This is a genomic window from Lysinibacillus sp. FJAT-14745, assembly GCF_001275675.1.
Classification (GTDB): Bacteria; Bacillota; Bacilli; order Bacillales_A; family Planococcaceae; genus Lysinibacillus.
In genome coordinates this window covers 349653-407323 of record NZ_LITM01000009.1, presented here as the reverse complement: position 1 = coordinate 407323, position 57671 = coordinate 349653, and the positions used below count along the sequence as shown (strand labels likewise).

Annotated in this window: 53 protein-coding genes, 1 tRNA gene, 1 pseudogene, 1 riboswitch and 1 other annotated feature (1 of these 57 only partly in view); of the genes and pseudogenes, 46 read left to right on the top strand and 9 right to left on the bottom strand. The window is 38.1% G+C overall.

Features of this window, described 5'->3' with window-relative positions; genetic code table 11:
• The 4 genes in view from AMS59_RS17140 to AMS59_RS17125 are tightly spaced (at most 33 nt apart) and all read left to right on the top strand, a layout consistent with a single transcriptional unit that may run on beyond the window.
• Positions 1 to 46, top strand: the 3' end of a protein-coding gene (locus AMS59_RS17140) for a transporter substrate-binding domain-containing protein (protein ID WP_053484948.1). The gene continues 779 nt to the left of window position 1, outside the view; the window shows 46 of its 825 coding nt (coding positions 780-825); its start codon lies beyond the left edge, outside the window; its stop codon occupies positions 44 to 46.
• 26 nt (positions 47 to 72) lie between these two features.
• Positions 73 to 777, top strand: coding sequence for an amino acid ABC transporter permease (locus tag AMS59_RS17135; RefSeq protein WP_053484947.1), 705 nt, complete (start codon positions 73 to 75; stop codon positions 775 to 777).
• Between the two features lie 11 nt (positions 778 to 788).
• A complete protein-coding gene (locus tag AMS59_RS17130) occupies positions 789 to 1496 on the top strand; it encodes an amino acid ABC transporter permease (protein ID WP_053484946.1) in 708 nt (235 codons plus the stop codon).
• Positions 1497 to 1529: 33 nt separating this feature from the next.
• Entirely contained in the window at positions 1530 to 2042 is a 513-nt protein-coding gene (locus AMS59_RS17125; protein WP_053484945.1) for a GNAT family N-acetyltransferase, read from the top strand.
• 60 nt (positions 2043 to 2102) lie between these two features.
• Here the strand turns inward: AMS59_RS17125 and AMS59_RS17120 are convergent, their stop codons facing one another.
• Both AMS59_RS17120 and sspI read right to left on the bottom strand, forming a co-directional pair.
• Positions 2103 to 3482 (bottom strand): FAD-binding oxidoreductase, encoded by a 1380-nt coding sequence (locus tag AMS59_RS17120; RefSeq protein ID WP_053484944.1) that lies wholly within the window; start codon positions 3480 to 3482, stop codon positions 2103 to 2105.
• A 77-nt stretch (positions 3483 to 3559) separates the two neighbouring features.
• Positions 3560 to 3769 carry a small acid-soluble spore protein SspI gene (gene sspI / locus AMS59_RS17115; RefSeq protein WP_053484943.1) on the bottom strand — a complete coding sequence of 70 codons (210 nt, stop codon included), beginning with the start codon at positions 3767 to 3769 and terminating at the stop codon, positions 3560 to 3562.
• A gap of 235 nt (positions 3770 to 4004) precedes the next feature.
• Between sspI and AMS59_RS17110 the strand changes: the two genes are divergently transcribed.
• Both AMS59_RS17110 and AMS59_RS17105 read left to right on the top strand, forming a co-directional pair.
• Complete coding sequence (locus AMS59_RS17110; protein ID WP_053484942.1) at positions 4005 to 4526, top strand: sigma-70 family RNA polymerase sigma factor; 522 nt, start codon at positions 4005 to 4007, stop codon at positions 4524 to 4526.
• 194 nt (positions 4527 to 4720) lie between these two features.
• A complete protein-coding gene (locus AMS59_RS17105) occupies positions 4721 to 6880 on the top strand; it encodes an EAL domain-containing protein (RefSeq protein WP_053484941.1) in 2160 nt (719 codons plus the stop codon).
• A gap of 662 nt (positions 6881 to 7542) precedes the next feature.
• Here AMS59_RS17105 and AMS59_RS17100 read toward each other — a convergent pair.
• The 4 genes from AMS59_RS17100 to AMS59_RS17090 form a co-directional block, all read right to left on the bottom strand.
• Positions 7543 to 7734 carry an H-type small acid-soluble spore protein gene (locus AMS59_RS17100; protein ID WP_053484940.1) on the bottom strand — a complete coding sequence of 64 codons (192 nt, stop codon included), beginning with the start codon at positions 7732 to 7734 and terminating at the stop codon, positions 7543 to 7545.
• Positions 7735 to 7746: 12 nt separating this feature from the next.
• On the bottom strand, positions 7747 to 7920 hold the full coding sequence (locus tag AMS59_RS25935; RefSeq protein ID WP_199777777.1) for a hypothetical protein: 174 nt from the start codon (positions 7918 to 7920) through the stop codon (positions 7747 to 7749).
• Positions 7921 to 8166: 246 nt separating this feature from the next.
• Positions 8167 to 9567 carry a LysM peptidoglycan-binding domain-containing protein gene (locus AMS59_RS17095; protein WP_053484939.1) on the bottom strand — a complete coding sequence of 467 codons (1401 nt, stop codon included), beginning with the start codon at positions 9565 to 9567 and terminating at the stop codon, positions 8167 to 8169.
• Positions 9568 to 9887: 320 nt separating this feature from the next.
• Positions 9888 to 10283, bottom strand: coding sequence for a (deoxy)nucleoside triphosphate pyrophosphohydrolase (locus AMS59_RS17090; protein ID WP_053484938.1), 396 nt, complete (start codon positions 10281 to 10283; stop codon positions 9888 to 9890).
• A 487-nt stretch (positions 10284 to 10770) separates the two neighbouring features.
• On the opposite strand from AMS59_RS17090, the gene AMS59_RS17085 reads away from it, so the two are divergent.
• From AMS59_RS17085 to AMS59_RS17070, 4 genes are all read left to right on the top strand, one after another.
• Positions 10771 to 11535, top strand: a complete 765-nt coding sequence (locus AMS59_RS17085; protein ID WP_053484937.1) for an RNA methyltransferase — start codon at positions 10771 to 10773, stop codon at positions 11533 to 11535.
• A 907-nt stretch (positions 11536 to 12442) separates the two neighbouring features.
• Positions 12443 to 13480 (top strand): phenylalanine--tRNA ligase subunit alpha, encoded by a 1038-nt coding sequence (gene pheS / locus AMS59_RS17080; protein WP_053484936.1) that lies wholly within the window; start codon positions 12443 to 12445, stop codon positions 13478 to 13480.
• Between the two features lie 12 nt (positions 13481 to 13492).
• Entirely contained in the window at positions 13493 to 15910 is a 2418-nt protein-coding gene (gene pheT, locus AMS59_RS17075) for a phenylalanine--tRNA ligase subunit beta (RefSeq protein WP_053484935.1), read from the top strand.
• A 233-nt stretch (positions 15911 to 16143) separates the two neighbouring features.
• Positions 16144 to 18111, top strand: coding sequence for a methyl-accepting chemotaxis protein (locus AMS59_RS17070; RefSeq protein ID WP_053484934.1), 1968 nt, complete (start codon positions 16144 to 16146; stop codon positions 18109 to 18111).
• 132 nt (positions 18112 to 18243) lie between these two features.
• Here the strand turns inward: AMS59_RS17070 and rnhC are convergent, their stop codons facing one another.
• Positions 18244 to 19170, bottom strand: a complete 927-nt coding sequence (rnhC, locus tag AMS59_RS17065; protein WP_053484933.1) for a ribonuclease HIII — start codon at positions 19168 to 19170, stop codon at positions 18244 to 18246.
• Between the two features lie 135 nt (positions 19171 to 19305).
• Here rnhC and zapA point away from each other — a divergent pair, with 135 nt between their 5' ends.
• From zapA to AMS59_RS16985, 16 genes are all read left to right on the top strand, one after another.
• Positions 19306 to 19566 carry a cell division protein ZapA gene (gene zapA / locus AMS59_RS17060; protein WP_053484932.1) on the top strand — a complete coding sequence of 87 codons (261 nt, stop codon included), beginning with the start codon at positions 19306 to 19308 and terminating at the stop codon, positions 19564 to 19566.
• Positions 19567 to 19571: 5 nt separating this feature from the next.
• Positions 19572 to 20111, top strand: a complete 540-nt coding sequence (locus AMS59_RS17055; RefSeq protein ID WP_053484931.1) for a CvpA family protein — start codon at positions 19572 to 19574, stop codon at positions 20109 to 20111.
• Positions 20112 to 20170: 59 nt separating this feature from the next.
• The gene (gene polX / locus AMS59_RS17050) at positions 20171 to 21880 is read left to right on the top strand and encodes a DNA polymerase/3'-5' exonuclease PolX (protein ID WP_053484930.1); all 1710 of its coding nucleotides are present in this window, start codon (positions 20171 to 20173) and stop codon (positions 21878 to 21880) included.
• Between the two features lie 18 nt (positions 21881 to 21898).
• The gene (locus AMS59_RS17045) at positions 21899 to 24265 is read left to right on the top strand and encodes an endonuclease MutS2 (protein ID WP_053484929.1); all 2367 of its coding nucleotides are present in this window, start codon (positions 21899 to 21901) and stop codon (positions 24263 to 24265) included.
• A gap of 21 nt (positions 24266 to 24286) precedes the next feature.
• Positions 24287 to 24700, top strand: a complete 414-nt coding sequence (locus AMS59_RS17040; RefSeq protein WP_053484928.1) for a DUF350 domain-containing protein — start codon at positions 24287 to 24289, stop codon at positions 24698 to 24700.
• Positions 24701 to 24890: 190 nt separating this feature from the next.
• The gene (locus AMS59_RS17035) at positions 24891 to 25322 is read left to right on the top strand and encodes a hypothetical protein (RefSeq protein WP_053484927.1); all 432 of its coding nucleotides are present in this window, start codon (positions 24891 to 24893) and stop codon (positions 25320 to 25322) included.
• A 449-nt stretch (positions 25323 to 25771) separates the two neighbouring features.
• A complete protein-coding gene (locus AMS59_RS17030; protein WP_053484926.1) occupies positions 25772 to 27463 on the top strand; it encodes an AMP-binding protein in 1692 nt (563 codons plus the stop codon).
• A 215-nt stretch (positions 27464 to 27678) separates the two neighbouring features.
• Entirely contained in the window at positions 27679 to 28260 is a 582-nt protein-coding gene (locus AMS59_RS17025; protein WP_053485115.1) for a TetR/AcrR family transcriptional regulator, read from the top strand.
• A gap of 14 nt (positions 28261 to 28274) precedes the next feature.
• Positions 28275 to 29048: an enoyl-CoA hydratase gene (locus AMS59_RS17020; RefSeq protein ID WP_053484925.1), complete on the top strand. Its 774-nt coding sequence runs from the start codon at positions 28275 to 28277 to the stop codon at positions 29046 to 29048.
• A gap of 117 nt (positions 29049 to 29165) precedes the next feature.
• A complete protein-coding gene (locus AMS59_RS17015) occupies positions 29166 to 29939 on the top strand; it encodes an electron transfer flavoprotein subunit beta/FixA family protein (protein WP_053484924.1) in 774 nt (257 codons plus the stop codon).
• Between the two features lie 51 nt (positions 29940 to 29990).
• Entirely contained in the window at positions 29991 to 30968 is a 978-nt protein-coding gene (locus tag AMS59_RS17010; protein WP_053484923.1) for an electron transfer flavoprotein subunit alpha/FixB family protein, read from the top strand.
• Positions 30969 to 31347: 379 nt separating this feature from the next.
• Positions 31348 to 31581 (top strand) — a binding site (T-box leader).
• Between the two features lie 191 nt (positions 31582 to 31772).
• Complete coding sequence (locus AMS59_RS17005) at positions 31773 to 33122, top strand: amino acid permease (protein WP_053484922.1); 1350 nt, start codon at positions 31773 to 31775, stop codon at positions 33120 to 33122.
• A 133-nt stretch (positions 33123 to 33255) separates the two neighbouring features.
• Positions 33256 to 33567, top strand: a complete 312-nt coding sequence (trxA, locus tag AMS59_RS17000; RefSeq protein WP_004226420.1) for a thioredoxin — start codon at positions 33256 to 33258, stop codon at positions 33565 to 33567.
• Between the two features lie 422 nt (positions 33568 to 33989).
• The gene (gene uvrC, locus AMS59_RS16995) at positions 33990 to 35780 is read left to right on the top strand and encodes an excinuclease ABC subunit UvrC (RefSeq protein WP_053484921.1); all 1791 of its coding nucleotides are present in this window, start codon (positions 33990 to 33992) and stop codon (positions 35778 to 35780) included.
• Positions 35781 to 36166: 386 nt separating this feature from the next.
• A riboswitch (Lysine riboswitch) is annotated at positions 36167 to 36345 on the top strand.
• Positions 36346 to 36563: 218 nt separating this feature from the next.
• Positions 36564 to 37790, top strand: a complete 1227-nt coding sequence (locus AMS59_RS16990; RefSeq protein ID WP_053484920.1) for an aspartate kinase — start codon at positions 36564 to 36566, stop codon at positions 37788 to 37790.
• 125 nt (positions 37791 to 37915) lie between these two features.
• The gene (locus AMS59_RS16985; protein ID WP_053484919.1) at positions 37916 to 39175 is read left to right on the top strand and encodes a methyl-accepting chemotaxis protein; all 1260 of its coding nucleotides are present in this window, start codon (positions 37916 to 37918) and stop codon (positions 39173 to 39175) included.
• Positions 39176 to 39330: 155 nt separating this feature from the next.
• Here AMS59_RS16985 and AMS59_RS16980 read toward each other — a convergent pair whose 3' ends face one another.
• Positions 39331 to 39765, bottom strand: coding sequence for a YslB family protein (locus AMS59_RS16980; RefSeq protein ID WP_053484918.1), 435 nt, complete (start codon positions 39763 to 39765; stop codon positions 39331 to 39333).
• A 272-nt stretch (positions 39766 to 40037) separates the two neighbouring features.
• Here AMS59_RS16980 and AMS59_RS16975 point away from each other — a divergent pair, with 272 nt between their 5' ends.
• From AMS59_RS16975 to AMS59_RS16920, 13 genes are all read left to right on the top strand, one after another.
• Positions 40038 to 40652, top strand: a complete 615-nt coding sequence (locus AMS59_RS16975) for a succinate dehydrogenase cytochrome b558 subunit (RefSeq protein WP_053484917.1) — start codon at positions 40038 to 40040, stop codon at positions 40650 to 40652.
• A gap of 66 nt (positions 40653 to 40718) precedes the next feature.
• Positions 40719 to 42473, top strand: a complete 1755-nt coding sequence (gene sdhA, locus AMS59_RS16970) for a succinate dehydrogenase flavoprotein subunit (protein ID WP_053484916.1) — start codon at positions 40719 to 40721, stop codon at positions 42471 to 42473.
• 5 nt (positions 42474 to 42478) lie between these two features.
• The gene (gene sdhB, locus AMS59_RS16965; protein ID WP_053484915.1) at positions 42479 to 43258 is read left to right on the top strand and encodes a succinate dehydrogenase iron-sulfur subunit; all 780 of its coding nucleotides are present in this window, start codon (positions 42479 to 42481) and stop codon (positions 43256 to 43258) included.
• Positions 43259 to 43621: 363 nt separating this feature from the next.
• Positions 43622 to 44080 carry a thioesterase family protein gene (locus AMS59_RS16960; RefSeq protein ID WP_082337555.1) on the top strand — a complete coding sequence of 153 codons (459 nt, stop codon included), beginning with the start codon at positions 43622 to 43624 and terminating at the stop codon, positions 44078 to 44080.
• Positions 44081 to 44354: 274 nt separating this feature from the next.
• Entirely contained in the window at positions 44355 to 44576 is a 222-nt protein-coding gene (locus AMS59_RS16955) for a LuxR C-terminal-related transcriptional regulator (protein WP_004226437.1), read from the top strand.
• A 75-nt stretch (positions 44577 to 44651) separates the two neighbouring features.
• Positions 44652 to 45104 (top strand): MarR family winged helix-turn-helix transcriptional regulator, encoded by a 453-nt coding sequence (locus AMS59_RS16950; RefSeq protein ID WP_053484913.1) that lies wholly within the window; start codon positions 44652 to 44654, stop codon positions 45102 to 45104.
• A gap of 10 nt (positions 45105 to 45114) precedes the next feature.
• Complete coding sequence (racE, locus tag AMS59_RS16945) at positions 45115 to 45912, top strand: glutamate racemase (RefSeq protein ID WP_053484912.1); 798 nt, start codon at positions 45115 to 45117, stop codon at positions 45910 to 45912.
• A 133-nt stretch (positions 45913 to 46045) separates the two neighbouring features.
• On the top strand, positions 46046 to 46795 hold the full coding sequence (rph, locus tag AMS59_RS16940; protein ID WP_053484911.1) for a ribonuclease PH: 750 nt from the start codon (positions 46046 to 46048) through the stop codon (positions 46793 to 46795).
• A gap of 1 nt (position 46796) precedes the next feature.
• Positions 46797 to 47390 (top strand): XTP/dITP diphosphatase, encoded by a 594-nt coding sequence (locus AMS59_RS16935; protein ID WP_053484910.1) that lies wholly within the window; start codon positions 46797 to 46799, stop codon positions 47388 to 47390.
• 12 nt (positions 47391 to 47402) lie between these two features.
• Complete coding sequence (locus tag AMS59_RS16930) at positions 47403 to 47906, top strand: metallophosphoesterase (protein WP_053484909.1); 504 nt, start codon at positions 47403 to 47405, stop codon at positions 47904 to 47906.
• A gap of 244 nt (positions 47907 to 48150) precedes the next feature.
• Positions 48151 to 49611 carry a YdiU family protein gene (locus AMS59_RS16925; RefSeq protein WP_053484908.1) on the top strand — a complete coding sequence of 487 codons (1461 nt, stop codon included), beginning with the start codon at positions 48151 to 48153 and terminating at the stop codon, positions 49609 to 49611.
• A 416-nt stretch (positions 49612 to 50027) separates the two neighbouring features.
• On the top strand, positions 50028 to 50201 hold the full coding sequence (locus tag AMS59_RS24455; RefSeq protein WP_199777776.1) for a DUF2639 domain-containing protein: 174 nt from the start codon (positions 50028 to 50030) through the stop codon (positions 50199 to 50201).
• A 59-nt stretch (positions 50202 to 50260) separates the two neighbouring features.
• A complete protein-coding gene (locus AMS59_RS16920; protein WP_053484907.1) occupies positions 50261 to 50962 on the top strand; it encodes a YqjF family protein in 702 nt (233 codons plus the stop codon).
• A 148-nt stretch (positions 50963 to 51110) separates the two neighbouring features.
• Here AMS59_RS16920 and AMS59_RS16915 read toward each other — a convergent pair whose 3' ends face one another.
• Positions 51111 to 51329, bottom strand: a complete 219-nt coding sequence (locus tag AMS59_RS16915; protein WP_234007834.1) for an SDR family NAD(P)-dependent oxidoreductase — start codon at positions 51327 to 51329, stop codon at positions 51111 to 51113.
• A 137-nt stretch (positions 51330 to 51466) separates the two neighbouring features.
• On the opposite strand from AMS59_RS16915, the gene AMS59_RS16910 reads away from it, so the two are divergent.
• The 7 genes and pseudogenes from AMS59_RS16910 to AMS59_RS16880 all read left to right on the top strand — a co-directional run bounded on the left by AMS59_RS16910 (position 51467) and on the right by AMS59_RS16880 (position 56796).
• A tRNA-Arg gene (locus tag AMS59_RS16910) sits at positions 51467 to 51540 on the top strand.
• Positions 51541 to 51730: 190 nt separating this feature from the next.
• Entirely contained in the window at positions 51731 to 51964 is a 234-nt protein-coding gene (locus tag AMS59_RS16905) for a hypothetical protein (protein ID WP_234007833.1), read from the top strand.
• A gap of 105 nt (positions 51965 to 52069) precedes the next feature.
• A pseudogene (locus tag AMS59_RS16900) lies at positions 52070 to 52204 on the top strand (GNAT family N-acetyltransferase); the annotation flags it as partial.
• A gap of 28 nt (positions 52205 to 52232) precedes the next feature.
• Positions 52233 to 52988 carry a hypothetical protein gene (locus tag AMS59_RS16895; protein ID WP_053484903.1) on the top strand — a complete coding sequence of 252 codons (756 nt, stop codon included), beginning with the start codon at positions 52233 to 52235 and terminating at the stop codon, positions 52986 to 52988.
• A 696-nt stretch (positions 52989 to 53684) separates the two neighbouring features.
• Complete coding sequence (locus tag AMS59_RS16890; protein WP_053484902.1) at positions 53685 to 54083, top strand: hypothetical protein; 399 nt, start codon at positions 53685 to 53687, stop codon at positions 54081 to 54083.
• A 50-nt stretch (positions 54084 to 54133) separates the two neighbouring features.
• Positions 54134 to 54898 (top strand): hypothetical protein, encoded by a 765-nt coding sequence (locus AMS59_RS16885; RefSeq protein ID WP_053484901.1) that lies wholly within the window; start codon positions 54134 to 54136, stop codon positions 54896 to 54898.
• An 845-nt stretch (positions 54899 to 55743) separates the two neighbouring features.
• Positions 55744 to 56796 (top strand): zinc-dependent alcohol dehydrogenase family protein, encoded by a 1053-nt coding sequence (locus tag AMS59_RS16880; RefSeq protein WP_053484900.1) that lies wholly within the window; start codon positions 55744 to 55746, stop codon positions 56794 to 56796.
• Positions 56797 to 57671 lie beyond the last annotated feature (875 nt).

The following is a 57671-nucleotide window of genomic DNA, read 5'->3' as shown; positions in this document are numbered from 1 at the left end:
GCTAAGTAAAAAATGGCTAGGTGACGATTATTCGGTGGATTTCTAAACGAAACAGGAGAGGAAGAAGGAAGTATGGCTAAAGACTTTGACTTCATGCTAATCGCAAAAGTACTTCCAATATTGCTTCAGTATTTGCCAGTAACACTCGAGATTTTAGTGTTCGCCATTCTTTTTGGCATGCTGCTCGGTATAGTGATCGCCATACCAAAGCTGCTTCACATACCAGTTTTGAAGCAAATCATAACGATTTATATTTCGTTTATTCGAGGTACGCCAATTTTAGTGCAATTGTTTTTAGTGTTTTATGGTGTACCGGCATTATTAAAGCTTGTGCATATTGATGTAACAAGAATGGATGCTATGTATTTTGTGATTATTACTTATACTTTAAGCAATGCTGCATCGTTTGCTGAGATTTTTAGAGCGGCTATTTTAACAGTTGATCGTGGACAAATGGAGGCAGCTTATTCAGTTGGATTCAGTGGAATACAGGCCTTTCTACGTATTGTTCTCCCTCAGGCGCTTCGTGTTGCCTTTCCAAATATGACAAATACGATGATTAGTTCATTAAAGGATACCTCTTTAGCATTTTCAATTGGTGTCATGGATATGGTGGGACGTGGAGAAACTCTTATCGCTTCAACGACAAGGGCGCTGGAGATCTATTTGGCGCTGTCCATCGTTTATTATGTCATTGTTATGCTGGTAGAAAAGGGTTTAAAGTGCAATGAACGATATCTTAATCGATATATGCTAAAGGAAGCTGCATCTAGCTAGGGGGAAATGCTATGACGATAGATTATGCTTTTATTTTTAAAGCTTTAATAGAAATTAGTAAAGTATTGCCGTTAACTTTGTTCATGGCAGTTACGCCTGTCTTATTGGGCATATTAATCGGCATCATAGTTGCTTTTGTGCGGATACAACAAACGAAAATTCTCGCACCATTGCTGAATTTTTACGTATCTTTTTTTAGAGGAACACCAATCATTATGCATATTATGCTTGTTTATTTTGGAATACCAATTGTGGTTGATGTCGTTGCAAAAGTTTTCAAGATAGAGTATCAATCAAGCTCTATCCCTCTTTTATTTTTTGTTATTTTGGCTTTGACGCTAAGTGCAGGAGCATATGCCTCCGAAATAATTCGGTCCGGTATTTTAAGTGTACCTAAGGGACAGCTAGAGGCAGCTTATGCAGTCGGTTTAACATTTTCACAGGCGATGCGACGCTATATTTTACCGCAAGCATTTAGTAAATCCATTCCTAACTTCACAAATGTCTTTATCGGTTTCTTACATGCTACATCACTAGCTTTTTTCCTTTCGGTTAAAGAGTTGACAGGAGTTGCGAATATTATTGCCTCTATTAATTTAAAGTTTTTGGAGGCATTTATCGCTGTCGGGCTAATATATTGGGGTGTTTCAGCTATCGTTGAATGGTTGGCACATCGTATTGAAAAAAGAGTAACTGCCTATAGTAGGGGCGGCATTTAAATAGAATTGTTTATATAGAAAGGGGTTAGAACGATGACAGTAGCTGAAATAGTGATTGAACATTTGAAAGAGGAAGATTATGCACTGTATTTAGAGGTTCTAGTAGAAAGTTATGCACAATATGAAAAAGAATATGAAAACCCAGAGGACTGGGCTTCATACTTAAGTGATATTCGGGCATCTGTTGGTAATCCTAATGCAGAAACAATTTTAGTGGCAAAGCGTGGCGATGAGATTTTAGGGGGACTGCAATTATTTACAGATTCTGAAAAAGCATATGGTTTGCCAGAACTTAACATAAAGTCTACCATTGTGCGCTTACTTGGCGTACATCCTAAAGGAAGAGGGCTAGGTGTTGCTAAAAAATTATTGCATGAAAGCTTCGCCTTTGCCCGCAATCGTCAGGATCAAGCATTATATTTGCACTCAGGTGATATTATGCAGGCTGCTATTAATCTTTACTTATCACTTGGCTTCGAACGAGACGAATCAAAGGAATTTTATAAAGGACAGAAGCTAGTAAAAAGCTTCCGTTATGACCTGTAAAAAATGAACCCGTTGATTTTGACATCAACGGGTTCCCTATGTTTGAACGTAATAATGAATTTACATGCTGAAAATTTTCCCTGGATTCATAATATTATGTGGATCAAGTGCTGCCTTTATGCTCTTCATCACTAATAGAGATGTACCGTGCTCTGTAGACTGATATTTCATCTTTCCAATACCAACACCATGTTCACCCGTACAAGTGCCACCACGCAGTAAAGCAAAGTGCACAATATGTTCATTGAAGCGGTTAGCTTTTGCTAGCTCCATGGCATCGTTTGGATCTAACATTAACAAGGCATGAAAGTTACCGTCTCCAACATGACCTACTATTCCACCTGCAAGACCAATATCCTCAAGTTGTTCACGAGCATATAAAACGGATTCAGCAAGCATAGATATCGGCACACAAACATCAGTCGACATAAGCTTTTTCCCTGGATAAGCATGGATATATGCATAGGCCAATGAATGGCGTGCTTCCCAGAGTTTATTCCGTGCTGCATTATCTTGTTCAAATTCAACAGAAAGACAGCCAAAGTCCTCAAAAATTTCTTTAGCAAATTCTAAATCGGCATGCATACCTGCTTCATTTCCGTGAAATTCTAAAAATAGTGTTGGTTTTTCATCATAGAATGTTTCATTATAAATATTTGCTTGTTTGATAGAGGCTTCATCGACCAGTTCAACACGGCCAATTGAAATGCCCGCTTGCAGCAATGCGGTTACTGCACCGACAGCATCGCCAACTGTCGCAAAAACTGCACGTCCCGCCGTTACAAATTCGGGTATACCATAGACTTGTAAAGTTAATTCTGTAAAGCAACCTAGCGTACCCTCAGAGCCAATGAAAAGGCCATTCAAGTGATAACCAGAAGAAGATTTTGCTGCTAAGCTACCGGTATGAATGACTGAACCGTCTGCGAGTACAACCTCTATATCTCGTACTTGATCGCGCATAACACCATAGCGCACTGCTGTTGTCCCACTGGCATTAGTTGCGGCCATTCCACCAAGTGTAGCATCAGCACCAGGGTCAACTGTGAATTGAAGTCCATGTTTTTTTAGTTCTTTATTCAATTGGGCACGTGTTACACCCGGTTGTACTTTCACAAGCAGGTCATCTGGTCGAATTTCTAAAATAGCATTCATTTCAGAGAAATCGATAGAAATGCCATTTGCAATGGGAATTGCATTTCCTTCCAAGCTTGAGCCAACACCAAAAGGTACGACTGGTACACGTTCCGCATGCGCAATTTTCAAGATGGCACTGACATCGGCTGTGGAACGAGGAAAGACAACGATATCTGGTAAGCTGACTGTATGATGAGATTCGTCCCTTCCATGTAGCTGTCGCACCGTTTCGTTTGTTGACACCTGTTCTTCAGATAAAACCTTTTTTAGTTGATTTACTATTAATTCTACAGCAACAGTCATTCCAATCCCCCTAATTTTCTGATAAGTTAAACTTTATCATGCATTTATTGGAAATGGAATGAACTGTCTATAAAAAATTAGTGAGCAAAGGCTTTTTCAAGTTTTTGAACAAATTCATCCTGCTCAGTAGGACTAGATTGCTGCCACCATTTTTCGAAAAACACACCAAGCCCTGGAAGTAAATGCTCTTCACCACGGCTAATTGCATCTTCGACAATATCTTTAAATTCGGCCGCAGATTGACCATGTACGTTTGTCGTAATCGCATCTCTTATTTGAAAATTCATCTATTTCGCCTCCTTAGTAGTAATTTGTCCAACCTTTTAAGAAATATGTATAGTATGACAGTTAAAAGATATGATTTTTTAAATATCATACTGTTGTTATGTATAAATATTAAAAAGGACTTATAAAGATTCTTTGGTTATATTGACAAAAGAGCTGTTCGACACCTCCTTGTATAGTAATTAAGATGAAGGCACCTAGGAATAATGGACTGTGCACAGTCGACAGGACAATAAGATGACAACACAGCATAAAAAACAGTTATCTCCTGAGCAACCATTTGATGAAGTATTAGAATTAGTCCAACCGATGATCACGTCGATTTTGTTAAGGTGCCGCATTTATAAGGATTTTGAGTATTATCGTCATATAGCATCCATAGCCGTGTGGGAGGCTTGGCGTAAAGCAGATCAATCCAAAGGGCTGTTTTCTGCTTATATTTATACAACTGTTAAAGGAAAGATTTTAAAAGAGCTTTCAAAGGAAAAGAGTTTTGAAAATATGAATACACCTATGGATCATGAAACGATAAATTATATTCGAGATCATGAAATGAGTGAAAGAAAGCCAGTTCTTATAGAATGTATTATGTCTCATTTAAAATTTGAAGAAAGAAAAATATTACTACTTTTTTATGTAGAAGGTTATAGTTATTTGGAAATAGCTAAAGAACTAGGTTTATCTGTGGACGCTGTTAAAAAAAGACGCACAAGAATAATGATTAAACTTCGCGAGTTGTTAGATTCTACAGACGAATAGAGCGTTAAAGCATTAAAGGTATGCTAATATCCAAAAATGAATATTGGCATACTTTTTATATTTGCATACAAATTCCAATAAAAATGCTATGATTCGTGATAAGTCAAAAAAAAATACAATTTTTAATTTAATTTTTCCTTTGGATAGATCATATTGCCTATCTAATTTGATATATATGGTATGGAGGGTTTCTGTTGGAGAAAAGGTTGCAATTAGAGATAGATAAGAAAGAGATTTGGTATAGAGTATTGCCACTATTGCTAGTATTGCCACTATTAGGTTTAAGTAATCAGGTATTTGGTTCTTTTCAGGAAGAAAGTTATTTTTGTTTGAATTTGATTATACAAGTATTAATTATTGTTTTTACAATGGCAATCGCTATTCAATCTTGGCTCGTTTTTTCACACTTATTATCAAATCAAACATTATACATAGGTAATTTATTTTTTATCATCGGCTTGTTGGAAATAGGGAGCTTGGTTATCGCTCAAAATCCTACGGCTGAACTAAAATATATAGAAGAATGGCTACATTTAATAATCCGTTTATGCTTATCAATTGGTTTTCTCTTAATTATTTTAATGCCGAAAAAACGCTTAACGATGAATGATCGTATTTATACATATAGCAGTTCCTTATTATTTGTTCTACTGAGCTTTTTTCTAGTGTATTTCTCTTCGGAATATTATTTTTTTGAGGAACAATTGTTGTTAAAAGCTAACGCTATTGTTCATTTACTGTCTGCTGTCTTGCAAGGTGCAACGATAGTGATTTTAAGTAAGGATAAAAAAAAGTTGCCCAAACGAGTTATGTGGCTGATTAGCGCTGCAACTTATTTATTTATTAGTGATATTTTCTTTGTGGCCATCGAAGATTTGACATCAATTTGGGGCTTTTCAGCATTAATTTATCAATTTTTAGCCTTCTACTTTTTCCTAAAAGCAATTTACTATACAACTGTTGAAAGACCCTATCAGCAACTTTTAAAAACAAAGCGAGATCTTGAGCATTCACAGCAGGAGCTTCATTATCAAGCTTATCACGATGATATTACTAAGCTTCCAAATGAACATTTATTATTGAAAACCTTAAAAGAGGATTTACATGATAATAGTCGTCAAAAAGCAATCATCGCAATAGAGATTGATCGCCTTGTTGGTATCCGCTCATCTATAGGTTTTAGCTATTCTAATACTATGATGAAGCTCGTGGCTGAGAGAATTCAAGCCATATTACCTCCTCATTATTTTGCTACAAAGCTTCGTGAGGGTCAGTTTATTATTTATATTAATCATGTGAAGACAAGAGAAGAGTTGCTACAATTTTGCTTGAACTTGAAGAGCGCTATGGAAAAACCATTACAAGTACAACTATTTTCACTTAACGGGAATCTTAATATTGGAATTGCCCTGTATGAAGAAGAGTGCTCAGGTGAAGAGCTTTTAATGCATGCTCAGTTAGCGATGAGGGAAGCAAGCCAAATACCTCAAAGAGTTCTTTTTTATAAGCCATATATGTCAAATGGCATTGCTGATCGTATATTGATTGAGCAAGATCTCCATAAAGCATTAGCTAATGAAGAATTTCACTTGGATTTTCAGCCTCAAGTAAATTTAAAAACGGGTAAAATTGAATCAGTAGAAGCGCTAGTGCGTTGGCGTCATCCAACCCGTGGACTTGTTTCACCTGAGTTGTTTATCCCAATTGCAGAAGAATCAGGCCTTATTATTCCTTTAGGGAAATGGATTTTAGAGACGGCGTGCTCTCAAGCAAAAACATGGAAAGAGCAAGGTTTGCCACCAATGAAGGTTGCCGTTAATTTATCTATTGGACAATTATTCCAACAGGATTTAGTGCATATGGTACAAGAAATTTTACAACGTACAAATTTAGAACCGCAATATTTACAACTAGAAATGACGGAAAGTATGACGATGAACATGGATCAAATAACACAGCTACTTCATGAATTAAAGGCAATTGGTATCCAAATTGCTGTTGATGACTTTGGGACAGGGTATTCGTCGCTTTCATATTTAAAAGATTTTCCGATTGATTGCTTAAAAATTGACCGGGCGTTCGTTCGAAATATTCAACATAATCCAAATGATGAAGCGCTCGTTTCTATGATTTTATCAATGGCGAAGCATTTGAGATTAAAGGTTGTTGCCGAAGGAATTGAAGAAGTGGAGCAGCTTGCTTTCCTTATTGCCGGTCATTGTGATTATATTCAAGGCTATTTATTTAGTAAGCCAATTTCGGCTGAACAGATTTCCAATAACTTCACAGAGTTACACAATCGAGCAAGCGATATTTTAACAGAGTTTAAATTCGAAGAGGATTATGTAATTTAAAGTTGAATCTTAATGTTGGCGATATTTAGGTTATTAATTTCATGGAGTAAGCAGTTATTAGCGTTTGGATAATCCCTTCGTATGGGTGATTTCCGTTCCAGGATACTCGCTTTCCTGTGAGCAAGCGCCGAGCTGTTTCCTTCGCTTTGCTGTCGCTGTCGCTATGCTTACGCACAGATAAAACATTTGTCGCTGACGCTACGCTTTCGCACAGATAAAACATTTGCTGCCGCTACGTTACTCTTCAGAATAGACTTATAACAGTTAAGGCAATTGTATATCTGTTGCCGTATAAATATTATTGTAGTTTTGTCACTAAAAGTGACATGCAAGAAGATACACACTATGCGGAGTGTTTGATTGGAGTGGAGGCTGGGCGACTCCTTGGGGATCAGTGATAGAGGAACGAAGGCTAAAACCATCACATCCTGTGATAACGCCTTCGTGACCAACATCGTGTTGGCCCGAGACCCTGGAGCGAGCAACGCGAGTGAAGCGGCTCATCGGACACCCCCAGGAAAGCGCCCGGTCGGAACGGAAATCAAACACTCGATTTGCCGAAATGCCATACTTTATCTAATAGGAAATTTATTGACATAATAAACATGAAAACTGCTTACTTCACCACAGGAAGTAAGCAGTTTTTTATGTGATGATAAAGTCTAATGTACGAGGTACTCTTCCTTTAATTCTCCGATGTCCACTTCGGATCGTTCCTCTAAAGAACGACGTAAATGGACAGTTGCTGTTTTACCATCACCATGAAGCTTGTCAATCCAAATAGATACGCCATTATAACTTACTTCATATTCTTTTGGTGAGGCGACAATTTCTTGTGCACGTGTATAATCCACTTGAAGGCCCCCTTATTTTTTCGTCTTGCCTTCTTTAGTGACTGAATTAATCAGGTTCATAAACTCTTGCGAAAATTCTTCACTAGCTTTTTCACTAGCTTTGTCTGGCGCTATTTTTTGGTTTTTTGGCGTTTGAGGCAAAGATCCTTTGTTGGCGCTTTTACCTTGCTTATTGTCTCTTCCCATGTTTAGTTTCTCCTTTCGCTTTGATATTTCTTAATATGGCTTTGAATTGATTTTTTTATCATGGGAAAAACTAGGGAAAAGTAAGAATTTATTGTAGAAATGTTTAGAATTTTTTGGATTAATAGATCAGCCTTAAATGCGCATACTATGCCATGATATCGCCTTCTTAATCAACAACTTTTTGACCAAAGTGGTTCATCGGACACTCACTGGAAAGTGCCTGGTCTACCAGAAATCACCCCGCGTTTATAATGACACCTTTTTGATGGAAAAATCATTATTTAATAGTGCCCAGTTTTGTGGGAAAGGAAAACCTAACGCCCAATAGCTAATACCTCGAAGATTATATTCCTTCGTCATGTCAAACTTAGCTTGTGCACTTCTAGCATCTTCAAACCATACCTCATGATTTCTACCTTTTTCATCAACATAACGAAAATAAGGTGATTGTGCGATCCTATCATATTGTATGATTGCGCCATATTTTACGGCTCTGTTTATGGCTTCTTGAGAGCTGAATGTTTCTGCTTCTTGCCCTTTAACATGTGGTAAAAGCCAATCGCGAGCGTAAATTTGAAAGCCTAAAAATATTTTGTTAGCAGGCATTACTGATAAAGCATATTCCACAACTTTTCTCATTTCATTAATGGGTGAAATAGCTTGTGGCGGACCAAGTCGATAACCCCACTCATATGTCATTAAAATTACAAAATCTGCAATTCTACCGTGTGCCTCATATAATGTTCCTGCCTGGGTTGCGCTCGTTTTTGGGGCAAGTGCCGTTGATACTAGGTAACCTTTTGGATGAAGACGGTCAACAGCTAACTGAAGAAAGGTATTGTAATTCTCTCGATCTGCTGGAAGAACGTTTTCGAAATCAATATTTAATACTTTATAGCCTTTCTCATCCATCACTTTCAGCGCATTGTTGATGACCTTCTCCCGTAATGCTGCACTGGATAAAATAACATGTGATAAGTTGGAGCCGGCTTCAGTGGAAGAGAAATTCGTAAGTGTCAGCATAGGTGTAATATTTTTGGCAATAGCTGCATCGATCATTTCTTTATCGTTTAGAGGCTGTAGTGTTCCATCTTCCTTCACCATATAAGCAAAGGGGCTAAAATAAGTTAGTAGATGACCGATTGCGTTAATCGACTGTACAGCTTCTTTAGGCTCTTGATACGTATAAGCATTTACTTCAATGGAAGGCTTTGCTCTCGGAATAATCAAATGCGCACCAGCATAAATCATGTTTGAATCTGAAATTCCATTTTCTGAAACAATTGCTTGCACAGTCGTTCCATATTGTGTAGCAATTTGCGATAGAGTCTCTCCTGGCAGCACAATATGTGTAATGGGTGGAATAATTAGTCTAGTTCCAGGTGTTAAAACATCTGGATTCGTTAAATGATTTTCTGTGATAATTGATCGCATCGGCACACCATATTGTTGGGCGATCGACCATAAGGTGTCACCCCTTTTTACAATATGGGTTGTGTAAGGCGAGGGGATAACGAGTGATTGTCCGATTACTAATTGATTTGGATTAGATAATGCGTTTAATTGGATAATGGAATTAATAGGTACTGAATAGCTGTTGGCAATTTGCCAAAGTGTTTCACCAGCGCTCACCACGTGAATAATCATTAGGATACCTCCTTAGTGGTTTCAATATAGCATCATATGTATGAATAAAGAGAATGAGCATTTATCTTTTATTTTTAAGCGATAAAAATTTCGATTTTCATATTCTTTGCAAGTGATAGGCAGAGGATAAAACATATGCAGGCATCATTTGAGAGAGGAGTTGTATTTTGAAGAAATAAAGCTCACAGGAAGAATTGTTACCCCTGAAGATCCGGACCATGTGCAAGCAAGAACAAAGAAAGAGCAGAATGCAGAGAGGTAACAAACATTGCTGCTCTTTTCTCCCGCATAAACTGCTCGTAATGGCTCATATATCTTTACTATTTTTCTGCAAGTATTTTATTAATCGCTGGAATATCGGCAGGGGCGAAATTAAGATCTAGAAGTTGACTGCGAGGAACCCATCTAATTTCAGCATGTTCTAGCATGACAGGCTCTCCCTTTGTAATCGACGCTTTAAATGTTTCTAGGCGAACTATAAATTTTTCGTATTCATAAATGGTTTCCTCAACCTTGTCCCCAACTTGTATAGAGCAATTAAATTCCTCTAATATTTCACGAGACAAAGCTTGTTCAGGTGATTCACCTTCTTCGATTTTACCACCAGGGAATTCCCAATAATTTGCTAGTACCATATTAGGATTTCTTAACGCACAAAAAATTTCTTGCTTATCATTTTCAATAATTGCACCTACTACATGTACATTTTTTTTCATTTATTTTCATCCCCGTTGTGCATTCTTAAAATATTAAAAATTATAACATATATCACTGAATTCTCCCATTATCTAGTAGGAAATAATTTTGCTCATTTCCATAGCGTGGGGTTGATTTCCGTTCCGGCTGGGCGCTTTCCTGGGGGCGTCCGATGAGCCGCTTCACTCGCGTTGCTCGCTCCAGGGTCTCATCTGTGACGCTGATCCCCGAGGAGTCGCCCAGCCTCCACTACAATCAACTTATTCATATGGTATACGTTTTAACAAAATGTCATCCCAAAATTCAGATGATGGCAAAATATCTTAGCATGTATGGCTCATCGTCATAGCGTGGGGTTGATTTCCGTTCCGTCCTTGGGATGCTATTTCCGATTATTGGTAAACTGGAGAAATAACAATAAAACTGTTTTTTGCATGACTATGTAATTTGTCGTTTTCTACTGTATAATAATGAACAGTAAATAGGAAAAAGGCGGTACGAGGTACGATGAAAAGAATTGAATCTACGCAAAATGCGTTAGTGAAATATTGGAAGAAACTTGCGACAACACGTAAAGAGCGTGAAAGATCTGGAGAATTCCTAGTAGAGGGATTTCACTTGGTAGAGGAAGCATTAAAAAATAACGAGCAGGTGCTACAGCTAATTGTACGTGAAGGTGTAGATTTACCAATGCTTTGGCCGATTGATAATGTAGCCGTAGTTGAAGTAACAGCGGCTGTTGCCAAAGAGTTTGCTGAAACGGAAACATCTCAAGGTGTATTTGCAGTTTGTAAGCAACCTTTGTTAGAAGAAGATGTAATGGCTTCGTGGCGCAAGGTGCTACTAATTGATGCTGTCCAAGATCCAGGAAATATTGGGACGATGATTCGTACTGCTGATGCAGCTGGTTTAGATGCAGTCATACTCGGCAAGGGATGTGCGGATTTATATAATCCTAAAACGCTTCGCTCTGCACAAGGCTCGCATTTCCATATTCCTGTCCTTCGTGGTGATTTAGAGGAATGGATTGAGCAGCTACAGGATAATAACGTACCAGTATTTGGAACTGCTTTAGATGAGGATGCAGTTGTCTATAGTGACATTGAGCATACTGGTGCATTCGCAATAATGATGGGGAATGAAGGTAGTGGGATTCATCCACAACTGCTTTCGATGACAGATCAAAATATTATTATTCCAATTTTGGGGCAAGCTGAGTCTCTAAATGTAGCAGTGGCAACAGGAATAGTATTATATGGATTTGTTAAGTAATTAATCAATGCAATCACAACTGTGTTATAAGTATATGATGAAATTCTAAAATTGGAATCGTCACCAAAAGTTGGGGATGACATTTATATATGCCCTGTATATTAGTTGATTGGAGTGGAGGCTGGGCGACTCCTTGGGGATCAGCGATAGAGGAACGAAGGCTAAAACCATCACATCCTGTGATAACGCCTTCGTGACCAACATCGTGTTGCTGTCGCTACGTTAGCACTGCGCTTTCGCACAAAAAAATCTGTTGGCCCGAGACCCTGCAGCGAAGCGAAGCGGCTCATCGGACGCCCCCAGGAAGCTCTGCTCTGCGCGAAAGCGAAGCGTCAGCGGCAAATGTTTTCTGTAGCGAAAGCAAAGCGGCAGCTACAAATGTTTTATCTGTGCGAAAGCAAAGCGGCAGCTACAAATGTTTTATCTGTGCGAAAGCGAAGCGGCAGCTACAAAGCGCCCAGCCGGAACGGAAATCAACCACACGTTTTGGTGATGAGCCTAAAATTGCCAATAGAACCATCAATATCGAAGGTAATGGGCACATGACTCTTGATTTGAATTGGTATAGTATTGTATAATCACTGTTAAAATGTAAACTAAAATGCTTTGACCGGGAAGTAGTAAAGATTGTGAATGGACGACAGGGAGCGCAGGCCGAAGATTGAGAGCCAGTGCCGTACCAATGCAGTTTTGAATTCATCCCGCGAGCAGCTACCGGGACCAGCGAAATGCTGTAAAGGTATGCCGGCTTTAATCTAGTCGTTATGTCAATGAAGTGATTGCTTGGAGTTTTCCTTGCAATAACTAGGGTGGTACCGCGAATATGTCCTCGTCCCTTTTTTAGGGGCGAGTTTTTTTATGCCATCAAAAAAAGTCGGCATTGATTTGAACAAGGAGGGTTTATTACATGGAAGAGCAATTAAAGCAATTAGAGCAAGAAGCACTTGCTAAAATTGAAGCGGCAGCAAATTTAAAAGAGTTAAATGATGTGCGAGTAGCATATCTAGGAAAAAAAGGACCTATCACTGATTTATTAAAAGGGATGGGGAAATTATCAGCTGAGGAACGCCCGAAAATGGGTGCTTTAGTCAATACGGTTCGTGAAAATGTAACTGCTGTACTAGAGGAAAAGGTAGCTGTGCTAGAAGATGCAGCAATTGCTGAAAAATTAGCAAGTGAGTCGATTGATGTCACTTTACCTGGCCGAGAAATTAAAGTTGGCAATCGTCATCCGTTAACACGTGTTATTGAAGAAATTGAAGATTTATTTATCGGTATGGGCTATGAAATTGCAGAAGGTCCGGAAGTGGAAAAGGATTACTATAACTTTGAAGCATTGAACTTACCGAAGGGGCACCCTGCTCGTGATATGCAGGATTCGTTCTATATTTCCGAGGAAATATTATTACGTACGCATACTTCTCCTGTGCAAGCTCGCACGATGGAAGAGAAGAAGGGTGAATCCATTCGCATTATTTGTCCAGGGAAAGTATTCCGACGTGACAACGATGATGCTACACACTCACACCAATTCATGCAAATTGAAGGGTTAGTGATTGGTGAAAATATTCGCATGAGTGACCTAAAAGGTACGCTTGATTCATTAGCGAAAAAAATGTTTGGTGCGGACCGCGAAATTCGACTTCGACCAAGCTTCTTCCCATTCACAGAGCCATCTGTTGAAATGGATATTTCTTGCTTCAAATGTGGTGGTTCTGGCTGTAACGTATGTAAAGGTACAGGCTGGATTGAAATTTTAGGAGCTGGTATGGTGCATCCAAATGTACTTGAAATGGCTGGCTATGATCCGAAGAAAGTGTCAGGCTTTGCATTCGGTATTGGTGCTGAACGTATCGCAATGTTGAAATATGGTGTCGACGATATTCGTCATTTCTATACGAGTGACACACGTTTCTTATCACAATTCGAGCGAACAGAGGCGTAAGGGGGATAAAAAATGTTAGTATCATTAGAATGGTTAAAAGATTATGTAAGTACACAGGATTTAACGCCTGAGGAGTTAGCTGAAAAAATTACGCGCTCTGGAATTGAAGTAGATGCAGTAATTGACCGTGCTAACGCAATGGATAAAGTTGTTGTCGGTTATGTCGTATCAAAAGAGAAACATCCTGAAGCGGATAAATTAAATATTTGCCAAGTGGATGTCGGTGAAGCTGAGCCACAACAAATCATTTGTGGTGCTCCAAACGTTGATGCTGGTCAAAAAGTTATTGTCGCTCGTCCAGGTGCACATTTACCAGGCGGCATTAAAATAAAAAAAGCAAAACTTCGTGGACATGAATCAAACGGTATGATTTGTTCATTACAAGAGTTAGGAATCGAAGGGAAGCTTGTTGCTAAAGCATATTCTGAAGGTATTTATGTACTTCCTGAGAATGCTGAGGTTGGCTCGGATGCCCTTGCTATTTTAGGTCTACGTGACACAGTATTAGAGCTTGGTTTAACACCAAACCGCTCAGACGCGTTGTCGATGCTAGGTGTGGCGTACGAAGTTGGTGCAATTCTATCTGAAGAAGTGAAGTATCCGGAAATCGCCTACAGCACATCTTCTGAAAAAGCAGAAGACATGTTAAAGCTTCGCGTAGAAGATTTACAAGCAAACCCAATGTATGTAGCAAAAGTTGTGAAAAACGTAAAAATCGCGGAATCACCGATGTGGCTACAAAATCGCTTAATGGCAGCAGGCGTACGCCCGCATAATAATGTTGTCGATGTTACGAACTACATTTTAATGGAATACGGTCAACCGCTTCATGCCTTTGACTACGATAGCCTAGCAACAGGTGAAATCGTAGTGCGTAAAGCAACAGAAGGCGAAAAAATGACAACTTTAGATGACCAAGAGCGTACATTAAAAGCGACAGATTTAGTCATTACAAATGGCAAGGAGCCAGTAGCTATCGCAGGTGTAATGGGTGGTGCAAACTCTGAAGTAAATGATTCTACAACAACGGTTGTGATTGAATCTGCTTACTTCGACGGTTTAACTGTACGTCAAACATCACGTCATCTTGGACTTCGTTCAGATGCTTCTGCTCGTTTTGAAAAGGGTGTTGACCCTAACCGTGTGTTACCTGCTGCAGAACGCGCGGCAGCACTACTAGCTGAACTAGCTGGTGGTGAAGTGTTAGAGGGAACATGCATCGTGGATGAACTAGATAAATCACCAGCACGTGTTGTCGTTTCTCCAGATTTTATTAATGAACGTTTAGGTATGAAAATTTCACTAGAAGAGATGCTGTCTATTTTAGAGCGCCTTAAATTTGGCGTAGAAGCAGCAAATGGTTTACTAATCGTTGATGCACCAACACGTCGTCAAGATATTAAAATTGAAGAAGATATTGTAGAGGAAATTGCTCGCCTATACGGCTATGATGAAATTCCGATGACTTTACCAGAGGGAGCAAACCAAGTAGGCCGTCTAACACCATATCAAGCAAATCGTCGTGTAGTTCGTAGTTACATGGAAGGGGCAGGCCTTTACCAAGCGGTCACTTACTCATTAACTTCAGAGGCATTGTCACAACGCTTTGCATTGAAAGCTGAGCCAGTAACACGTTTACTAATGCCGATGAGTGAGGACCGTTCTACACTACGTCAAAGTCTTATCCCGCATTTAATTGAAGCTGCTGCTTATAATGTTGCGCGTAAGGCTGACAATGTGGCATTGTATGAAATCGGTTCAGTATTCCTCGGTCAATCAGAAGAGGGGCTACCATATGAGGAAGAGCATGTGGCAGCAGTCGTAACAGGAAAATGGCTTGAACATGCTTGGCAAGGCGAGAAAAAAGCAGTAGATTTCTTTGTCTTAAAAGGCATTGTAGAAGGTGTTATTAGTAAGCTTGGTTTAGCGGATCGTATTTCATTTGTGAAAGCTGAAGTAGATGGATTACACCCAGGACGTACTGCTAGCATCCTTTTAGACGGTGAACAAGTCGGCATAATCGGTGGATTACATCCAGCAGAACAAAAAGCATGGGGTGTAAAAGACACATATGTAATGGAAATGAATCTAGTATCATTATTAAATGCTACTGCAAAAGAAGCACCTCTTGCTTATACACCAGTGCCTCGCTTCCCAGCAATGTCTCGTGATATCGCACTTATCATGGACCGTACAACAACAGCTGGAGAGGTTATTACAGTGATTCGCTCAGCAGGCGTTAAATTATTGAAAGACGTTCGTGTATTCGACGTATATGAAGGTGAAAAAATGGATGCTGGTAAAAAATCAGTAGCATTCTCCCTAACATACTTCGATCCAGAACGTACATTAACAGATGAAGAGGTTGTTGCAGCACATAATAAAGTGCTAAAAGCTATTGCAACAATTGAAGGTACAGAAGTACGCTAATTAATAATTTTTTTGTGAGCTGTCTCTTAATGAGGCAGCTTTTTTTGTTAACATTTACAAGTAGTTTTTGTAGGAAGTGTGAGAGAAATAAAGCGTTGGAGAGAGGACTCCAAGTTAATTCTCACATTTCAGTCTTTCATTAATATTTAGAAATAACAAAAAATAAATTTTTGATTTATTTATGTGTATAGTAGAATTTGGATAGAAAATTTTACTATTGGGTGGTAGTTATTATGAAAAATCATCGAAAACGAAGAGGCTTTTCCGTTCGAGCCCGATTAATATGGGCGTTTACTTTAACACTTTTAATACCCAGCATTGCTATTGGAACGTTTTCATATATGAAGGCTTCTGATCAATATTATAAGGAATTAAGTAATAGCTCGCGTAAGAATGTCGATTTATTAAATACACTAATTTCAAATGAGATATCACCTATTCAAAGTGATGTGGAGTATTTAGCTGCTTCTTTTAATAAGAATGTGCAAGATGCAGATGCTTTAAAGGAATTAGAAAAATATAATGCTTTACATAGCAATGTTTCTGTTGTCAATTTAGCAATTGAAGGGCACAAATTTATGCGTGAACCATATGCTAAATCCTCAGCTGATTATGATCCATTTACGCGACCATGGTACTTAAAGGCTATAGAATCACCAGGCAAAGGCGTTATGGTTGATCCATATAAATCAACGATTACAGGAGAATTAATACTAGCAGTATCAGCAGGTTTACAGGACCGTTCAGGAGTTATTTCTATTGGTCTAAATTTAGACGAAATTTCCGAGCTAGTGAAAACAGTGGAAATTGGTGTTAATGGCTATGCTACATTAGTAAATGCCAATAATCTTATTATTGCTGATCCAAAGGTAGAGGTAGGATCGGAGCTCAAAAAGTCATATATAGAAAAGATGCAAGGAAAAGAAGAAGGTAGTTTCACCATTAAAGAAGATGGAAGAGATCATCAAGTGTTTTTTACTACCAATAAACTAACAGGTTGGAAAATTATCGGTACTATGGATTTGGCAGATGTTGCAACTGTCACGAAACCAATATTAACAAACACTATGATAGTTATTGTCATTGCTCTTATCGTATTTGGAATCATTGGTGCATTCATTATAAGAACAATCACTCAGCCATTAGATAAGTTGTCAACAGTAGCTGAGCAGGTAGGAGACGGTGATTTACGTAATTTAATTGAAATTAAAAGACATGATGAGATAGGCAAATTGGCAGATATATTCAATAAAATGATTCAATCATTACGTGGTGTAGTTGGTAATATTGGTGAGGAATCAAATCAGTTAGCTGAATCATCGGAAGAGCTTACAGCTAGTACGTCGGAAAATAAACGTGCTACTTCACAAATAGTAGTTTCCATACAAACTTTTGCAGAAACAGTAGATGTGCAAGCACAAACAATTAATGATAGCACTAACGCTGTACTTGAAATGTCTTCATCTATCCAGCAAATTTCAGTTAAGGCCGATACCGTTAATGTGATGTCGAATAAAGCAATGGAGGCTGTTATGATAGGGGACGAAACTATTCAAACAGCAATTGGCCAAATGAAAATGATTCAAAGTACTGTTCAGGAACTGGAAAGTACGGTACAAACATTAAGTGATCGTTCAAATGAAATCGGACGTATTGTAGAGGTAATTACGCAAATTGCTGATCAAACAAATCTTTTAGCATTAAATGCTGCAATTGAAGCTGCTCGTGCTGGTGAGCATGGAAAAGGTTTTGCAGTTGTTGCAGATGAGGTACGAAAGCTTGCTGAACAATCAGCACAGTCAACAATGCAAATAAAAGATATCATTGATTTTATTCAAGCCGATACAAAACATGCGGTTGAATCAATGGCTACTGGTTCAGCTGAGGTCGTAAAGGGAATTGATGTTACAAATATGGCAGGAAAGTCATTTGAAGCGATTCGTACGAATGTACAAAGTGTAACCTATGAAATAGGACAAATTTCGGAGGCATCTAAAGTTATTTCTGAACACGCCGATCAAGTGGCAACAGGAATTGAATGTGTACTTGAGCAAACAAATGAAAATACAGCAAATGCACAAAATATTTCCGCTGCAACAGAGGAACAGCTTGCTTCCATTGAAGAAATCGCTGCATCGGTCGAAGCCCTGGCTAAAATGTCTGAAAATCTTCAACAAACGATTCAACAATTTAAATATTAAGTTAGAACGAAAATTCTTTAATAATGATAAGTTTTTGACTTAAAGGATTTCGCTAACTCCAGTAGAGAGCAAGTTGCGTAACTTGTAATCTGCTGGAGTATAGCGAAATTTTTTTTGTTTATAAGACCAATTTTATTTCATCTTTTTAGCTTTCTCAGTATTCGCAAAATGCCATTTCGTAATGGAACGTAAAAATTCCTCACCTTGTTTTCGCCAAATGCGTGCTGCTAACGCATCTACTTTCGCAGAAGCTCCCTTCAACAACTCTATCCCAGCAATCTCACTCAGTCGGTCCATTTCTTTTAAAAATGCAGCACGAGCTAATATCGATGCAGTTGCTACTGAAACATGTAATTGCTCGGCCTTCGTAGAAAATAGTACATCCTCTCGAACAATATCTCGTTCATTTTTTAAGTAATTGTAATAGACGCCGCGTTCCGCAAACTGATCAATCAATATATGTTCAGGTTTTTCGGGTGCCATTTTTGACAGAGCATTTTTAAGTGCCCGATTGTGCATCATAGCTTTCATCTTACCTTGAGAGTAGCCTCGTGCTTGTAATTCGTTATATTTTTCGTTGCGTAGTACAAGCACACTATGGACGCAAGCTGCACGTAAATCTGGCGCTATTTTCCGCATGTAATCATCCGTTAGCATTTTTGAGTCCTTGACACCAAGTTCGTTTATAAGCGCGATTTTTGAGGAAGGGACGTATACGGCTGCAACTGTTATTGGACCGAAATAATCGCCAGTCCCCGTTTCATCTGAGCCTAGCACCGACATCGTTGCAAAACCTTCTGGTAGAACGTCACCCTTTGCTCCTATCGACGATGATTTTTGTGTATTTGTAACTTCTATGTTTCCCCAGCGTGAAGCTTCTCGCTCAGCACCTCCCCCTTGGAACATTAATTTACCTGATTTGTACATCGTGATTGCTGTATCTGGAAGCTTTGCGGCAAAGATTACACCTGGAGCTTTACGTTCTACAAAATGATTCGCATAGAAAGACATTACCTCTTTTTGTTTATTTGTTGATATGGAAAGTACAATATTTGACATTTACTCGTTCCTTTCTGTCCTCGTTGTTCACAATTTTATACCTTTCGTGGTATGATAATAAATAGCTTTTTTGTGTATGCTGCTCACAATCAAAAAAAAATCGTGAGCACAAAAATTATAAAGGAGGGTGCGACTATGGAAAATCAAGAAAAGAATAAAATTTCTGTGGAAATATACGGTCATACATATAAAATGGTCGGCTCTGAATCCATTGGACATATGCGACTTGTCGCTTCGATTGTTGATGACCGTATGCGCGAAATGAATGTACATAATCCCTCACTTGATAGCACAAAGCTTGCCGTTCTTACAGCAGTAAATACCGTTCACGATTATTTACTATTAAAAGGACAAATAGAGCAACTAGAAGAAGAATTGAAAAAATTAAAGGGTTGAAGTGAATGTTAGATTTAATCATATTAGCGGTACTATTAGCTGGTCTCATCGTTGGAGCAAAACGTGGTTTCATTGTACAGATGATGCATATCGTTAGTTTTATAGTGGCCCTAATTGTTGCGTATATCTATTATAAACCATTGGCACAAAAATTTGTGTTTTGGGTACCGTATCCAGGGGTAACGGATTCAGGTAGTCTGGGGGTAGTCATTGATAGCCTGGATTTAGACCGAACTTTTTACCGTGTCATTGCCTTTGCTGTTATTTTCTTTGCGGTAAAAATTACATTGCAAATTGTGGCATCGATTTTTGATTTTATAGCGTATTTACCTGTGTTAGGTACAGTGAATCGTTGGCTTGGAGCATTGTTAGGCATGATTGAAAACTATTTAATTATGTTTATTTTGCTGTACATCCTTGCTTTATTGCCAGTTGATTTTATCCAAAGTTTAATGTCGAAATCGTTGTTAAGTGGTCTCATTTTGGAGCATACCCCAATAATTACAAGTATGTTCCAAAACTGGTGGTATATTTATATGCAATAGCAAACTGTGCACTTCTCTCGGTTTTGAGGGAAGTGTTTTTACGATAGGAGGAATTCCAAATGAACAAAAAAACAATTATTCGCACATTTGAAAAAATTGCATTGTATATGGAATTACAAGGGGAAAATCCATTCAAAGTGTCTGCCTTTCGAAAAGCTGCCGCTGCACTTGAAGGGGACGAGCGCTCATTAAGTGAGATGGAGGATGTCACAAAGCTTAAAGGTATAGGTAAAGGTACGGCTGCTGTTATTGAGGATTTAATGACAAATGGTGAATCAAGCTTATTAAAAGAGTTAGAAGAAATTGTACCAAAAGGATTGCTCCCGTTATTAAAACTTCCAGGCTTAGGTGGTAAAAAAATAGCTAAGCTGCATCAAGAGTTAGGGATTGATTCTGCGGAAAGTTTAAAGGATGCTTGTGAGGCAGGTAAAGTTCGTGAGCTGGCAGGCTTTGCGGCAAAAACCGAAGAAAAAATTTTAAAGGAACTTGCAAATTTAGCAAATCGTTCAGAACGTTTACCGATTTGGCAGCTAGAGCCAGTTGTTTTACAAATTGAAGCTCTTCTAGATAGTATGGAAGAAGTGGAACGTTTTTCTGTTGCGGGAAGCTTCCGCCGTGCAGCAGAAACAAGTAAAGATATTGATTTTATTGTTGTTACGGAAGCAGTTGAAGCTGTACGCGAAAAGCTACTAAATGAGCTTTCTGTACAAGAAGTAGTAGCCGCTGGTGATACAAAGATTTCAGTTATTTTAGATCTAGCGGAGCCTGTAAGTGTTGATTTTCGATTAGTGAGGGATGCTGAATATGCAACGGCCTTACATCATTTCACAGGTTCGAAAGATCACAATGTCCGCATGCGCCAAATTGCAAAATCTCGTGGTGAAAAGATTAGTGAATATGGCGTAGAGCAGGGGGATGGAACCGTCTTAACGTTTAAGGATGAAGAGGAATTTTTTGCGCATTTTGATCTACCATTTATCCCGCCTAGCTTGCGTACAGGAACAACGGAATTTGATAAAACGGATGACATTAAAAGTTTAGTAAAATTAGAAGATATTACAGCAGATTTGCATATGCATACGACTTGGTCTGATGGTGCGTACTCTGTAGCTGAAATGGGCGAGGCATTGATAGCGCGTGGCTATCAATATAGTGTTATTACTGACCATTCACAATTTTTAAAAGTAGCGAATGGTCTAACGCCAGAGCGCTTAACAAAGCAACGGGCTGAAATTGAGGCATTTAATGAAGCACATCCAGATTTCCGTTTATTTGCGGGGACAGAAATGGATATTTTGCCAGATGGTTCGCTCGATTTTGAAGATGATGTGCTAAGAGAGTTAGATTTTGTCATTGCCTCTATTCACTCTAGCTTTACACAGTCGCAGGACAAAATTATGGCGCGTTTACTTACGGCAATGCAAAATCCGTACGTTCATATGATTGCACATCCAACTGGTCGCATTATTGAGGATCGTAATGGCTATAATCCAGATATGGGGCAATTAATTGCGTGGGCAAAGGAATATGGTAAAATTTTAGAGTTAAATGCGAATCCATATCGTCTTGATTTATGTGTTGAGCATTTAGAAATGGCTTTGGCAGTTGATGTGCCGGTAGCAATTAATACGGATGCTCATGATATTGCTCATTTACGCTTTATGGATATAGGGGTACGCTATGCAAACAGAGCATGGTTGAAAAAGGATATGATTGTGAATACATGGACGCGAGAACAATTTGAAGCGTTTATTCGACGAAATAAATAGATTGAGGAGGTGTTCTCAGTGATCGCAGAACGCGCATTGAAAACACTAGAATATGATAAAGTACGTCAGCAAGTGGCTACATACTGTACTTCTTCAATTGGCAAATCAGCGGTTGATGAACTTGTACCACAGACAGACTATGAAAAAGTTGTACAATTATTAGAAGAAATGGATGAAGGACTATCCATTTTACGTGTAAAAGGCAATGTACCAATGGGTGGGATTTTTGATGTACGACCAGCTGCAAGGCGTGCACAAATAGGTGGCATGCTTTCAGCGATGGAATTAATGGAAGTTTCAAGTACGATTCGAGCGAGTAGAATTCTTCGCAATTTTATTGAAGATATAGAATCAGAAGAAGTGATTGAGATTCCTCATTTCATCGCCAAAAAGGAGGCAATGCCTGTTTTGACAGGCTTGCAGCATGAAATTAATAACTGTATTGATGACAATGGCTCTGTGCTAGACTCTGCAAGCCAAACTTTGCGTTCAATTCGCCAATCTTTGCGCGCAGAGGAGGCTAAAGTACGTTCTAAGCTGGAAAGCCTTATACGTGGGAGCAATGCTTCAAAAATGCTCTCAGATACACTTGTAACGATTCGTAATGATCGCTTTGTTATTCCCGTTAAGCAAGAGTATCGTCATCACTATGGTGGAATTGTGCATGACCAATCATCTTCTGGCCAAACATTATTTATCGAGCCAGATTCGATTGTACAAGCGAATAATGAAATTCATCGATTAAAAATGAAAGAGCAAGCTGAAATTGAGCGTATCTTACTTGCCTTAAGTGCAATGGTAGAGGAAGTAGCTCCGGATTTATTTAACTTAGTAAAGGTACTAGGTGAGATTGACGTCATTTTAGCTAAAGGCAAATACGGTCAAGCGAACAAATGTACAATGCCTAAAATGAATAACGATGGCTATATTCGACTTGTGCGTGCACGTCATCCACTTTTACCAATTGAAACAGCTGTTGCTAACGATATTGAATTTGGGAAAGACATTACGGCAATTGTTATTACAGGACCAAACACTGGTGGTAAAACTGTCACTTTAAAAACAGTTGGACTGTGTACTTTAATGGCACAGGCGGGGTTACCGGTGCCTGCACTTGATGGTTCAGAGCTTGCTGTTTTCAAGCAACTTTTTGCAGATATTGGAGATGAACAGTCAATTGAGCAATCACTGTCAACATTCTCCTCTCATATGGTCAACATAGTAGATATCTTACAAAAGTTTGATGACGAGTCACTCGTTCTATTTGATGAATTAGGTGCTGGGACAGATCCTCAGGAAGGGGCAGCTCTGGCCATCTCCATTTTAGATGAAGTACATGGTCGTGGCGCCCGCGTTATGGCAACGACGCACTATCCTGAGCTAAAAGCATACGGCTATAATCGTCCAGGAGTTGCTAATGCTAGTGTTGAGTTTGATATTGAGACATTGAGTCCAACATATCGTCTGCTTATCGGTGTACCAGGCCGCTCCAATGCATTCGAAATTTCAAGCCGCCTTGGCTTACCAGAATCGATTATTGACCGTGCGAAAAGCTTTACAGGTACAGATCGCCATGAGGTAGAGTCAATGATTGCATCACTAGAAGAGACTCGTCGTCAATCCGAAGATGATGCAGAACGTTCTCATGAATTAATGATAGAGTCTGAAGCCCTACGCAAAGAGCTACAAGAAAAACTACAAGCTTACGATGACCGCAAAGAAGCACTCGATAAAAAAGCGAAAGAAAAGGCTCGTAAAATTGTTGATGAAGCAAAAAGAGAAGCAGAAACAATTATTGCAGAGCTTCGAGAAATGCGCAAAAATGCAGACCAAGTTGTCAAGGAGCATGAGCTTATCGAAGCACGTAAACGACTGGAAGAAGCTACACCACTTGACAACAATAAAGTGCTGAAAAAAGCGGCACAAGTAAAGGCCCGTGCGCAAAACTTAGTTGTCGGAGACGAGGTAAAGGTGTTAAGCTATGGACAGCGGGGTACATTGCTCGAAAAAGTATCCAATTCCGAATGGGTTGTCCAAATGGGTATTTTGAAAATGAAAATCTCGGATAGTGATCTGGAGTACATTAAACCAGAAAAAGAACCTGTGCAACGTATGGCTGGCGTGAAAAATCGCGATAGCCATGTAAAATTAGAGTTAGATTTACGCGGTGAGCGATATGAAGATGCCATTATACGTACGGAAAAATATATTGATGATGCCTTGCTTGCTAACTATGGGCGTGTATCAATTATTCATGGTGTCGGTACAGGTGCATTACGTCAAGGAATTCAAACCTATTTGAAAAAACATAAGCGTGTAAAATCCTTCCGTTTTGGTGAAGTCGGCGAGGGGGGCTTCGGCGTAACGGTTGTGGAATTGAAATAAGCTGTAAAGGGGACGGAGAAAATGCTGAATTCTAGCTTTTGGAAATATCCAATTATCGAAACGGCAGGATATTTTAGTGTTGTTGTGTTATGTTTAGTCGTCTCGATGGCATTATTCGAAGTCGTTACGAAGTATAAAAATTGGGAAGAAATTAAAAAAGGTAATATCGCTGTGGCACTCGCGACAGGTGGGAAAATACTGGGTATCTGTAATATTTTTCGCTTTTCCATCGCGCGCCATAGCACTTTAAGTGAAATGATTAGCTGGGGCCTTTTTGGTTTTACATTACTAATTGTGGGGTATTTCTTATTTGAATTTATGACCCCACGTTTTAATGTCGATCAAGAAATCGCAAATGATAATCGCTCAGTCGGCTTCATTTCATTTACTATTTCAGTTGGTCTATCGTTTGTTATTGGGGCAAGTATTGCATAGGAGTGTAATGACATGGAAAAATTAGCGAAAATACTAATCGTTGTCTGCATCGCATTTTTGGCAGTCGGTGTCTATTATATGATGACCGTTTAAGCAAAACGCATCCTTTTATGAGGATGCGTTTTTTTATATTGATAGGGGAAGAGAAGAACTGCTGCTCAGGTGTCTAGCTACGGAAGTAGTCAGGGCGATGGAAAGGAAAGCCAGAAGCGACGGAAAGGAAAGCCAGGGCGACGGAAAGAAGCCGGGGCGACGGAAAGAAGAGCAGGAGCGACGGAAAGAAGCCGTGGCGACGGAAAGAATAGCCAGAGCGACGGAAAGAAGAGCCAGGGCGATGGAAAGAAGAGCCAGGGCGATGGAAAGAAGAGCCAGGGCGACGGAAAGAAGAGCTGAGGCGACGGAAAGAAGCCGGGGTGACGGAAAGGAAAGCCAGAGCGACGGAAAGAATAGCAGGGGCGACGGAAAGAGAAGCCGTGGCGACGGAAAGAAGAGCCAGAGCGACGGAAAAAAGAGCCAGGGCGACGGAAAGAAGAGCCGGAGCGACGGAAAGAATAGCCAAAACGTGGATAGAACCGTCAAAAACGCGGAAAGAAAAGCCACAGCGATAAGTACTTATTTCTAAATATCGAGAGTAGCTTCGAAACTGCTCAGATGAGTGAAGAACTGCTCAGGTCCGGAGAGGAAGCGGTCAGCTGAGTGTGTCATCGCATTAATAAATAATACTCCCGAAAAAAACCATAAGTTATATCATCCTCACAGCAACCACATCATAAAAAACTACTAAAACCTATTAATATTCCTTCATCTATCTAAAAAGTTATCATTAAAAAATTATTTTTGGAATATAGAAATATGAACCCAGTCTTGTGTAGAAAAAAAGAAAGAATGAATGAGTATTCATACGCTCTGTCGATCCAAAATCCTGAGAAATGCAGTTATATAAATGTTGTGAAGTGCATAATAATTAATCGAAAATACAATTATTTTCTATTTTGTGTTTGAAAGAGTATTTCTTTTTCATTATAATTAAAATAAGAGTTTACAAAGTTTGGGACAAAGGGGAGAGGACGTATGACAACAAAACCATGGCTAAAAAATTATCCTGAAGAAATACCATCGTCTTTAACGTTTGAGGAAATTCCTGTGCAAGAGTTTTTGACACGTGCCTATAAAAAGAATCCATCTAAAGTTGCGATTCATTTTATGGGAAAGGATTTGACGTACGCTGAGCTATATGAGTCAGCGCTAAAGTTCGCAAACTATTTACAAGCCCTTGGAGTAGAGAAGGGAGATCGAGTAGCGATTATGCTGCCAAACTCACCGCAAAGTGTAATCGCTTACTATGGGGCAATGTATGCTGGAGCGATTGTCGTGCAAACAAATCCACTTTATACTGAGCGTGAACTTCAATATCAAATGGCTGATTCAGGTGCGAAAGTTATTTTATTGATGGATATTTTGTATCCACGTGTTATGAAAATCTTAAAAGAAACTGCACTTGAAAATGTAATTGTCACGGCTATTAAAGATTATTTACCATTTCCTAAAAATTTGGTTTATCCCTATATTCAAAAAAAGCAATACGGTTTTAGTGTAAAGGTTGAACATAGTGGTCAAAATCATTTATTTACAGAAATTATGCGCTCTGCGCCCATCAAAGCGATTGATATTCCATTTGATTTTGAAGAGGACATAGCACTGCTTCAATATACAGGTGGAACGACTGGCTTCCCTAAGGGTGTGATGCTGACCCATAAAAACTTAATTGCTAATACAACAATGTGTGATGCATGGATGTATAAATGTGTACATGGTAAGGAAACCATTATGGGCATACTGCCATTCTTCCATGTTTATGGTATGACGGCTGTTATCTTATTATCCGTATTCACGCAAAATAAGATGGTATTATTACCAAAGTTCGATGCAGAGACAACGTTGAAAACGATTGAAAAACAAAAACCGACACTATTTCCAGGTGCACCAACTTTATATATTGGTTTATTAAATCACCCGGATATTGCAAAGTACGACTTATCGTCCATAACAGCATGCTTAAGTGGATCCTCTTCATTGCCAGTAGAGGTGCAGGATAAATTTGAAGTGGTAACAGGGGGAAAACTTGTCGAAGGATATGGATTAACAGAAACTTCTCCTATCACACATTCATCACCTATTTGGGGTAAGCGTGTCAGGGGCTCGATTGGTTTACCTTGGCCAAATACGGATTCAATAATTTTACGTACAGGGGATGCAGAGGCGCTTCCAGCCGGTGAGGTTGGTGAAATAGCTGTAAAGGGCCCGCAGGTTATGAAAGGCTATTGGAATCGCCCTGAGGATACAGCAGCAGCGTTCGTAGATGGCTGGTTTTTAACAGGCGATCTTGGCTATATGGATGAGGAAGGCTATTTCTATGTAGTTGACCGTAAAAAAGATATTATTATCGCTGGTGGTTTTAATATTTACCCTCGTGAGGTAGAGGAAGTACTATATGAGCGCGAGGAAATCCAAGAATGTGTAGTTGCGGGTATACCTGACCCGTATCGAGGAGAAACAGTAAAAGCTTATATTGTGTTAAAAGAAGGATATTCGATTACAGAAGACGAATTAAATAAATATTGCCGTCAAAACTTAGCTGCTTTCAAAGTTCCTCGCTATTATGAGTTTAGAGATGAGCTACCGAAAACAGCTGTTGGAAAAATTTTGCGTCGCGCATTAGTTGATGAAGAAAAAACAAAATTGGTGAATAAAGAAGCAAAATAAATACGTGATAAAGTATTGACAAGCAAAGATGTAAATTATAATATGAAAATATGAATGAATGACCATTCATATTTTCATATTTTTTTTAGGTTACCACGTCACATCCTTAACAATATATCAGTATTGAAGGGATGACTTCATGTAGAAAAAGATTAGAATCTTTAATCAGGCATGAGTGTAGACGTATGCAAGTTTTTTTAGGTGGTGATATAAAAGTGAAACGTGATAAGCCAAAATATAAGCAAATTATTGATGCAGCTGTCATCGTTATTGCAGAAAATGGGTATCACCAAGCACAGGTATCGAAGATTGCTAAACAGGCAGGGGTGGCCGATGGAACAATCTATTTATATTTTAAAAATAAAGAAGATATATTAATTTCTGTCTTTAATGAAAAAATGGCTGTTTTTGTAGAGTCATTACAAGATATAATAGAAAATGGAAGTACGTCTAAGGACAAACTTTCACGAATGATAGATAATCATTTTAATGTTCTAGCGACAGATCGAAACCTAGCAACCGTCACACAATTAGAACTACGACAATCGAATAAAGATTTACGACTGAAAATCAATTCGGTGTTAAGAGAGTATTTACAATTACTTGATCAAATTTTAATTGAAGGTATGCTATCAGGTGAGTTCAATCAAACGATGGATGTACGCTTGGCACGTCAAATGGTATTTGGAACAATTGACGAAACCATTACGTCGTGGGTCATGAATGACTATCGATATGATTTGATAGAACAGGTTCCAAAAGTTCAGGCGTTAATCCTGAACGGCATTAAAGCTTAAAAGGATGTGGAGAAATGGAATTTCTAAGTTGGAAAGCAGAGGATGGAGTAGCGATTATTACAATTGCACGCCCGCCAGCAAACGCATTATCTCGTGGAATCATTGCCGAAGTAGATGCTGTGCTAGATGCCGTAGAAAATGATGACACAGTACGTGTCCTCGTACTTCATGGTGAAGGTCGTTTCTTCTCAGCAGGTGCAGACATTAAAGAATTTACAGAGGTTGATTCTGGTGATGAATTTTCAAAGCTAGCGAACAATGGTCAACAAGTTTTTGAGCGAGTTGAATCGTTCTCTAAACCTATTATTGCTGCAATTCATGGTGCTGCATTAGGTGGGGGCCTTGAACTAGCGATGAGTTGTCATCTGCGCTTTGTAACAGAATCTGCGAAATTAGGACTACCTGAATTACAATTAGGTCTTATTCCAGGTTTCGGGGGTACACAACGTCTACCACGATATGTAGGGGTTGCAAAAGCTGCAGAAATGATGTTTACAAGTGAGCCGATTTCTGGTACAGAAGCTGTACAATGGGGTTTAGCGAATCGTGCATTTACTGATGAAGCATTATTAGAAGAAACGCTGAAGGTTGCGAAGAAAATTGCGAAGAAGAGCCCAGTTGCTTTAAAAGCAGCTATTCAATCATTGCAATATGCTAAGCATGCTTCATTCTATGAAGGTATTGAGGCAGAAGCAAAATCCTTTGGCACAGTATTCGTTTCGGAAGATGCAAAAGAGGGAATTCAAGCATTTATTGAAAAACGTGAGCCTGTGTTTACTGGTAAATAATATTCCATCAGTGTCGATAGCGACTTGAAAGAGTGTTATCGACGTTATCGACGCTGAAAATATATAATATTTATAAGTTTACTTAGAAATAAAAAACGTTGCAGGAGGTATGGATATATGAATATTTTTGCATTAATTAAACGTACGTTTGATACAGAAGAAAAAATCGTTGTGTCGGGTGGTAAAATCCAAGAGGATGGCGCAGAATTCATCATCAATCCTTATGATGAATATGCCATTGAAGAGGCAATCCAAGTACGTGACGCTGCTGGTGGTAAAGTAACAGTTGTTTCAATTGGTGGCGAAGATACAGAGAAGCAATTACGCACAGCTCTTGCGATGGGCGCAGATGAAGCGGTCCTTATTAATACAGAAGACGATCTAGATGAACTGGATCAAAATGCAGCAGCATATATTTTAGCTGAATATTTAAAAGATAAAGACGCTGATTTAATTTTAACAGGAAACGTTGCAATTGACGGAGGCTCTGGTCAAGTAGGACCTCGTGTTGCAGATTTACTAGGTATTAACTATGTAACGACAATTACAAAACTTGAAATTGACGGAACATCTGCGAAAATTGTACGCGATATTGAAGGTGACTCAGAAGTTATCGAGACAGCTTTACCACTTTTAGTAACAGCTCAGCAAGGTTTAAACGAGCCACGTTATCCATCTTTACCAGGTATCATGAAAGCGAAGAAGAAACCGCTTGCAGAACTTGAGTTAGATGATCTAGATATCGATGAAGATGATGTAGAGGTTAAGGTAGAAACAGTTGATATTTTCTTACCAGCTCAAAAGGCAGCAGGGCGTGTTCTTGAAGGCGAACTTTCTGCTCAAGTAAAAGAGCTAGTAAACCTACTTCATACAGAGGCGAAAGTAGTCTAAGTCATCTGATGACACAAATCGAATCTTAAAGGGTAACGGAGGGAATATACTATGACAAAAAAAGTATTAGTATTAGGTGAAGTTCGTGAAGGAAGCTTACGTAATGTTTCTTTCGAAGCAATTGCAGCTGCAAAGCAAATCGCAGATGGTGGTGAGGTTGTTGGTGTTCTTTTAGGGGATGCCGTAGAAAACTTAACTGGCCCATTATTTGAATATGGTGCTGATCGTGTTGTAACGGTGGAACATCCACATTTAAAACAATATACATCTGATGGCTATGGTCAAGCTTTATTAGCAGTAATTGAGCAAGAAAAACCAACTGGTATCGTATTTGGTCATACTGCAAACGGTAAAGATTTATCGCCAAAAATTGCAAGTAAATTACAAGCAGGTCTTGTATCTGATGTAACGTCAATTGAAGGTGCTGGCGATGATGTTGTATTCGTCCGTCCAATTTACTCTGGTAAAGCTTTTGAAAAAGTGAAAGTAAAAGACGGCTTAGTTTTAGCTTCAGTTCGTCCAAATAATATTGCACCATTAGAAAAAGTAGCCGGAAAATCAGGTGACATCACTTCTCTTACTGTAGATATTACAAACCTTCGTACAATCATTAAAGAGGTTGTCCGTAAATCTTCAGAGGGTGTCGATCTTTCTGAGGCAAAAGTAGTTGTAGCAGGTGGTCGTGGCGTGAAATCAGAGGAAGGCTTTGAACCATTAAAAGAGCTAGCGGATTTACTTGGTGGTGCAGTTGGTGCTTCACGTGGTGCATGTGATGCTGAGTATTGTGATTACTCACTTCAAATTGGTCAAACAGGTAAGGTAGTAACACCAGACCTTTACATTGCAGCTGGTATTTCTGGAGCAATTCAGCACTTAGCGGGTATGTCAAACTCAAAAATAATCGTTGCGATTAATAAAGATCCAGAAGCAAATATTTTCAAAGTTGCGGACTATGGTATCGTAGGTGATTTATTTGAGGTAGTGCCTCTTCTAATCGAAGAATTTAAAGCGTTAAAAGTGAATGCCTAATTAATGATATTTGTCGCAGGGAGGATGTATCTTCCCTGCTTTTTTTGTTGAATTTTTTGATTTTTTAAAGTTATCGCAAAATAAAATGTTGACATAATTAATTTTAGAACGTATAGTGATGAATATTAATTTAACTTCTTTCAGCGAATCATACATCTGTACCTGTTGCTACGCTTTCGGTACAAAAAACATCCGCTGAAATAGAGGAACTTAGTCTAAAAACGCCACGTCCTGTGGCAACGACTGAGTGACCAACATCCTGTTGGCCTAAAGTCTCCGGCGGATGTCACAGAATCGGTAAGGAGTTCTTTGTGTGAACACAAAGCCGATTCCGGATGTAATTATGCCGAGGCATAATTGATTTATATTTAAATCTTTAAAAAACGCAAAGATTAGGAGTAGTAAAAGCTCATTATTTGGTGAAGAGAGCTGCGGGTTGGTGCGACGCAGTCCAATAAGACTTTGAACTTGCCTAGGAGCGGTAAGATAAATGGAATTTGCAGAATATTCTATTTGTTGGACGGTTAACCTTCGTTACTAGGTTTTTAAGCAGGGTTCTTAAAGAACCAATTAGAGTGGTACCGCGGTTTGCTTATGGCATATCGTCTCTTCTTTCATTTGATAATGAAGGAACAGACGATATGCCATTTTTGTTTTCGTCTAGGCTAAAGCGCTACGTCCTCGAGGTCCTTCGATCCCTCGGGCTAAAGTGGAGGAGCACTTACTTTTTGCTTCGGGCAGTCCAGCGCTTGTCGGATGTAAACGAGCGCTTTAGCGCATTTGTTGATTTTAGGAGGTAAGGAAATGGAAAATGACAATCAGAAATTAAAGAGAACGATGACCTCAAGGCATATTACGATGATGGCTTTAGGTGGTGCCATTGGTGCAGGGTTATTTAAAGGAAGCAGTACAGCCATTGATATGGCAGGACCTTCAGTACTTATTGCGTACTTAATTGGTGGGATTATTCTATTATTTGTTATGCAAGGTTTAGCAGAAATGGCAGTCCGCAATAGCGAAGCGAGAACATTTAGAGATTTAGTGCAAGCTGTTTTAGGGAAGTATCCAGCTTATTTTCTAGATTGGATCTATTGGAAAATGTGGGTGTTAAATATTGCGGCGGAATCTATAGTTGCGGCAATTTTTATTCAATATTGGTTGCCGGATTATCCAATTTGGATACTTGCATTATCTGTTTCGGTGTTAGTTACAGCCATTAACTTGTTATCAGTGAAAGTTTTTGCTGAAACTGAATATTGGCTAGCATTAATTAAAATTACCGTTATTGTGGTGTTCATCATAGCCGGATTAATTTTATTGCTTGTTACTTTTGGTAATCATACAGCTGTTGGTTTTTCTAATTTAACGGAGCATGGTGGTTTCTTCCCGAACGGATCAATGGGATTGATTGCTGCAATGCTTGTAGTTATTTACTCTTATGGTGGTACTGAAATTATTGGTATTACATTAGCTGAAACGAAAAACCCAGAGAAAGTAGTGCCAAAAGCTGTTCGTAGTACATTAGTACGTATAGTAACTTTTTATTTAATTCCTTTCTTTATTATCGTTAGTTTGATTCCTTGGAATGAAGTGAACGGGGTGTCAGAAAGTCCGTTTGTGATGGTCTTTAAAATGATTGGTATTCCTGGTGCTGACCATATTATGAACGCTGTTGTTTTACTTGCTATTATTTCATCAATGAACTCAGGACTTTATGGTTCATCACGTGTTCTGTATACACAAGCTGTGGACGGACGTGTTCCTAAAATCTTTGCCCATTTATCAAAAAGAAAAGTTCCGGTATATGCCATATTAATGTGTACGTTAGCTTTATATATGGCTGTAATATTTTCTTTATTTGCGGGAAGCAAAACCTTTGATTTTCTAATGGGTTCACTTGGATATACCGTGTTATTTATTTGGCTAATTATTGCGGTTGCACATTTGAAATCGCGTAAAATACACCCGGAAAAAACAAGTGCTTATGCAGTTAAATGGTTCCCTTATACAACTTGGATCGCTATAATTGCGTTAAGTGCAATCCTTATTGGTATTATTTTTACAACATCTATTATCGTAACAGGTATTACATTAGCTATTTATCTCTTTATTACGTTAACTTATGTCTATAAAGGTCGGTTTCATGAAAATTAAGTGAAATGACAAATCAACTTAATGCCTTTTTCGACCTTATTTTTCATAAATTTTGCATACTAGGCAGATTGTTCGCTCAAGAGAATTTATCCATGCTATACTACAAACATAGTAAGTTTAAGGAGGATTTCAAATGGCAATTGTACATGCAACAGATGCAACTTTCCAAGATGATATTAAAGAAGGATTAGTACTAGTAGACTTCTGGGCTGCTTGGTGCGGACCTTGTAAAATGATTGGACCAGTTCTTGAAGAAATGGACGCTGCAGGTAGTGCAGCTAAAATTGTAAAAGTAGATGTAGATAACAACCAAGGTACTGCAGCGCAATACCAAATTATGTCTATCCCGTCATTACTATTATTCAAAGATGGTGAATTAGTAGACAAAACTGTTGGTTTCCAACCAAAAGAAGCGTTAGAAGCATTTATCGCAAAACATGCTTAACTTCTTTCAGCGAAGTCTCTCACCTCTATAGTTGGTGAGATGAATGCGAATTTAAGCTTCTTTTTAGGGGTGTCCAAACACCCGCTGAAATAGAGGAACTCAGTCTAAGAACGCCACGTCCTGTGGCAATGACTGAGTGACCAACTTCGTGTTGGCCTAAAGCCTCCGGCGGATGTCACAGAATCGGAAAGGAGTTCTTTGTGCAAGCACAAAGCCGATTCCGGACGCAATTATGCCGAGGCATAATTGATTCTGTAAGAAAAAAAGAGTCAAGCCATCAATATGATGTGCTTGGCTTTTTTTCGTTATATAATATAGAAAGAAGCAAAACGTTATCCTTAGAAATAGGAGACAATTTACGGTATGTATAGTTGTATTTAGGGGATGAACGCTGTATTAAGTAAAAGGGGGGCAGGTAGGCGATGAATGATTTAATTAAACGAAAGCTTGAAATTTTACCAGATCAGCCTGGCTGCTATTTGATGAAAGATCGACAAGGAACCATTATTTATGTCGGGAAAGCAAAAGTGCTGAAAAATCGAGTACGCTCGTATTTTACTGGTACGCATGAAGGGAAAACACAGAGACTTGTAAGCGAAATAGAAGACTTTGAGTACATTGTGACATCCTCCAATATTGAAGCTTTAATTTTAGAGCTTAATCTTATAAAACTACATGACCCGAAGTACAATATTATGCTGACGGATGATAAAACGTATCCATATCTAAAAATTACAAATGAAAAACACCCACGTCTTATTACAACACGAAAAGTGAAAAAAGATAAGGCAAAATATTTTGGTCCATACCCGAATGCGTATGCAGCAAGTGAGACGAAAAAGCTGCTAGATCGTTTATATCCTTTGCGAAAATGTGTACAACTCCCTACCAAGGTTTGTTTGTATTATCATATGGGACAATGTCTAGCCCCTTGTGTGAAGGATATTGAAGCTGAAATTTACCACGATATGATTGAGGATATGACAAAATTTTTAAATGGTGGGGTTGAGGAAGTGAAAAAGGAGCTAGAGGTAAAAATGCTAGCGGCCGCAGAAAATTTAGAGTTTGAGCGTGCAAAGGAATTTCGTGATCAAATTGCACATATCGATACAGTCATGCAAAAGCAAAAAATCGTCTCAAGTGATACAACGAACCGCGATGTATTTGGCTATGCAGTCGAGAAGGGCTGGATGTGTGTTCAAGTTTTCTTTGTTCGTCAAGGAAAGCTCATTGAGCGAGATGTCTCGATTTTCCCAATTTATCAAGAGGCAGAAGAGGAATTTTTAACGTTCGTTGGACGATTTTACGACAAGCTAGAGCACATCAAGCCTAAGGAGATTTTTATCCCACAATCTATTGATGCAGAAATTTTAACGGAATTACTAGAAGTTAAGGTACTGACACCAAAACGTGGGCAAAAAAAAGAGCTAGTTGAATTAGCGACAAAAAATGCAGAAATCGCTGTAGCAGCGAAGTTCCAACTTATTGAACGTCAGGAAGAACGCACTATAGGAGCATGTGAGGCGCTTGGTGAAGCTATGAGCATTTCTGCGCCTTTACGGATTGAAGCTTTCGACAATAGTCATATGCATGGGGCAGATGCGGTATCTGCAATGGTTGTATTTATCGATGGAAAACCCGCAAAGAAGGAGTATCGAAAGTACAAAACACGTACAGCCGCCAAGCACGATGATTACGGGGCGATGCAGGAAGTAATTCGTCGTCGATACACACGCGTATTAAAAGATGGTCTACCTTTACCGGATTTAGTACTAATAGATGGTGGGAAGGGACAAATGGAAGTCGCACGAGAAGTGTTAGAAGATGAGCTCGGCCTTGTCATTCCAATTGCCGGATTAGCAAAAGATGAAAAGCATAATACGTCACAGCTTCTATTTGGTGATCCACCTGAAGTCATTGCTTTAAAGCGCACAAGCGATGGATTCTACTTACTGCAACGAATTCAGGACGAAGTACACCGCTTTGCTATTACCTTCTTACGACAGCAGCACGAAAAGCATGCTATACAATCTGTTCTCGATCATATAGAAGGCATTGGTCCAAAGCGAAAACAGCAATTACTTAAGCATTTTGGCTCTGTTAAAAAAATTCGTGAGGCAAGTATGCAGGCATTACAAGAAGCTGGAATGCCTGCTAATCTAGCTAGCAATATTCATGCTTATTTTCATTCAGCGGAAGACTCCCACCTCTGAAGGTGGTGAGATAAATGAAGATGGAGTTTCTTTTCCAAATAGCTGTTGAAATAGAGGAACTCAGGCTAAGAACCCCAAGTTCTGTGGCAAATTATCTGTAGCGAAAGCAAAGCGACAGCAACAAATGTTTTCTGTGCGAAAGCAAAGCGACAGCAACAAATGTTTTCTGTGCGAAAGCGAAGCGACAGCTACAATTACGCCAAGGCGAAATTGATTTTCAACAAGATACATTGTCAAAGGATTAGACGTATGCTAAGGTTGTATATAACATTGCCTTTCAATATAGCAATGTTATATACCGTACCTTAGTTTTTCGGTAGTTTCTACTTATTAAATTTAAATTGGAAATTTCTTCACTAAGGTTTAATTAAATACTTTCACTATTTAGTGATGATAGAGGTGCAAGGTTCAAGAGTAGTATGTTCGAGGACGAACAAGTCCAGGGAAAATGTATGAAAGGGAAGCTTGCCGAAGTGGAGCATCGTTGTTTCCGATGCTGTGCTGGTTTTACATTTAAGAGATGTAAGACTGTCGATTCTAATCGTTTCGGAGAGCTATCACACATGCGCAAGTTACTTTTATTGTACATGTTATAGGCAGCTTTCACGTTATGTGAGAGCTGCCTTTTTTGCTTTCTAGAGACAATTTTTTAAGGTAGTTACTCTTACCTAAGAGGTGATGCCAACCGTATTATTTCAAGAGCGCTATTTGCTTTTAGCGTTACTTTGGTGAAGAGCCACAAAAGATCTGCGAAATGATTGAATACGAAGGAGAATGATAAAGATGGCGAGAATTGTGATGAAATTTGGTGGTGCTACATTAGCATCAACAGAGCACATTCAAAATGTTGCGAAAAAGGCGATTGCAGAAAAGGAAAGGGGTTTTGATGTTGTCGTTGTCACTACAGCTATGAGGGGTATGGCTAAAGAATTAGCAAAGATGGCCCGTGATCTATCAGACAACGCTTCTAAGCGTGAACTAGACGCACTATTTTCAACAAGCTCACAACTGACAAGTACATTAGTGGCAATTGCTTTACAGGAGGAAGGGTACGATGCAGTGTCATTAACAGGTTGGCAGGCAGGTATTGAAACCGATGCTATGTATAGCAATGCCCGTATTGATGAGATAAATGCTAGTCGAATAGAAGAGCATTTTGTACAGGGAAAAATCGTAGTCGTTGCTGGGGAACAGGGTATTGATAATTTACGGAATATTACGACGTTAGGTAAAGGTGGGGCGGAAACGTCTGCTATAGCTATTGCAGCAAAATTGAAGGCGGAGCGGGTAGATATTTACACGAATGTGGATGGAGTCTATACAGCTGATCCAAGTCATGTTGCTGGGGCACAAAAGTTAAAAGAAATTTCCTACGATGAAATGCTAGGGCTATCAAACTTAGGATCACAAATTTTACACCCACGAGCTTTAGAGTTAGCAAAGAAGTTTCAAATCCCAGTTATCATTCGGTCGAGCGAAATAGATACAGTAGGTACTTTATTGAAGGAGGAAGTTGAAATGGAGAAAAATTTAATTGTACGTGGTGTTGCCTATGAGTCAGACGTTATTCGCTTAACAGTTGGTTATGATGCTTATTCCAATGCTTCATTAGCAGATATGTTCACAATACTTGCAGAAAATCGCATAAACGTCGATATAATCGTACAAGCAATCATTGATGGCTTAAAGCCAACTGTATCATTTACCATTTTAAAAGAGGAGTTCGCTGAAGCATTACGTGTCCTAGAAGATAGTAAATTATCATTAGGGTTTAGTTTTGCTGATTTTGAAATCGGCTTAGCAAAAGTCTCTATTATTGGCTCAGGAATGGCATCTAATCCAGGGGTGGCTGCCCGAATGTTTGATCGTCTACGTCGTGAAGGTATCCCTGTGAAAATGGTCAGTACTTCTGAAATAAAAGTGTCTGTCGTTGTTCCTCAAGACGAAATGATTCGTGCAGCAAATGCATTACATGATGAATTTAACTTAGAACAGGCGCTTTACATATAATTTTGAAGAGGATGTGTCAGTAAAAGGCACATCTTTTTTTGTTTACATCAATTTAATACTTTATCCAATTTTATTGTTATATAATAAAAAGTGATATTTTTACCAATGGGAAGGCGGGAGTTTGTATGGTATTATTCGGTTTATTTCAAAAACCAATGGATAATAGCGTTGAGAGAGACAACGATTTAGAGATACAAATATTAAAAAAGCGAATTCTGGAATTGGAGCTTGAGCAGGAAAGCATTGATGTGAAAAATGCGATTTTAGACTTTGTACTAGCGCATATGGAGCTCATTAATTTTCAAACGGCTTTAAAGGTTCAAAATGTTTCAATGAGTGTAGGGGATATTTCAGCAATGAGTGAAGAAATGTCGTCAAATACAGAAGAGATGCTTGTGGTTGAGCAAAATGTTAATGCAAACATTCAAGAAATAAAACAGCATTCATTATTACTTGTAGAGGAAATGGAATCGTCCATTTCAAAAGGTGAAAAGGTTCAGGAGTTGTTGGCTAAAGGAGCTCATTCAACAGAGCAATTGAATGATGAAATGGCTAAGATGGATGATATCGGTAAAGGGGTAACCGGGATTGCCGATCAAACACAATTACTATCCTTAAATGCCTCTATTGAAGCCGCACGTGCTGGTGAACATGGAAAGGGCTTTAATGTTGTCGCGATGGAAGTAGGGAAGTTAGCCAACAGCTCGAAAGGTTCATTGCAAGAAATGACGAAGATTCAATCAGTCATTGATAAGAAATTATATAATACAATAACAAATATCAAACAAGTCGAACATTATTTAACTGATTTTTTAACTATCATGAAGGGCAATATTGCTAACCTGACTGTAACAAGTAAAAATATTGAAGAAGCAGCACAGGGCATTCATCAAATAACAGCTGCTTCAGAAGAAAATGTAATAGCAGTAGGTCGTTTAGCTGAAACAACGACAGAATTATCACATACTAGTGACTTCTCGAATATCATACAAAATCAAGTATCTGAAATGTTAAAAGCTATTGCACCGACAATTGGAAAGCCAACAGAGCAAACGGTAGTTAGCCAATTGGCAGCGAGGTTAATGGATCATGCTAGCTTTTTACGAAATGCTATTCAAAAAGCTGGCCATAAAGAAACTATAAAAACGCATCATCAATGTATGTTTGGAAAATGGTATTATGGACATTTTGAGGAATATCAGAATTTACCAGAATATCGTCATATAGAACAACCCCATGAATTAGTGCATTTGGCCGCACAAAAATTAGTGAATGAACTGTCAATTAGTAACTTAGAGGAAATGATTCAACACTCACTTAATATTTTGGAGGCATTTATTTCGTTAATAGATGTGCTCTTAAAAGAAAGACATGCACAACTATAAATATAAAAATGATTCGTGATCATAACGAGGGGTTGATTTTTGTTCCGTCAGGTTGCTTTCCTTGGGCATCTAGTCTTCACGCAATTAATCATATATATTTAGCATACATAAAAAGGATTGCCATCGATAAATTTCGGATGACAATCCTTTTCGGTTTATTCTGTAGGAACGGTGTTCATGATTCTTTCTTTGACGTCCCATCTTACTGTAAATGTAACATTCTGTTGCTTTTCATGTTTTTCATCATAGCATTCTGTTAAATAACCTTTAGTTTGCTGGATTTGTTCAGCTATAAATCCTGCTTCAAGTCTAAAGCTACGAAGACCGATTTGTAACAGTTCTGGATCATTTGTCAACTGAAATAGGCGCCCATCCTTCGATTCTTTCATAAGCTCTAAATTACCCCAACAGGCATCTGCGAAAAATGCGATAAGTTCGTCTTGGCTTTTACATGGGAACTTCCGAGCTAGATCTTTTCCTGCCCAGTAAAGGACATCATCTTCATGTTTACCAAGAATGGAAGATAAAATATAATCGCGAATTATCTCATAGCCAAATGCTGAGATTGTGGGAGATGAAGTGTTTAACATTGAAATCCTTCTTTCTTAGAATTTTCTTAAAATTTGACACTAATAAAGTAAAGATAGATTTTTCGAGAAAAAACGGCGCATCACGTACTAGATTGTTTCTTTAATAAGGGGTATGAAAAACTCCAAGTTACCTTGACGCTCGTAGCTCTTGAGAGTACAATAAACATGTCATAATATTGTACCATGATGAAATACACAGTCAATGAAGTATCAGTTACAAAATGATGACTTCTTTTGTTGTGCTATTTTAAGTACTAAGGGAGGTAACAGTCTTGTCGAAAGATCGAGAGTTTTTATGGCGTCGCTTACATTCTCTACTTGGTGTGATTCCAGTAGGTCTGTTTCTGATGTTCCACTTGTCAATGAACTTCACTGCTGTTGGTGGTGAACAAGCTTACAATAACGCAGTAGGTAAGATGGATTTAATTCCACACAATCTTCTGTTAGTAATTGAATGGGTAGTTATTTATATCCCATTACTGTTCCACGCATTCTATGGTGTCTTCATTGCATTCACTGCTTCACCAAACACAGGGCGTTTCAGTACATACCGTAACTGGATGTTCTCATTACAACGTTTCACTGGTGTATTCTTAGTGATTTTCATTGCATGGCATATTTTCGAAACGCGTATCCAAAAAGCGTTAGGTGCAGATGTTGAATTCAATATGATCGCAGATATCGTTTCTAATCCATTCATGCTTGGATTCTACATTGTTGGTATTATATCAGCAACTTTCCACTTATCTAACGGTTTATGGGCATTCCTAGTAAGCTGGGGTATTACACAATCTCCTCAGTCTCAAAAGATTGCTACTTATGTAACAAACATTATTTTCGTAATTCTAAGTGTAGTTGGTGTGGCTGCTATATTATCTTTCGTTTAATTTAATAGAAGCTACTATAGAGTACATGCAATCATTGCAATTTTTTAAGAGGAGTGAGAAATAATCATGGCGAAAAGCAAAATAATTGTTGTCGGCGGCGGTCTAGCTGGTCTGATGGCAACGATTAAAGCAGCTGAAGTTGGTACAGAAGTTGATTTATTCTCATTAGTTCCTGTAAAACGCTCACACTCTGTATGTGCGCAGGGCGGAATTAATGGTGCGGTAAATACAAAAGGTGAAGGGGATTCTCCTTGGATTCACTTTGATGATACAGTTTATGGTGGGGACTTCTTAGCGAACCAACCACCTGTTAAGGGTATGTGTGATGCAGCCCCTGGTATTATTCACTTAATGGACCGTATGGGTGTAATGTTCAACCGTACACCAGAAGGTCTTCTTGACTTCCGTCGTTTCGGTGGTACTTTAATGCACCGTACAGCTTTCTCTGGTGCAACAACTGGTCAGCAATTACTATACGCACTAGACGAGCAAGTTCGCTCTCACGAAGTAGCTGGTTTAGTGAACAAATATGAGCACTGGGAATTCCTTGGTGCAGTAGTCGATCCTGACGGCGTTTGTCGTGGTATCGTAGCGCAAGATATGCGTACAGAAGAAATCAAATCATTCCGTGCAGATGCTGTTATTATGGCGACTGGTGGCCCTGGTATTATCTTCGGTAAAACAACAAACTCTGTTATTAATACAGGTTCTGCTGCTTCTATCGTTTACCAACAAGGTGCCTCATACGCGAATGGTGAGTTCATCCAAATTCACCCAACAGCGATTCCTGGAGATGACAAAAACCGTCTAATGTCAGAGTCAGCTCGTGGTGAAGGTGGCCGTATTTGGACTTATAAAGACGGTAAACCTTGGTACTTCCTAGAAGAAAAGTATCCTGCATATGGTAACTTAGTACCACGTGATATTGCAACACGTGAAATTTTCGACGTTTGTGTAAACCAAAAACTTGGTATCAACGGCGAAAACATGGTATACCTAGATCTTTCTCATAAAGATCCACATGAATTAGATGTAAAACTAGGTGGTATTATTGAAATCTACGAAAAATTCGTAGGTGATGATCCACGTAAATTACCAATGAAAATTTTCCCAGCAGTTCACTACTCAATGGGTGGATTATGGGTTGACTACAACCAAATGACTGAAATTCCTGGTCTATTTGCAGCAGGTGAATGTGATTATTCTCAACATGGTGCAAACCGTCTTGGTGCGAACTCATTATTATCTGCTATCTATGGCGGTATGGTTGCTGGACCAAACGCAGTAAATTATGTTAAACATCTTAAAAAGCATGCTGAAGATCTTCCTCAAGAAATATTCGATGCTCGCGTTAAAGAAGAACAAGCTAAGTGGGATGCTGTCATGAAAATGGACGGCACAGAAAACGCTTACTTGCTTCATAAAGAGCTTGGTGAAATGATGACAGCTACTATGACAGTAGTACGTTACAACGACCAACTTCAAGATACATTGAATAAACTTGATGAATTCCAAAAACGTTGGGAAAACATTAACATCAACGATACTCAAAAATGGAGTAACCAAGGTGCTCACTTTACGCGTCAGTTGAAAAATATGATTTACCTAGCGAAAGTAATGACAAAAGGTGCATTACTACGTAACGAATCTCGCGGTGCTCACTATAAGCCAGATTTCCCGAACCGTGACGATGAGAACTTCTTAAAAACAACAATGGCGAAGTTTGACCCAACTACTGGTAACCCAATCATCACGTACCAAGAAGTCGACGTTTCATTAATTCCACCACGTAAACGTGATTACTCTGCGAAAGGAGACTAAGAATTATGAATATCGCAGCTAATACTGGAAGAATGGTCAAAGTTGAAATTTTACGTCAAGATACAAAAGGTGGCAATGGCTACTGGCAAAAATTCCAAGTGCCTTACCGTCATGGTATGAACGTAATTTCTATTTTAATGGAAATTCAAAAAAATCCTGTTACTGAAAATGGTGAAAACACTACTCCAGTAGCATGGGATATGAACTGTCTTGAAGAAGTTTGTGGTGCATGTTCAATGGTTATCAATGGCCGCCCACGTCAATCATGTTCAACTCTTGTTGACCAATTGACTGAGCCAATTAAACTTGAGCCTATGAAAACTTTCCCAGTTATTCGTGACTTACAAGTTGACCGTGAACGTATGTTCAATGCACTTAAAAAAGTTAAAGCATGGGTTCCAATCGATGGTACTTATGATTTAGGTGAAGGTCCACGTATGCCAGAAGGTAAACGTCAATGGGCTTATGAATTATCTAAATGTATGACTTGTGGTGTATGTATGGAAGCATGTCCAAACGTGTCTGAAAAAGCTTCATTCATCGGACCAGCACCATTATCACAAGTACGTCTATTCAACACTCACCCAACTGGTGCAATGATTAAAGACCAACGTTTAAATGCAATCATGGGTGATGGAGGCCTTGCAAACTGCGGTAACTCACAAAACTGTGTAGCTGCTTGTCCAAAAGGTATTCCTTTAACAACATCTATCGCATCATTAAACCGTGCAACTTCAGTGCAAATGTTCCGTAACTTCTTCGGTTCTGACCACTACGTTGACTAATAAATAGTACAAGCTTTACTCTCAAACTCCCTTACATTCAATGTGTGAGGGGGTTTTTTTATGTAGATATTAAATAATTTTGTAGATTAACTGCTTGTAAATGCCTGGATGTTTCCTATTATTTCGAGTTCTGAATAGGGTCATTTTCAAGAAAGAGTAAGATGATTCCAATACAGCATAAAAAATAGAACGGGGAATGTTTAGTTTTTCGAAAAAAGAGATATTGAATAAATCGAGAAAAAATCCGTATTTTCTATGATAATATAGTGTTTTCCTTTATAATGAATATAAATTCATTTATGACTTGCTAATTCCATCTGTTGTTTTGGGAAGAAGCGAATGATAATTAGGGGGATGGTTAAGGTGAAAGCAAATTATATCGGAGATTTTCAGGAATGGGCAAAAGATTTTGCATTTTTTATTGAGGTCCGTGTACGTTTTTCAGAAACGGATATGTATGGTCATATGAACAATACCGTTAGCTTTACATTTTTTGAACAGGCACGAATCGATTATTTCCGTCATTTAGGTGTTCTAATGCCATCAGCAATCGATGAAAATGTAGCCGAGATTCCGATTGTAGCCGACTTACAGTGTGATTACGTGAAGCAGGTTTTCTTTGATGATGTGCTAAGAATTTATGCGAAGATAGCGAAAGTAGGAAACTCATCAATGGATATTCATTACTTAGCGAAAAACCAACATGATGAGGTTTGCTTTACGGGGCGTGGTACGGTAGTGCAAATGGACCCTCGAACTGGGAAGAGCGTACCTCTATCTGAAGAGGCAAAAACTCAGTTAGCAAGCTTGGTGTTCCTATAATACTGGAAACGGATCCTAAAAGTTAATTGTCCGTAGAATAAAATAGTGAGGGTGTTATTTTTCAACATTATTGCGAAAAGCTTTCTCGGGGAAATAAGTATAAACAATGATTTCGACGGTTGAAATTGCACTTTTACATAAAATTCATTATTGTATGGAAGTAATTCCCGATTTTTTTTAAAGAAACACGAGATATTCATGAAAATAGCCGTCACCGCTCCTCATTCCTTAACATAAGTTACAATACGTGCGGGGGAGGAGGGTGTAACTGAAAATGAATGGCTCTCATCATCGTTCTCTTTTAACGAACCGAGAACGTGAAATATTTGCGCTTTTATTAGCTGAAAAAACAACGAGGGATATTGCAGAGCAACTTGGTATTAGTGAAAAAACAGTGCGAAATCACATTTCCAATACAATTCAAAAGTTAGGTGTAACGAATCGATCTCAGGCGTTAATTGAGCTGTTACGCTTAGAAGAATTCAAATTAGACTAAATGGATACTTGCTATTTCAGAAAAAAAACGACAAAATAGAACTATTCAACGTATTTTTAGGAGTGAAATAGTTATATGTCGGATGAAGTAACAAAGCACTCACCTGAAACCGTTGCAACGGTTGAAAAGGAATTACGCTATATAGCGGCGATTGTGAAGCAAAAAGGAAGAGAGATTGTTTCACAATATGCGATTACGCCGCCACAATTTGTTGCATTACAGTGGTTAGAAGAGCTTGGAGATATAACAATTGGCGACCTGTCAAATCGATTATACTTAGCTTTTAGTACAACAACAGATCTAGTGGACCGAATGGAGAAAAATGAATTAGTCAAGCGAGTACGTGACGAAAATGATCGTCGTGTCGTTGTTGTTCATCTTCTCGAGAAGGGCGAACGTATTATTCAAGAGGTTATTGAAAAAAGACAGCAATATTTGCAAGAGAAGCTTGTTGGTTTTAACGAACAAGAAGTCGCGCAATTATCAAGCTATTTAGAAAAACTACATGTACACATGAAACAGGATTGAGGCGGAAAGTATGAATGCCCCGATAGGCGTTATTGACTCAGGAGTAGGCGGTTTAACCGTAGCAAAAGAAATAATGAAGCTATTACCAAACGAAACAATCTATTATATTGGTGATACAGCAAGATGTCCATATGGTCCAAGAAGTCGTCAGGAAGTACGAAATTTCACTTGGCAAATGGCTAAAGCACTAGAGAAAATGAATATCAAAATGCTCGTCATTGCTTGTAATACAGCGACTGCAGTAGCACTCGAAAGTTTACAAAGAAATATGCCTTTTCCGGTACTAGGCGTTATTAATGCTGGCGCACGTGCAGCTGTAAAGAAAACGAAGCGACATGAAGTCGTTGTGCTTGCAACAGAAGGAACAATTAAAAGTGGGGCGTATGAGGAAGCCTTATTATCACTAAATACGTCAACTCATATTATTCCACTTGCTTGTCCTACATTCGTACCACTTGTAGAAAGTGGCGAATATAAAGGTGAATTTGCAAATAAATTAATTGCGGAAGGCTTAAAACCGTTAAAAAATGAACAATTTGATACGGTCATACTAGGATGTACGCACTATCCAATTTTGCAAAAACAAATTGAAGCTGTTGTAGGAGAAGAAGTTTTTGTGCTATCTTCCGCTGAGGAAACAGCAAAGGATGTTCAAGAAATGCTTGCGTATAATGGCACTTTGGCTGACCCAGACGCTGTTCCTGCTCATAAATTTTATGCAACTGGTTCTGTTCCAATTTTCCGTTCGATTGCTGAAAGTTGGCTTGAGCAAGGTACTCTTCATATAAAACGTATTACATTAAAATAAAAAATCAGCTTAGCTAGTGGGCTAGGCTGATTTTTGCCGTTTTTAGCATTGTACATAAGGGACCGAGCACTTTTTTGAAGGTGAAAATTATGTTAAGATGAGTGCGCGAAAGATTTTAGGAGGAACGAAAAATATGACAAGATTTGATGGAAGAAATGTAGATGAGCTACGTCCTGTGAAAATAGATAGTGAGTATCTATTGCACCCAGAAGGCTCAGTGTTAATTCAAGTAGGTAATACGAAAGTAATTTGTACAGCAACGATAGAAGATAAGGTTCCTGGGTTTTTACGTGGACAAGGCAAAGGGTGGATCACTGCAGAATACTCGATGCTACCTCGTGCAACAGCACAGCGTACAGCACGTGAATCATCTCGTGGCAAAGTCAATGGCCGCACAATGGAAATTCAACGATTAATCGGTCGTGCATTACGTGCTGTCGTTGATTTAGAAGCACTTGGTGAGCGTACTGTGTGGATCGACTGTGATGTGATTCAGGCAGACGGAGGAACACGTACAGCTTCAATAACAGGAGCATTTGTAGCGATGACACAGGCAATTGCTAAGCTTGCAGAAGAAAAACAATTAGCAAAATTCCCGGTGACAGACTATTTAGCTGCAACGAGTGTTGGTATTGTAGAGGATCATGGGGCAATTTTAGATTTAAACTACGTTGAAGATGTCGCTGCTGCTGTAGATATGAATATCGTCATGACAGGAGCAGGACGATTTGTTGAGCTACAAGGGACAGGTGAAGAAGCAACCTTTTCTCGTGAAGAGTTAAATGAACTACTGGCGTTAGGTGAAGATGGCATTCAACAATTGATTGCACTTCAAAAAGAGACACTAGGTGAAATGGCGAACAAAGTGGGAGGAAATGAATAACATGAAACAAGTAGTAATTGCAACGAAAAACAAAGGAAAAGCAAAAGATTTCGAAGCATTATTTGGTCCACTTGGCTATGAAGTAGTAACGATGTTTGATGTTGCCCCAGAGATGGAAATAGAAGAAACAGGCACTACTTTTGAGGAAAATGCAATCTTAAAGGCAGAAGCATTGGCAAAAGAGCTAAACACAATTGTTATTGCTGATGATAGTGGCTTAGCTGTGGATGCATTAAATGGTGAACCTGGTGTTTATTCTGCACGTTATGCTGGTGATCATGATGATGAAGCAAACATGGTTAAGTTGTTAGAAAACCTAAAAAATGTCGAAGATGAAAAGCGTACAGCACGCTTCTGCTGTTGCATCGCTATTGCAGGACCTGGTTTTGAAACGACAACAGTTTTTGGTACTTGTGAAGGTGTCATTGCACACGAAAAACGTGGCACAAACGGATTTGGTTATGATCCAGTCTTCTTTGTCCCAAGCTTAAACCGGATGATGGCAGAGCTAACAGCCGATGAAAAGGGAGCAATTTCCCACCGCGGGAATGCAATTCGTAAGTTGAAGGAACAATTGCCAAGTCTTATAAAATAAGAGGTGATATCCATGCAAATACTGGTCATGAGTGATACACATGGCGATAGTAATGTGATTGAAAAAGTTCGTAGCTTTTACCCAAATGTCGATGCTTTGATTCATTGTGGAGATAGTGAGCTTCCTTTCTCACATAAAGCACTGGATGGCATGAAGAAAGTACGAGGAAATTGTGACATCGATCAAGCCTTTCCTGATGAAGCAGTATTCGATTTAGAGGACGTAACAGTCTTTGCAGCACATGGCCATTTATTCAATGTTAAAACTTCAATCTTATCATTATCATATCGTGCCAAAGAGGTAGACGCACAAATTGTGTGCTTTGGTCACTCTCATATTCTTGGGGCGGAAATGATTGATGATGTGTTATTTTTAAATCCGGGGAGTTTATTAAAACCACGTGGCCGTAAAGAAAAAAGCTTTGCCCTTGTAGAAGTTGAAAATACGTATTTTGAAGTAAAGTTTTTTACAGATGATAATAACTGTATTTCCACTCACAAGTTTATGCGAAAATGATGTAACAAAAACGCTTAGGTTTTAGAAACTCTAAGCGTTTTTTGTTTTATGTAAATTAGAAAATTTAATGGTTCATCACACATATGTCGTGTAGCTAATAGGAGTGGACGACGTCAGGAAAGAGGCTAGTCGGAAAGGAAATTAACCTTACGTTATGATGATGAGCCGACTAAATGGTAAAAATGGCTATGAATTGTTTATGATGAAGAAGAAAAAATAACTGTAAACGAATAAAGGAGAAAACATGGACACTACAATAGGATGGAATTTTGATAATAGCTATACCCACTTACCAAGCATTTTTTATACATCAATCAATTTAAATCCAGTTCGTTCACCAAAGTTAATCATGTTAAATGAATCAGTTGCCAATGCACTAGGATTAAACGTCGATGCTTTGCAAAGCGAGGAAGCGGTAGCAATTTTTGCAGGTAACAACAATCCGACTGGTGGCATGCCCATTGCCCAAGCTTACGCAGGGCATCAATTTGGCCACTTTAATATGCTTGGAGACGGCAGAGCACTGTTATTAGGTGAACAACTAACACCAACTCATGAACGCTTGGATATCGCACTAAAAGGCTCAGGAAGAACGCCTTATTCCCGTGGCGGAGATGGCAGAGCAACACTTGGTCCAATGCTACGAGAATATATTATTAGTGAAGCCATGTTTGCACTAGGCATTCCAACCTCTCGAAGTTTAGCTGTCGTCACTACAGGCGAAATTGTCCTCCGCGAAACCGAGCTTCCTGGTGCAGTTTTAACGCGTATTGCAAGCAGTCATTTACGAGTTGGGACTTTCCAATATGCAGCGAACTTTGGATCTGAGGAGGAGCTAAAAGCTTTGGCGGATTATGCTTTGGAACGTCACTTTCCTAATGCTGATGTAGCTCAAAATCGTTATCTGACACTTCTACAGGAAGTTATCAAGAAACAAGCATCTCTTATTGCAAAATGGCAGCTAGTTGGTTTTATTCATGGCGTCATGAACACAGATAATATGACCATTAGTGGTGAAACGATTGATTATGGTCCTTGCGCCTTTATGGATACGTATGATCCAGCGACAGTATTTAGCTCTATTGATCGACAAGGCCGTTATGCATACGGTAACCAGCCTAATATCGGAGGATGGAATTTAACACGACTGGCTGAATCATTAATACCGTTAATCCATGAAAATCAGGAAGATGCGATACATTTAGCTCAAGAGACTTTAAAGCAATATCCTGAGCTGTATTATGTAAACTGGCTAGCAGGTATGCGAGCAAAGCTTGGAATATTCAACGAAGAAGATCAGGACATGGCACTTATTGAAGAGCTTCTAAAATTAATGCAGCAACATCAAGCAGACTATACGAATACATTTATCGCATTAACCTTCGATAAATTTGATGAATCAACGTTATTTAGTACAAAAGAATTTAAAGAATGGCATAAAAATTGGCTTGCAAGACTAGAAAGACAGCAGGAAACAAAAGACATGTCTCAACAATTAATGCGCGATCATAATCCAGCAGTAATTCCACGAAATCACCGTGTAGAAGAAGCATTAGAGGCTGCTGTTGAACAGGAAGACTATAGCGTAATGGAGCGATTACTGGATGCTCTTGCTCATCCTTTTGCACATTGTAAGGAGCAGCAGGAATATGCTACATTGCCAACACCATCTAATCAACCATATCGTACTTTTTGTGGCACATGAGTTAAAAACGAGGGATATATTCCTTCGTTTTTTGTTGTTCAAAAACTATTTTGTTTAATGAAATTAAGGTGTCATATTAAAGCGAGACAGGCGAGACCCTGCACGGAGCGAATGTTTTCCGCGCGAAAGCGTAGTGCTAACGTAGCGGCAGCAGCGTAAGCGAAGGAAGCGGCTCGACGCTCGCCCACAGGAAGCTCTGCTCTGTGCGAAAGCGAAGCGTCAGCAACAAAGCGAGTAGCCTGGAACGGAAATCACCCTTTAAAGAGCCACAACATTCACCAAAAATTCTTTGACCATTTTGTTTGTTTTTCAAAATTAAGAAAACGAAGGATAATTTCTTCGTTTTTTATTTTTGAAAAAAATGTCACTACATAAATTCCTGAGCATACGCTATGTATGAATAGTAGAGAAGGAGAATGTGTAAAGTGCATAAGTATTCAAAAGGTTGGTTTGTGAAGCAACTTCGAGATCATGGTATTTTGGTGCATCCACAATATAAAAGTCATTTAGGCAATTATAAAGAATCCGAACTGCGCAATTTATATTACCGATATGTTGAAAAAGAAACGTTCGATTCAGAACAAAAATAGTCATTTGTTTGAATAACTCCTTTGTAGGAAAGAATTTTACTACAGAAGGGAGTTATTTTATGTGGAGCAAACCGTGGATTATGACACAAATATGGCAAGATGTATTGTTTCTACATTGGCCAATATCACCAAAGGATTTAGAGCAGTACATTCCGCAAGAGTTGCAACTGGATCTCTATGAAAATAACGCTTGGCTTAGTGTTGTCCTTTTTAAAGTCAAAGGACAACGCCTGAGATTTCTACCACCATTCCCTGGGATGGATTCCTATGTACAGCTTAATGTCCGCACATATGTTACATATAACGGCATGAAAGGTATCTATTTTTTTAACTTAGATGTTACGAATCGTTTTATTGTACAAATAGCTACAAAGGGCAGTCTATCATATCGCCATTCAAAAATATCTTTAAAACAAAGAGGTAACAATTTTTCTTTTACAAGTTTATATCATGGAGCACTAGATGAGAGGTTGGAAATTTCATATCAACCGACTGCCAGTGAAATAAGTAGTTCTACCTTTGATAAATGGTTAGTGGAACGTTATCATTCTTGGTCAAAATGGAAGAGTTCACTATTTCGCATTGATATAGAACATATGCCATGGCGGCTACAACGAGTTCATATTAACATTGAAAGTAACACTCTAGCTCCATTTGTGAAGGAATCTATACAAGGCATTCAACCTATTGCTCATTATTCGAAGAGTAAACAAGCTAGAATTTATTCACCAAAAGTAGAAACCGGATTCAAAAAAGCTTAGTGAATCTGGTTTACTTTTGTTCGTTGATTGCATAGTAGTTTTACTTATTCTTCATACATCATTTTCTTTGTCATCCCACCATCAACTGTTAGATTAATGCCTGTGACGAAATTATTTGTTTGAACCATATCATTCCATTCATCCAATGTTACGTCATAAAAGATTTATGTTGAAATTTCCCTGCATTATTTATTAAAATATGAATAGTACCAAAATGATCACCCTCTTTTTGCATTACAGAAACGATGTCCTGTTCTTTCGTAACATCTGTTTGAACAAAAAGAACAGAATAACCTTGCGCAAGTAAATCTTTTTCTAATTGCTGCCCTAATATACGATGACTACAAAGTAAAGATGAGGAGGGCATAATGGGGTACATGAAATCATATAATATTAATATGAGGCAAACCTTGCCTTCATAGTAAAATTAATGTTGACATTATGATATAAAGCGCATATAATAAATATTGTCCTTGATATGGACTGCATAAAAATTAACATCATGTCTCAGTAGCTCAGCAGGATAGAGCAACGGCCTTCTAAGCCGTCGGTCGGGGGTTCGAATCCCTCCTGGGACGTCTAAAAACAGGGTTTAAGGCCTTGGGTATAAGGGTTTGAGAGAAATTAGGGATTCGGTCAGGGCTTCGGTCCGGGGCATTGAATCTCTTTTTTCGTTCCTCAAATATTTATGAGATTCCGAAATCATCTTCCAATCAAAATTTTGAATGGAGGTTTTTTTTATGACTTTTTATGACAAAAGAGTCTGGATTGTTTGAAGTAGATATTGATTTAGCTTTATTAAAGCTTGAGTCAGAAATATCGGTTGAATCTAAAAAAGAAGCATCAAAAAAGATTGATGATGCGGTTGAAATTGTGATTAAACAAATGAAATCTAGTGACTATCGACCTCGCACCATAATAGATTATGAAACGATTGTGGGAAACTTTAAGAAAGACCAAGCTATAACTTATGTTCAACAATCGGACCATTTAATGGAGTAACTTCTCGTTAAAATGATGGAAAATTTAAATAATTATGATAAGTTAAAGGGTGGGATTGTAGAGTAAGAAATTTTTGAGAGAGAGATAATAGGTAGGGGATGTTTTATGATATCAGAATTAGATAAAGCCGAATTTAGTAAATGTAGAAAATTGTTAAATGAACAAGGGCAATTAGAAGCAATAGCGGTTGTTGAAAATATAAATCCGGGTCGTATCTTTGTAGATGATATTAATAACCCTGCGTGAAGCGAAAGGAATGCTAAGAATTATGAAATTATTTGAAGCTATTTATCCGTTACTTAACGAAGGACATAAGAAAGAAGTGGAACAACTTTTATCTGACTATCAAAAACTTGAAACTCATGATTTTATTAAGAAGCAAAGGAGATTTATCAACCGTACCGAAACAGAAGAGTTTTATATTGACAACCAAAATAATAATATGGAAATACATACACTCATCTACTATTTGTTTATGATTAGGTATATTGAAACAACGGATTGGAGCGGTGAAAAATATCCTGGTCAAATAAAAAGATTTTTGCATTCTCGACTAAAACAATATGGATATTCTAATATAAAATTAAACGATAAAGCTGTAAAAAGGAAATTGCAACATAATCAAGTTAAAAGAGGGGAATATATTCCGTTATTATTGAATTGTTATGACAATCAAGTTAGGCAGCTTGGTTTGAAAATAGCAATTTTTGACAATGGTTTTGATGAATATAATATTGCTCTAGTACCGATGGATTTGTTTATGAAATTGGAGAATGAAGTGACCGATTGCGAGGTTACAGATACTATCATTTGGAGTTTGCATATTTTGCAAATTAGCGAAAAAAGATCCGATGCTATGCATTTGTTGCGAAAAAAATTAGGCATACCTTTATTAGAGGTTAAAAACTTTATATCAACACTTCCGATATGTGTAGGGACAGGTTTAAAACGTGAATTAATAGAACTAAAATTAGAGTATGAACAAGCTAACTGTATTATGTTACTGGAAGAATTCAGTGAATAATATGATTAAAAGCTGCTATGTTTCCAAATTGGAATAACCATGAAAAAGTTATATTTTTTAGTATAGTGAAGTACCTTATACGAAAATTAAACAACTATATTTTACCCCGTCCTAAATTAGAACGGGGTTATGCTTGTTTTAGGTTTAAAATTAAATACTTTTTCCGGAACAAGCATAAATGTATATCCATAATCGCTGGTTGAATGATCTACTCTATTAAAAGCAAAGAACAAAAAATATAAAATTAAAATTGTATATAAAATGGTGCCTGTATTGGTGGGAGTGAAGAATCAACATTCAAAGGGCTTGCTTTGCAATGTTTTACATATGGCACGATTGTAGAGCAGACAGATAGAAAATAATTAAACTTTTTTATAATACCGAAACTTAAATCTGCTGGATAAGAATCCATTTTGATCAATCTTTTTTCAAAATGGATTCTTTTTCTATGCCGAATCTATTCTAGAATAACAATAAAGACCAAGATTGCTTAATTGCCGTCTGGGTTTTTAATAATTACTTATAAATCTATATAAAAACAGTAAAATTTTTACTATTATCTGTGGTTATATGATTTAATAAAGAGGTACATAAATTTAATGATGAATTGAATTTTTTATACATATTGTTGATTATGTCTTATTTCCATGGCATTTTTTTAAAAGAATAAAAAATGAATCAAGGATGTGAAGTGTGATGTTGAAAAACAAAATTATTTCAGCTGTTATTACATTAATTCTAGGAATATTTATTATTCCATTATTTATTGAATATACATATAGCATTTCATATGGAATTTATGGTACTGCATTTACTGCACCTGCCATGCTTGTAGCTGTAGTGGTATCAGTGGTGATTGAAAAATACAGTAAAAATAAAAATGTTGTATTTATGTATATTAAACACTTAATTTGTGCATTAATTTTTTCAATACTATTTAGTTTAGCTAATATTGATATTTTTAAAGATACTTTTTACCTAACTTCCTCAATAGGTAGTATTTATATAACAATATTTGTGATTATTGGTTATTTATTAAAATACTTAAGTGAAAATCGGAACAATTTATTGAAAAAACGAAGCTTTTTGGCCTAGGAACCATTTATTAGATTGTTTTTCTGAAAAGCTGAGCGAGGGGGATAATAATGAAGAAATTTTTTATTGTGTTACTAGCAGCATTCGTATTTGCAGTAGTAAATCCAACAAAATCAGAAGCAAAAGTGATGTATGATGGAGCAGAAGTTGTAAAAGAGCAAACAGGAAAAATGACCTTTAAAAAAGACATCAAGGTGTACAAGAAAAATCCAGATGGTACGTTTGATTCTTTAGTGGTTAAGCGAAATAACTTCTTTAGAACGTATGATATTGAAAAATATGATAAAAAAATATTCTATCAAATGGGGCAATACCGCGTACAAGCAACGGATTTGGTAGTTTTCAAAGAAGTACCAATAAAAATTCGTTCATCTTTTTATAACAAACCAACTTATATTGTTATTACTCGCGATGGTATTAATGATGGCTTATATTACGGATCTCACTTCAAACTAGAAGGACCATGGGGTTTTAATTTCAAGGATACAAATAATGGACAACTACTACAGTATTGCGAAAGTGGTGATGGTAGTGAGGAATTTTGTTACGAGTATCCTGGTACAGACCTTAAAATCGCTGAGACAATATCGAGAGAAAGAGGTGTACGTTATGAACTAACAAAAGATGAAGAGGGGAAGGGCGTTCCATTAAAAGAATCTAAAACTGAAAGAATTATGAAAAAGGGAAGTACTGTTTTTTCAAGGTATGATCATGAAATTAATGGTTATATATATGTAACCGATGACTTAGAAGGAAGACACGATAATGATGTTTATCTTCCAATGAATTCACTAAAGCCAGTTAAAGATAAGTAATAGATTAGAACTTATATTATGCCCTCTTATTTGTTTGATAAGGGGGCTATTTTTTATGATTGGTTGACATGCGGATAGAATGTTTGTCGATGTCTTGGGCATAGCTGAATCAACCATAAAAGACCACTCCATGATGGGGGGTCTTAAAAGCAAGGTAAACAAAAGGTAAACATTACTGCCGTTAACCTTTGTTGTATCAGCATTCTAGTATGTCCTCCTGGGACGTATCAATGTTCAAATAGAATAAGTTTGAACCAACTGAAAAGCGCTTGAATCCTTTATTATCAAGGGTTTGAGGAGCTTTTCTTTTTTGAGAATACGTTAGAAAAGGATAGAAAATAAAAAGTTTCTACACAAACAAAAGTGGTACAAAGGCGCTACTTGTCTGTTCTGTTTCGAACTCCCCTGATTTTTTTGAGACATGAGGATGGTAGTACTTTAATAAAGAAAATAATTCGATTAACAGTAATGAATGGAAAATAACGGAAATTATATGAATGCCGATTGTATTCCCACTCGAACACCTTGTATCTTTGCAATAAATTTTCGGCTGTTTTCTAAAGATTGATGTTATTGAACTTACTAGCTAATAGTTTGTTGTTTTAGGATATTGTAAGGCTCAATGTGAGTGAAGAGAGATATCGCTACAAGAATATTTAGATCTGGTTGCTGCATCAGTAAGTCTATGAATAAATGAAAGTAACATAAAACTTGGTAAACTATTCTCTTTGATTTCACAATGGACATAATGTAAAAAAAAATACTCTCTTATTTTAACTATATGAGAGATGACATAAATTTCTGATTTTTGTTAAAGTAAAGAAAACATAAAAGGCGGGGATTTTATGAGAGCACTTGTCTTAGAAGAAATCGGCAAGCCGTTAGTTGTTAGAAATATGCCAGATCCAACCAACACAGCAGATGGAGTAATTGTTCGTGTTGAAGCTAACGGAGTTTGCAGAAGTGATTGGCACAGCTGGTTAGGGCATTGGAATTGGCTTGGAGTTGAGACTCCTCTTCCTCATATAATGGGACACGAGTTTTGTGGTGTTATAGAAGATGTTGGGAAAGACGTTACAAGATTCAAGAAAGGTGACAGAGTAATTGTTCCTTTTACTCAAGGTGATGGCACATGTCCTATGTGTCAAGCTGGACACCATAATGTTTGCGATAACATTACGTTACCTGGTATCACCATGTGGGGTGGATACGGAAAATTTGTTCATATCCCTAATGCTGATACCAATCTAGTAATTTTACCGGAAAATATTGACTTTATCGAGGCAGCTGGTATAGGATGTCGATTCATGACTGCATTTCACGGGGTTACTGATCAAGCACAAGTAAGACCGGGTGAATGGGTTGCTGTCCATGGTTGTGGGGGTGTTGGCCTTTCTGCAATTCAAATTATTACAGCCCTAGGAGCACACGCTATAGCAGTTGATATTAATGATGAAAAATTAGCTTTTGCAAAGAAATTAGGTGCTGTAGCCACAGTCAATTCCAAAAAAGAAAATGCTGCTGAGTTAATTAAAGAATTAACAAAAGGCGGGGCACACGTGTCAGTGGATGCTCTTGGAATAACTGAAACTTGTCAATCAGCTATAAATAGTTTAGCTAAAAGAGGACGCCATTTACAAATAGGATTAACGACCAGTAATGAAAAAGGAATGATCCCTGTTCCTATTGATCTTATGGTCATTAATGAAATACAGATTGTTGGCTCTTATGGTATGCAAGCACCGAAATTTCCTCAAATGTTACGAATGATTGAAAATGGGATTTTAAGTCCTAAAGATTTAGTAACTCAAACAATATCTATAGAAGAAGCGGGAAGTGTAATTGAATCTATGGGGACTTATGCAAATATGGGTGTTACGGTTGTTAATAAGTGGTGAATGTAAAAGAGATATACCTTAACTAGCTCAGACTGTAGACAATCTCGATTAAATAATGGATTTGGCTACAGTCTTTTAGCTTATGATAGTAAAAATATCTTTTATACAATGTTTGTAAAAAAAGTATTTTTATAATGATCTATATGTACGGTTTAAGGATTTTTTTAATGACTTCATCTAAGCTTTACCCAACATTTAACCACTGCTATATTAGTGCTATTGGTTTTTATATTCTTCCGAGTGGCTTCATGGTCATTCTATCTGCAAAAAATGAAAAAAGTCTTCGCAAAAATGCAATTACTCTACCTTTCTATACAATTCTTCTTGTGTTTGTATCTTCATTGTTTTTTCAGCTGCTATCATTACACCAGGTTTAGAAAATGGGGATTTATCTCTGTTACATTTAGCAATAAAAACATTTGATCCGTGGATTATAGAAATTATTGGTGCAGCTAGATTAACACAAAATCTTTATAAAGTGATTGTTCCAAAAGCATCAGATAAACAACATTTATTATTTGTTTCGAAGACTCTCATTTTATTAAAACTAGTGTTGAGTTACTATTTACTGTCTCCGATGTTATAGCAATAGCGCTTTCAAATATTATGTCCTATAGTCTCATTATTCAGTTAGCTCCTACCCATTTTTTAGTCTATTGAATAAGAATTATGTAAACAGGTATGGTACATTTGCCGGTATTGTTGTTGGAGAGGTGGTTGTATTGTATATGAATTTAGCAGGAGTTACGATATCTCAATTACTTCCATCTGCACCTCAATGGATAAAGAATATTAATGGCAGGCGTGTTGATTAGGAAAAAATAAGTTTATTATTGAGCGATAAAAGGATTTTTTCGTTACCACTTTGCCAATAT

Coding starts and splice junctions, on each gene's coding strand:
- AMS59_RS17135 (WP_053484947.1), top strand. CDS start 73: ATGGCTAAAGACTTTGACTTCATGCTAATCGCAAAAGTACTTCCAATA.
- AMS59_RS17130 (WP_053484946.1), top strand. CDS start 789: ATGACGATAGATTATGCTTTTATTTTTAAAGCTTTAATAGAAATTAGT.
- AMS59_RS17125 (WP_053484945.1), top strand. CDS start 1,530: ATGACAGTAGCTGAAATAGTGATTGAACATTTGAAAGAGGAAGATTAT.
- AMS59_RS17120 (WP_053484944.1), bottom strand. CDS start 3,482: ATGACTGTTGCTGTAGAATTAATAGTAAATCAACTAAAAAAGGTTTTA.
- sspI (WP_053484943.1), bottom strand. CDS start 3,769: ATGAATTTTCAAATAAGAGATGCGATTACGACAAACGTACATGGTCAA.
- AMS59_RS17110 (WP_053484942.1), top strand. CDS start 4,005: ATGACAACACAGCATAAAAAACAGTTATCTCCTGAGCAACCATTTGAT.
- AMS59_RS25935 (WP_199777777.1), bottom strand. CDS start 7,920: ATGGGAAGAGACAATAAGCAAGGTAAAAGCGCCAACAAAGGATCTTTG.
- AMS59_RS17095 (WP_053484939.1), bottom strand. CDS start 9,567: ATGATTATTCACGTGGTGAGCGCTGGTGAAACACTTTGGCAAATTGCC.
- AMS59_RS17090 (WP_053484938.1), bottom strand. CDS start 10,283: ATGAAAAAAAATGTACATGTAGTAGGTGCAATTATTGAAAATGATAAG.
- AMS59_RS17085 (WP_053484937.1), top strand. CDS start 10,771: ATGAAAAGAATTGAATCTACGCAAAATGCGTTAGTGAAATATTGGAAG.
- pheS (WP_053484936.1), top strand. CDS start 12,443: ATGGAAGAGCAATTAAAGCAATTAGAGCAAGAAGCACTTGCTAAAATT.
- pheT (WP_053484935.1), top strand. CDS start 13,493: ATGTTAGTATCATTAGAATGGTTAAAAGATTATGTAAGTACACAGGAT.
- AMS59_RS17070 (WP_053484934.1), top strand. CDS start 16,144: ATGAAAAATCATCGAAAACGAAGAGGCTTTTCCGTTCGAGCCCGATTA.
- rnhC (WP_053484933.1), bottom strand. CDS start 19,170: ATGTCAAATATTGTACTTTCCATATCAACAAATAAACAAAAAGAGGTA.
- zapA (WP_053484932.1), top strand. CDS start 19,306: ATGGAAAATCAAGAAAAGAATAAAATTTCTGTGGAAATATACGGTCAT.
- AMS59_RS17055 (WP_053484931.1), top strand. CDS start 19,572: ATGTTAGATTTAATCATATTAGCGGTACTATTAGCTGGTCTCATCGTT.
- polX (WP_053484930.1), top strand. CDS start 20,171: ATGAACAAAAAAACAATTATTCGCACATTTGAAAAAATTGCATTGTAT.
- AMS59_RS17040 (WP_053484928.1), top strand. CDS start 24,287: ATGCTGAATTCTAGCTTTTGGAAATATCCAATTATCGAAACGGCAGGA.
- AMS59_RS17035 (WP_053484927.1), top strand. CDS start 24,891: ATGGAAAGGAAAGCCAGAAGCGACGGAAAGGAAAGCCAGGGCGACGGA.
- AMS59_RS17030 (WP_053484926.1), top strand. CDS start 25,772: ATGACAACAAAACCATGGCTAAAAAATTATCCTGAAGAAATACCATCG.
- AMS59_RS17020 (WP_053484925.1), top strand. CDS start 28,275: ATGGAATTTCTAAGTTGGAAAGCAGAGGATGGAGTAGCGATTATTACA.
- AMS59_RS17015 (WP_053484924.1), top strand. CDS start 29,166: ATGAATATTTTTGCATTAATTAAACGTACGTTTGATACAGAAGAAAAA.
- AMS59_RS17010 (WP_053484923.1), top strand. CDS start 29,991: ATGACAAAAAAAGTATTAGTATTAGGTGAAGTTCGTGAAGGAAGCTTA.
- AMS59_RS17005 (WP_053484922.1), top strand. CDS start 31,773: ATGGAAAATGACAATCAGAAATTAAAGAGAACGATGACCTCAAGGCAT.
- trxA (WP_004226420.1), top strand. CDS start 33,256: ATGGCAATTGTACATGCAACAGATGCAACTTTCCAAGATGATATTAAA.
- uvrC (WP_053484921.1), top strand. CDS start 33,990: ATGAATGATTTAATTAAACGAAAGCTTGAAATTTTACCAGATCAGCCT.
- AMS59_RS16990 (WP_053484920.1), top strand. CDS start 36,564: ATGGCGAGAATTGTGATGAAATTTGGTGGTGCTACATTAGCATCAACA.
- AMS59_RS16985 (WP_053484919.1), top strand. CDS start 37,916: ATGGTATTATTCGGTTTATTTCAAAAACCAATGGATAATAGCGTTGAG.
- AMS59_RS16980 (WP_053484918.1), bottom strand. CDS start 39,765: ATGTTAAACACTTCATCTCCCACAATCTCAGCATTTGGCTATGAGATA.
- sdhA (WP_053484916.1), top strand. CDS start 40,719: ATGGCGAAAAGCAAAATAATTGTTGTCGGCGGCGGTCTAGCTGGTCTG.
- sdhB (WP_053484915.1), top strand. CDS start 42,479: ATGAATATCGCAGCTAATACTGGAAGAATGGTCAAAGTTGAAATTTTA.
- AMS59_RS16955 (WP_004226437.1), top strand. CDS start 44,355: ATGAATGGCTCTCATCATCGTTCTCTTTTAACGAACCGAGAACGTGAA.
- AMS59_RS16950 (WP_053484913.1), top strand. CDS start 44,652: ATGTCGGATGAAGTAACAAAGCACTCACCTGAAACCGTTGCAACGGTT.
- racE (WP_053484912.1), top strand. CDS start 45,115: ATGAATGCCCCGATAGGCGTTATTGACTCAGGAGTAGGCGGTTTAACC.
- rph (WP_053484911.1), top strand. CDS start 46,046: ATGACAAGATTTGATGGAAGAAATGTAGATGAGCTACGTCCTGTGAAA.
- AMS59_RS16935 (WP_053484910.1), top strand. CDS start 46,797: ATGAAACAAGTAGTAATTGCAACGAAAAACAAAGGAAAAGCAAAAGAT.
- AMS59_RS16930 (WP_053484909.1), top strand. CDS start 47,403: ATGCAAATACTGGTCATGAGTGATACACATGGCGATAGTAATGTGATT.
- AMS59_RS16925 (WP_053484908.1), top strand. CDS start 48,151: ATGGACACTACAATAGGATGGAATTTTGATAATAGCTATACCCACTTA.
- AMS59_RS24455 (WP_199777776.1), top strand. CDS start 50,028: ATGTGTAAAGTGCATAAGTATTCAAAAGGTTGGTTTGTGAAGCAACTT.
- AMS59_RS16920 (WP_053484907.1), top strand. CDS start 50,261: ATGTGGAGCAAACCGTGGATTATGACACAAATATGGCAAGATGTATTG.
- AMS59_RS16915 (WP_234007834.1), bottom strand. CDS start 51,329: ATGCCCTCCTCATCTTTACTTTGTAGTCATCGTATATTAGGGCAGCAA.
- AMS59_RS16895 (WP_053484903.1), top strand. CDS start 52,233: ATGAAATTATTTGAAGCTATTTATCCGTTACTTAACGAAGGACATAAG.
- AMS59_RS16890 (WP_053484902.1), top strand. CDS start 53,685: ATGTTGAAAAACAAAATTATTTCAGCTGTTATTACATTAATTCTAGGA.
- AMS59_RS16885 (WP_053484901.1), top strand. CDS start 54,134: ATGAAGAAATTTTTTATTGTGTTACTAGCAGCATTCGTATTTGCAGTA.
- AMS59_RS16880 (WP_053484900.1), top strand. CDS start 55,744: ATGAGAGCACTTGTCTTAGAAGAAATCGGCAAGCCGTTAGTTGTTAGA.